This window comes from Burkholderia sp. FW306-1C-G01B (genome assembly GCF_058781685.1).
This window is the reverse complement of record NZ_JBYSWZ010000008.1, coordinates 324,767-379,483: the sequence shown is the minus strand read 5'-3', so window position 1 is coordinate 379,483 and position 54,717 is coordinate 324,767. Positions and strand designations below refer to the sequence as shown.

Below are 54,717 nucleotides of genomic sequence, written 5' to 3'. Positions count from 1 at the left end.
ATGCCGCCGATTTCGAAAGCCTTGATGAAGGCTGGCCAGCCAATCTGGCCGCCGACTGCGTGATTCATCTTGCCGCCCGCGTGCACGTGATGCGTGACGAGTCGCCCGATCCGGACGCCGCGTTCGATGCGACCAATGTCGCCGGCACGCTGCGTCTCGCCGACGCCGCGCGCCGGCACGGCGTTCGCCGAATCGTGTTCGCGAGCAGCATCAAGGCGGTCGGCGAGGGCGACGGCGGAGTGCCGCTGTCGGAAGCCGTGAAACCTGATCCGCAGGACGCGTACGGGCGGTCGAAGCTGCGGGCGGAGCAGCAACTTGCGCATTTCTGCGCGTCTGCAGGGCTCGGCGTTGTCGTGGTTCGTCCGCCGCTCGTCTATGGTCCCGGCGTCCGCGCCAACTTCCTGAAGATGATGGATGCGGTAGCGCGCGGAATGCCGCTGCCGCTCGGCTCCATCGCGGCACGCCGCAGCATCGTCTACGTCGACAACCTTGCCGACGCACTGCTGCAATGCGCGATCGATCCGCGCGCGGCCGGCGAATGCTTCCACGTCGCCGACGACGACGCACCGTCGGTCACGGGCCTGCTACGTCTCGTCGGCGACGTACTTGGCAAGCCGGTCCGCCTGATCGCCGTCCCGTCAGCCGTGCTGCGAGCGCTCGGCACACTGACCGGCCGCCGCGCGGCGATCGACCGCCTGACCGGCAGCCTCCAGCTCGATACGCGCCGGATCACGCGCGTGCTCGGCTGGCATCCGCCTTATACGACTCGACAGGGCCTCGAAGCGACCGCCGCATGGTATCGTTCGCGCGATACGCAACAATAGCCGACATGCATTTCCCGATATCCACGTGGCCCGAAGCGGTCGCGGTGGCGCTGGCCGCTGCCATCGCATCGGCGGCCATCCTGCGCATGCTGCTCGCGACCGGCCTCGCGTGGCGCCTTGCCACCGACATTCCGAACGACCGTTCGCTCCATACGCTGCCGACGCCGCGCGTCGGCGGGTGGGGCATCGTACCGGTCTGCGTCGTCGCACTGCTCGCACTGGCACCGCACTTGTGGCTGATCGCCGTTGCCGCCGCAGGGCTTGCCGCTATTTCCCAGATTGACGACCGGCGCGGGCTGCCGGCCCGCGTGCGGTTCTCGGCGCACCTCGCGGCGGTCGCCGTGCTGATCGTCGTGTTTCCGGCCGATGCTCCGTGGTGGCTGCTGGCGGGCGTCGGTTTCGTGATGGTCTGGCTGACGAATCTGTACAACTTCATGGACGGCGCCGACGGCCTCGCGGGCGGCATGGCATTGTTCGGCTTCGGCGCGTATGCGATCGCGGCTCTGGCTAGCCCGACGCCGTCGCCGGATCTGGCCGTGGCCGGGTCGGCTGTCGCCGGCACCGCGCTTGGCTTCCTGCTGCTGAATTTCCACCCGGCCCGGCTGTTTCTTGGCGATGCCGGGTCGATTCCGCTCGGATTCCTGGCCGGAGCGCTCGGCTACTGGGGCTGGCGCGCGGGCGTGTGGCCGATCTGGTTTCCGGCGCTGGTGTTCGCGCCCTTTATCGCCGACGCATCTGTAACACTTTTGAGACGTCTGTTACGTGGCGAAAAGTTCTGGCAGGCGCACCGGGAGCACTATTATCAGAGGATGGTTCGGGCGGGCGTAGGTCACCGCCGGACTGCTCTTTATTGGTACCTCATCATGCTTGCAGGCATAATCGTCGCTGTGTGGGCAAAGGGCCGCCCGGAACTGCAGCAGTGGCTGTCGTTCTTCGCGTGGTACGGCGTCCTGGCATGTATCGGATTGGTGATCGACATGCGTTGGCGCCGGTTTCAGTCGGCCGCCGAAAATAACTCTTGAGGTTTCCCGCCGATGTTGCGATCCAAAGCATCATGGCTTTCGCTGAGCGCTTTCCTGTTTGACCTGACGGCGGTCACCGCCGCGTGGTTGTTCGCTTATCTTGTCCGGTTCAACGGGAGCGTTCCGTCCGACTTCATGGGCGGCGCGTTGATGGCGCTCGTCTGGGTGCTGCCCGTCTACGCGCTGATGTTCCTCGTGTTCGGCCTCTATCGCGGCCTTTGGGTATTCGCGAGCCTCCCCGACCTCGTTCGGATCTCGAAGGCGGTTGTCGGCGGCGGTGTGATCGTGATGATTGGCGCCGTGATGTTCCAGCCGCAGCCGATTATTCCGCGCTCGGTGCTGCTCGTGTCGCCGCTGATGCTGTTCCTAGCGATGGGCGGTGCACGTGCGCTCTATCGCGCGACGAAGGAGTATTACCTGTACGGCGGCCTCGTCGGCAAGGGCAAGCCGGTGCTGGTGCTCGGCGCGGGCACGGCCGGCGCGAGCCTTGCGCGCGAGCTGTCGCGCTCCGGCGAATGGCGCCTCGTCGGCCTGCTCGACGACGACGTCACGAAGCAGGGTCGTGAAATCTACGGCTACAAGGTGCTCGGCTCGTTCAACGACCTGAAGCACTGGACCGACGCAATGAAGGTCGAGTACGCGATCATCGCGATTCCGTCGGCTTCGGTCGAAACGCAGCGTCGCGTCGCGACGCTGTGCGTGCGTGCCGGCGTGAAGGCGATGGTGCTGCCTTCGCTGACCGCACTGATGCCGGGGCAGGGCTTCCTGTCGCAGGTGCGGAACATCGATCTCGAGGATCTGCTCGGTCGCGACGCCGTGACGATCGACACGCCGCACGTCGAGGCGCTGCTGCGCGGCCGCGTCGTGATGGTGACGGGCGCGGGCGGCTCGATCGGCTCCGAGCTGTGCCGGCAGATCCTGCGTTTCATACCGGCGCAGCTTGTCGCGTTCGACCTGTCCGAGTACGCGATGTACCGGCTCACCGAGGAACTGCGCGAGCGCTTCCCCGACCTGCCGGTCCTGCCGATCATCGGCGATGCGAAGGATTCGCTGCTGCTCGATCAGGTGATGTCGCGCCATGCGCCGCACATCGTGTTCCATGCAGCCGCCTACAAGCACGTGCCGCTGATGGAGGAGCACAACGCGTGGCAGGCGCTGCGCAACAACGTGCTGGGTACCTACCGCGTTGCGCGCGCGGCGATCCGCCACGACGTGCGTCACTTCGTGCTGATCTCGACCGACAAGGCCGTCAATCCGACCAACGTGATGGGCGCGAGCAAGCGCCTCGCCGAAATGGCCTGCCAGGCGTTGCAACAGACGAGTGGGCGCACGCAGTTCGAGACCGTGCGCTTCGGCAACGTGCTCGGCAGCGCGGGCAGCGTGATCCCGAAATTCCAGCAGCAGATCGCGAAGGGCGGCCCGGTGACGGTCACGCACCCGGAGATCACACGGTTCTTCATGACGATTCCGGAGGCGTCGCAGCTCGTGCTGCAGGCGTCGAGCATGGGGCGCGGTGGCGAGATTTTCATTCTCGACATGGGCGAGCCGGTGAAGATCGTCGATCTGGCGCGCGATCTGATCCGCCTGTACGGTTTCTCGGAAGAACAGATCCGCATCGAATTCACCGGGCTGCGGCCGGGCGAGAAGCTCTACGAGGAGCTGCTCGCGGACGACGAGGCGACGACGCGCACACCTCATCCGAAACTGCGGATCGCGCGCGCGCGTGAAGTGCCGGACAACCTGCTCGATGAATTGCTGCCGTGGCTGATGCAGCACCGCGTGCTGTCCGATGACGAGGTGCGGCGCGATTTGCGGCGCTGGGTGCCTGAGTACCAGACCACGGTGACGCCGGTGTTGCAAAGCGTGCCGAGGCGCGCTATCTCGGGCAAATGATCGACTCGATGCGCTCGCGTAAATAAAGCCAGATGGATCATGGAACCTGTGCCGTTCAGTAAAACGCTGAACGGCATTTTTGTTTGGCAGGCAGCGGTAGATAAGTAGCAATCGGAGATCGGTACGGTGGCGCACATCGCGAGCTCCGTCAGCCAACCGAAAACATATTAAATTTCTTGTAAATCATAATGTCCGCTAGGCGCTTGTGATTGCATGCCGGTTGCGCAATGAATGCGGAAATATTGTCCGTGTCCGATTGTGGATTGACAATATTAACTTCCATGAAGTTCATCTGGTCTGATTGACTGTCGGTCGGTTCCTGCGTATGTTTAACAAAGGAAGCTGAGTTCGATTGGATGAGTGCAGGTCGAGATAATTTCGGACTTGAACTGAGCCTATTCACTCTCGCTCTCGCTCTCGCTCTCGCTCTCGCTCTCGCTCTCGCTTTCTTTCTCTCCGTGCGTTGCATAATCGGAGCCAACGAAAAGTTACTACCGACGATAGGTTGTTAAAGCCGGGGGCGTAAGAAGTTTAATAAATAATCAAAATTTGAGACCAATCCAATGAAAACCAAGCATATTGCAGGATCTTTGATCGTGGCGCTTGCGGCGTTAGCGCTAGGTGGCTGCGGGGATGGCGACAATTCAACGGCGGGGACGGCGCAGGCGTACAAATTGTCGGGATTGAGGGCTTCGGGGAATGTTGTGAGCTCAACGCCGTTGAGCGCTGCGGCGCCCATTCATGTTGCGTTAGTTTTGAGGCTAAACAACGAAGCCGAATTGGATGGTTTTCTGCAGCGAGCAAGGACGCCAGGCAACGCCAGCTTCGGAGCCGTGCTGAGTTCGGCGCAAGTCGCTGCGAGGTACGCTCCTACTGCCGGGCAGGTTTCCGCCGTGAAAGCCTATTTGCAAAACAATGGCTTCACGAACATCAAGGCCGCTGGCAACAATATGCTTGTCGAAGCCGATGCGCCAGCCGATGTGGTTTCTGGCGTGTTCCGTACGACACTGGTATCGGTCGCAATGGCGGATGGCAGTCAGACGCATATAAACACTACTGCCGAGACGATGCCCGATGCCATCAGCGGCATTGTTCGGTCGGTTTTAGGATTGGATACGGCAACCCGCTTGCATACACATGGTGTCCGGGCCACCGTCCGCGAGAGTGGATCGAATACAAGCGCATCGCCGACAACGGCGGCAGTCGCGGCAGGTCATAACCCTACGGCTTTTCCCGGCATCTACTCGGTGGGCAACACCCCGACGGCCGGCAACATCACCGTGGGCATCATTGCAGAAGGGAATCTGTCGCAATCTCTTGCGGACCTGACTACGTTCGAAAATAACAACCGGTTGCCCGCTGTACCCGTTTCGGTGATCAATGCTGGAACGCCAAGCGCTGATACGAGTGCGACCTCGGAATGGTCGCTCGATAGCCAGAGCATCGTCGGAATGTCCGGTGGCGTTAGACAACTCAATTTTTACGTTGCGTCATCCTTTGCGTGGAGCGATATGGCCAGCGCCATCAACCGGGCCGTGGCGGACAATACCGCTCGGGTCGTGAACATGTCGATCGGCGGATGCGAGAGTTGGGCACCCACTGCGTCAATCGATCAGTTGCTCAAACTGGCCGTAGCTCAGGGGCAGACTTTCTCCGTCAGCACTGGAGATTCAGGCAGCGTTGCCTATGGTTGCTCAGGAACCTCGGTGGAATATCCTGCCAGCTCGCCCTATGTCGTAGCCTTGGGCGGCACAACCCTGTACACGAACGCGGACGGAAGCTATGCCGGCGAGACAGCATGGGGCTCCGGTGGTGGTGGCATCAGCGCCGTTGAACCCATTCCCTCGTGGCAGTCCAACGTGTCTCCGCTCAATGGGCGAGCCTATCGCGGCATTCCGGATCTCGCGTTTGACGCGGATCCCAACAGTGGCGCGCTGATCATTGTCGGGGGACAACTTCAGCAATGGGGCGGGACGAGTCTGGCTGCTCCCCTGTTTGCCGCAACATGGGCGCGCATCCTCTCCGGCAGTTGTGCGGCGAACCCGGGATTCGCCGCACCGAGCTTATACGGCTTTCAAGCGACAACTCCGTCCATTTTTCGCGATATTTCCAGCGGAACGAACGGAGCATACAGCGCGGGCCCGGGATGGGACTTCGTCACTGGCTGGGGCACCCCAAATGTGAGCGTATTGCATTCCGCAATGTGCGTTCCGACGCCACCGATCTACGGCGGCAATATCAACGAAGGTACAACGCTGAACCCGGGGCAAATACTGTATTCACCGTCCAGGAACCATGAACTCGTCATGCAATATGACGGCAACCTCGTGCTTTACAACATGGCGAATGGCGTCGCAGTGTGGAATTCCGGAACGTCCGGAAACTCGGGAGCCTATGCCGCTTTCCAGCTTGATGGAAATTTCGTCGTTTATGGCGCGGGTGGCAAGGCACTCTGGTCGTCGTCTACCTACGGCACGTCTTATGACCAGCATCTCGCCGTGCAAGACGATGGCAACATGGTGATTTATGAGACGCATGTGCCGGTATTTTCCACCGCGACCGCTACGACGGGCTATACAAACTCCCCGAGTGGCGCTGCGGTCTGGAATGGTGGTGTCACGATCAGCAACGGTCAAAATTTTACGTCAGGCAACGGCGCGAATGTTTTGGTCATGCAGGGCGACGGTAATCTGGTGCTGCTTCGCCAAGGCGTTCCGCAATGGAATTCCGGTACTTTCGGTCATGCGGGCGCCTATGCCACGATGCAGACGGATGGCAATCTGGTGGTCTACAGTTCGACGCACACACCGCTCTGGTATTCCAACACCAGTGGAAATCCGGGGGCAGCCACTTACGTTCAGGACGACGGCAACGTTGTAATCTATGCGCAGGTGCCGCACTGGAGCACCAATACCACGGGAAGCTAGGGTTTCCGCGTCGATTCCCGTCAGCGCCTTTACGCCCTTCGTCGGCGATAGCGGCTTGCCGCCATCGGAGGGCGTGCGCAGAACCGGGCGCACAATGCACTGGTCGACGAAAAATCGTAGCCGCCAGTTCCCCTCAATGCCCCCGCTTCTCCTTCCTCACCACCATCCACCTCGGCGCCCTGAACCGCACGATGCTGAGATAAAGCCACACATACGTCAGCGCGAACAGCACGACGAACACGAACAGATGCACGGTATGCCGCCAGAACAGCGTCGCGGGAATCACCGCGACGAGGCACAGCAGCCACAGATAAGGTGAAGTAAGCGAATTCCGCCGCGTCAGATCATGCGCATGCTTGGTCCCCACAGCCCAGCGCATCAGCCGCTTGTACACGAGCATGTGCAGATGCACGCCGTCCGGAATGCCGGGCGACATCCCGCGGATGAACTTCTTCCGGTAGATCGAGAAGCACGTCTCGAAGATCGGGTACATAAAAAGCAGCACCGGATACCAAGCTGACACTTCGCGATTGCGCATCACGAGCATGATCGCGAGTTCCGCGAGCATGAACCCGATGAAATACGCGCCGCCGTCACCGAGAAAGATCAGCCCGGCGGGGAAATTCCACAGGAAAAACCCGAGCACGGCCCCCATCATGATGATCGACGCGGACATGACGACCGGGTCGCCGACATGGAACGCAACATACGCGAGCGACGCGAACATCATGAAGCTGACCATCGACGCGAGCCCGTTGAATCCGTCGATGATGTTGATCGCGTTGGCAAGCGCCGCGACCGCGAGCACGGTCACGAACGCGGAAATCGCAACGTAGCGGAGCAGAAAATCGAGCGGTGGCACGCTGATGCGCGTGACGTGGATGTCCAGCAGCCAGAACGCGAGCGCGGCCGCGCCCATCGTGCACAGCAGCCGCGCGCGCGGCGACACGCGCTTGGTCAGGTCCTCGACGAGCCCCGACAGGAAAGCGGGCATCCCGCAAGCAACGATCCCGAGAATGCTGCCGGAGATCGTCGGGTAGTGCCGGGACAGCACCAGCGCGGCAATGACGACGCCCGCGAGGATCCCGATGCCCCCAACGCGCGGCACGGGCCGCACGTGGAATTTCTGCACGCCGGCCAGATCGCTGTCGACCGAGAATTTCTCGTGAAGGTGCGCGTAGCGCACGATGAACAGCGTGACGAGCAGGGAGACGATGAAGCCGGACGCGAAGCTGAGCATGGGATCGCTCGAAAAATGGACAGCGGATTATACAAAACCGCGCGGGTTGCCCTCCTGCCATCGCCAGTGGTCGGCACACATTTCTTCAATACCGAGCGTCGCGCGCCAGCCGATGATGTCGGCCGCGGCCTGGGGGTTCGCGTAGCACTCGGCGATATCGCCCGGGCGGCGCGCGACCAGTTCGTACGGCACCGGGCGGCCCGATGCCTTCTCGAACGCGCGCACGACTTCCAGTACGCTGTAGCCCTGGCCCGTGCCGAGGTTCACGACGAAGCTCGCGTCGCGCTTCGCCAGCGCGTCGAGCGCGGCGATGTGCCCCTTCGCGAGATCGACGACGTGGATGTAGTCGCGCACGCCCGTGCCGTCCGGCGTCGGGTAGTCGGAGCCGAACACGCGCAGCTTTTCCAGCTTGCCGACGGCGACCTGCGCGACATACGGCATCAGGTTGTTCGGGATGCCGGCCGGATCCTCGCCGATCAGCCCGCTCGCATGCGCGCCGACCGGGTTGAAGTAGCGCAGCGTCGCGACGCGCCATGCCGGGTCGGACACCTCGAGATCGCGCAGGATCTGCTCGGCGATCAGCTTCGACTGGCCGTACGGGTTCGTCGCCGACAACGGGAACGACTCGTCGATCGGCGAGCGCTCGGGCACGCCGTACACGGTTGCCGACGAGCTGAACACGAACTGCCTGACGTTGCGCTCGCGCATGACCTTGAGCACGGCGAGCAGGCCGCCGATGTTGTTCTGGTAATACTCGAGCGGTTTCGCGACCGATTCGCCGACGGCCTTGAGCGCCGCGAAGTGGATCGTGCCGGTGATCGGGTGCGCGTCGAACACCTTCGCGAGCGCGGCTTCGTCGCACACGTCGACCTGGTGGAACGCGGGCGTCCTGCCCGTGATCTGCTCGATGCGCCGCACGGACTCGGCCTTGCTGTTGACGAGGTTGTCGACGATCACGACATCGTAGCCGTTGTCGAGCAGCTCGACGGCCGTGTGCGAGCCGATGTAGCCCGCACCGCCGGTAACGAGGATGGTGCCTTTAGCGGTCATGCTGATGCGCTCCTTCAGAGGGTGATGCCTGTCAACGAATGAATGGTCTGCCGGTAACGTTCGACGACCTGCTGCTCGTCGAATTCCGCGGTGACCTTCTGCCGGCCGCGCGCGCCCATCGCGTCGCGTCCGGCCGTTCCGAGTTCGATCGTGCGGAGCAGTTGCTCCGCGAGGCTCGCGCTGTCGCGCACGCGGCACAGGAAACCCGTTTCGCCGTCGGCGACGACGTCGCGGCAGCCCGGCACGTCGGTCGCGACGATCGGGCGGCCCATCGCCGAGGCTTCCATCAGCGTGCGCGGCACGCCTTCGCGGTACGACGGCAGCACGACGCAGTCGGCGGCCGCGATATGCGGGCGCACGTCATGCGCTTCGCCGAGATACTCGACGATGCCTTCGCCGACCCACGCGTCGACATCCGCGCGGCCGATCGCGCTCGGATTGTCGACGCCGAGCGGCCCGAGCAACTGGAAGCGCGCGTTCGGGTAGCGGGCCCGCACGATGCGCGCGGCCTCGACGTATTCGCGCACGCCCTTGTCCCACAGCAGCCGGCCGATCAGGATGAAGACGGGCGCGTCGCCGGCGGGCAGCGGCACGGGCGCGAACTGTTCGAGGTCGACGCCTTCGCCGTGCAGCAGCCGCGCGCGGTCGGGATGCGCGAGCAGCTGCTCGTCGGTGAACGTTGCGAGATCGTCGCGGTTCAGGAACCAGACTTCACGCGGGAAGCGGAACGCGAAGCGGTACAGGCGTTTCGCGACGCTGGCCGCGCGGCTTTTCTGGATGAATACATAACCGAGCCCCGTCGTCACCGCGATCGACGGCACGCGCGCGAGCCATGCGGCGATCGAGCCGTAGATGTTCGGCTTGATCGTGTAATGGAACACGAGATCGGGCTTCAGTGCACGGTAGTGACGCACCAGCGCGGCGAGCGTGCCGAGATCCTCGCGCGGGCTCGTGCCTTTCGACGCGACCGCGAGCGCCACGTAGCGGCAGCCCATCTGCTCGAGCAGCGGCACCGTGCGGTCGTGCGGCGCTATCACGATGACCTCGGCGCCGCGCGCGACGAGCGCACGGATCAAACCGTGGCGGTACGTGTAGATCGCCCAGGCCGTGTTGCAGACGAGCGCGATGCGCAGCGGGGAGGTGGCGGACATGAAAAAAGAAAAAAATAAAGCGTCGAAAATGCCGAAGGGGCCGGATCCGCGCTCAAGCGGACGGCCGCGCGGCGAACAGCGTCCGCTTGATCCGCTGCAGCGTGCGGTACGGCGTCACGAAATGCAGCAGGTTCTTGGCGAGGCCGGCCCAGTCGTACGGGTTCAGCGCGTTGAAGTGGCGCAGCAGCAGCGACAGCGTCGACACCAGCTGGCGCCGGCGCTTGGTCGCGCTGATCCCGCCCTCGTTGAGTTCGTAATAAAGGCCGAGTTCCGGCAGGTTCGCGCAATCGTAGCGTTGCATTAACCGTAAAAAAAGATCGAGATCCTCGGCCGCGCGGTATTTCGCGCGATAGTTGCCGACCTCCAGCACGGCGTCGATGCGCAGCATCACCGACGGATGCACGAGCGGCGAGCGCAGGAAGCGCGTGCGGCGCAGCGTGCGCGGATCGGCGGGCGGCGTCAGCATGAAACGCGGTTCGCCGGCGCGCGACACGACCTGCGTCCACATGCCGACGCAGGCCACGCGCGGATGGGCGCCGAGATACGCACGCTCCTTCGCGAGGCGCTGCGGCGCGGCGAGATCGCCCGCGTCGATGCGCGCCGCGTAGCGGAAGCCGCGTGCCGCGAGCGCGTCGATGCCGGCCGCGAGCGCGCGCTCGATGCCGCCGTTGCGCGGCATGCGCAGCACCTCGATCGCGAGGCCGGGCAGGTCGGGCGCGACGATCGGCGGCGTGCTGCCGTCGTCGACGATCAGCACGTGCACGGGCGCGTCCTCGCGAAACGACGCGAGGGTCCGGACGACGTCGTCGTGCCCGTTGTAGGCCGGCATCAGTACAGCCACGTCGTCGAGCGGGGGCGGGCAATCGGGGGGCGTCATGTTTGCAGCTTGAAACGGATGTAATAAAAATTGACGGCGGCCGCGGCCAGGTAGCCGGCGGCCAGCCCGACGAGCGCGCCGTACAGGCCGAGCCGCGGGATCGCGAACAGGTTGACGAGTGCGGCGATCGCGAGCGCGAGCAGCCATTTCGACAGCAACACGAATTTTGCTTGATATTTGAGAACGATAAGATTGCCTATCGCCTCGATGCCGGCCGGCACGGACAGCCAGACGGCCCAGCGGAAGATGTCGACCGATGCTTCGTAGCCGCGGCCGAACACCTTGCCGACGATTAGCGGGGCGGCCGCGTCGAGCACGAGCGCGCCGGCCGTCATCAGGCAGGCCGTCATCGCGATCAGCCGGACGATGTTGCGGCGCAGCCGCGCGACGTCCTGCACGCGGTAGACGAATGCGGGCGCGATGGTCTGCGCGAGCATCAGCGCGAGCGTGATCCAGTTCTCGTTGAGCTGCTGCGCGGCCGAGTAGCGGCCGAGATCGGCGAACGACACGTGGCGCTCGAGCATCAGGCGGTCGAGCTTCAGGAACAGGTACATGCAGATGAGGCCGAGCCAGAACACGGTGCCGGCCGTCGCAAAGTGCCTGAACAGCGGTTTATCGAACGTCCAGCCGAGCGCGCCGCCGTTACGATGCCGGTAGTAGAGCAGCAGCGCGAAGCCGATCGCGGCGGCCTCGAGCGCCCACAGCCACCCGAAGCGCGCGGGGCCGGCGGCCGCGCGGACCAGCAGCCAGACGAGCAGCGCCTTCGCCAGCGCGGTGATCATGCTGGTGACGAGCTGCGGCTTGCTGTAGGTCATGCTCTGCAGCCACGCGTTGATCACGCCGACGAACGGCTCGCGGAACACCATCGTGACGGCCAGGCCGGCGAGCATCGCGCCGACCAGCGGATCGAAGGCGCCCGCGGCGATCGCGATCCAGGTCGCGACGAGCGCGGCGGCCGAGACGGCGATGCGCAGCACGAACGCGCTGCCGAGCACCGCGCCGAGCTGGGCAGGCGGGCGCTGGATGATGGTCGGAACGAGGATTTCCGCGCCGCACACCCAGGTGAGCGGCGCCAGTACCAGGAGGAGCGTATTCGCATACTGCCATTTGCCGAACACATCCGGCCCGAAATAACGGGCCAGAAGACCGCTGATCGCGATCGCGACGCCGATCTGCGTGAGCCGTTCGAGCCCCAGCCAGACGAGGTTCGCGACGGCCTTCGCGACATCCGGGTTGCCGAAGCGCTTCAGCATGCGCGGCGGGCGCATGTACGCGGGGCGGCCGGCAGGGCGCCCGGAGGCTGCGGGTTGGCGGCGGCGGGTCGGCTAGGCATTAAAATGGGCGATATGCGCGTCATCAAAACCCGCGATTATAAGTGGGATCGGGGCCGCTCCAGCCGTTCCGTTCCTTGTTTCGCAGGGCCCGCATGTATCATGCGCGGCACCGGCGAGACGCGGCCAGACAATTTTCCATGCACGCAACCGAGAGAGAAGAGAATCGATGATCTCCCAATCCATCTTCAAGGCATATGACATTCGTGGCGTGGTCGGCAAGACGCTCGACGTCGACACGGCGCGCGGGATCGGCCGGGCATTCGGCAGCGAAGTGCGCGCGCAGGGCGGCGACGCGGTCGTCGTCGCGCGCGACGGCCGCCTGTCCGGGCCCGAACTCGTCGGCGCGCTCGCCGACGGCCTGCGTGCGGCGGGCGTCGACGTCGTCGACGTCGGCATGGTGCCCACGCCGGTCGGCTATTTCGCGGCGAGCGTGCCGCTTGCGCTGAAGGGCGGCGAGCGCCGCGTCGATTCGTGCATCGTCGTCACGGGCAGCCACAACCCGCCCGACTACAACGGCTTCAAGATGGTGCTGCGCGGCGCCGCGATCTACGGCGAGCAGATCCAGGCGCTGTACCGCCGCATCGTCGACGAGCGCTTCGAGACGGGCAGCGGCAGCTACGAGCAGGTCGACGTCGCCGATCAGTACATCGCGCGCATCGTCGGCGACGTGAAGCTCGCGCGGCCGATCAAGCTCGTCGTCGACGCCGGCAACGGCGTCGCGGGCCCGCTCGCGACGCGCCTGTTCAAGGCGCTCGGCTGCGAACTCGTCGAGCGCTTCACCGACATCGACGGCACGTTCCCGAACCACCACCCCGATCCCGCGCACCCGGAAAACCTGCAGGACGTGATCCAGGCGCTGAAGGACACCGATGCCGAGCTCGGCTTCGCGTTCGACGGCGACGGCGACCGCCTCGGCGTCGTCACGAAGGACGGCCAGATCATCTATCCGGACCGCCAGCTGATGCTGTTCGCGGAAGAAGTGCTGTCGCGCAACCCGGGCGCGCAGATCATCTACGACGTGAAGTGCACGCGCCACCTCGCGCAGTGGGTGAAGTCGAAGGGCGGCGAGCCGCTGATGTGGAAGACGGGCCACTCGCTCGTGAAGGCGAAGCTGCGCGAGACGGGTGCGCCGCTCGCCGGCGAAATGAGCGGCCACGTGTTCTTCAAGGATCGCTGGTACGGCTTCGACGACGGCCTCTACACGGGCGCGCGCCTGCTCGAGATCCTCGCGAAGACGGCCGATCCGAGCGCGCTGCTCAACGGTCTGCCGGACGCGATGAGCACGCCCGAATTGCAGCTGTGGCTCGAAGAGGGCGAGAACTTCCGCCTGATCGACAAGCTGCAGAAAGAGGCGAAGTTCGACGGCGCCGAGGAAGTCGTGACGATCGACGGCCTGCGCGTCGAGTACCCGGACGGCTTCGGCCTCGCGCGTTCGTCGAACACGACGCCGGTCGTCGTGATGCGTTTCGAGTCGGAGACGCAGGAAGGGCTCAAGCGCATCCAGGAGGACTTCCGCCGCGTGCTGACGGCCGCGAAGCCGGACGTCAAGCTGCCGTTCTGAGTGTCGGCGGCCTGTGGGCCGCCAACGGTACGACGACCGATTCATCGGTCGCGCCATCCCCGAAAAGCGGCGCACGCCACAGCGTGCGGCCGCTTTTTGTCTGTCTGCTCCCCCGGGCGAGATAAAATCGCTCCTTTATGTCTGTCGCCGGCTGCCAGCCGGCGTTTTTTCAGCGTGCAAAAGATCCTGATCGTGCGCGTGTCGTCGCTGGGCGACGTCGTGCACAACATGCCGGTGATCGCCGATATCCGGCGCCGCCACCCCGATGCGCAGATCGACTGGCTCGTCGAGGAAAGCTTCGTCGACCTCGTGCGGCTCGTCGACGGCGTGCGCGAGGTGCTGCCGTTCTCGCTGCGCCGCTGGCGCAAGAAGCCGTTCTCGGGCGCCACGTGGCGCGAGATCCGCGCATTCCGCCGGCGCCTCGCGGCCGAGCAGTACGACCTCGTGATCGATTGCCAGGGCCTCATCAAGACGGCCTGGGTCGCGAGCTGGGCGCGCGGCCCGCTCGTCGGGCTCGGCAACCGCACCGACGGCGCCGGCTACGAATGGCCCGTGCGCTTCTTCTACCGCAAGCGTGTGCCGATCGCGCCGCGCACGCACGTCGTCGAGCGCTCGCGGCAACTCGTCGCGGCCGCGCTCGGCGACCCGGTGCCGACGCCGGCCGATCCGGTCGACTTCGGCCTCGACACGCGTGCGGCGGCGCTCGCGGTGGCCGCGCTCGGCCTGAACCTGCCGGTGCCGTACGTGGTGTTCGTCCATGCGACGTCGCGCGCCGACAAGCAGTGGCCGGACGCCGCGTGGATCGAGCTCGGCCAGGCGCTCGTGCGGCGCGGCGCGTCGCTCGTGCTGCCGTGGGGCAACGACGCGGAGCGCGCGACGAGCGAGCGGCTCGCGAAGGAGTTCGGCGCGGCGGCGATCGTGCCGCCGAAGCTGTCGCTGCCGGCCGTGGTCGGTCTGATCGACGGCGCGGCCGCGACCGTCGGGGTTGATACAGGTCTGGTTCACATCGCGGCCGCGCTGAAGCGTCCGACGGTCGAACTGTACAATTTCGCGACGGCCTGGCGAACCGGCGGCTACTGGTCGCCGAACGTCGTCAATCTCGGCACGGCGGGGCAACCCCCGTCGATCGCGCAGGTGAAGTCGGCGCTCGCGGGCTTCGGTCTCCTGTAACGCCTGTCAATTACGCGAACCGATCATGAGCGAATCCCAGATCATCGAAGTCCCGTCCGCCGACTGGAGCGGACACAACCTGTCGGCGCCGCGCGAGCAACTGCTGGCCGCGGTCGAGGAAGGCAAGGTGCTGTATTTCCCGCACCTGCGCTTTGCGATCGAAGGCGGCGAGGAAGCGCTGCTCGATCCGGCGCTCGCCGATCCGAAACGCAAGAACATCAGCCTCGCGCCGAACGGCGGCGCGCTCGCCGGCGTGCTCGGCGACAGCGTCACGCAGTCGGCCGTGCGCGCGCTCGTCGCGCGCTTCCAGCAGCAGGCCGGCACGCTCGTCGACGGCCTGTTCCCCGAATACCGCGGCAAGCTGCGCGTCGCGCCGACGAGCCTGCGGCTGATGCGGGTCGAGACGCGCCAGACGTCGTGGCGCAAGGACGACAGCCGGCTGCACGTCGACGCGTTCCCGTCGCGGCCGAACTACGGCGAGCGCATCCTGCGCGTGTTCACGAACGTGAACCCGGCCGGCGCACCGCGCGTGTGGCGCGTGGGCGAGCCGTTCGAGGACGTCGCGAAGCGTTTCCTGCCGCGCATCAGGCCGCAGTTCCCCGGCTCCGCGTGGCTGCTGAACCTGCTGCACGTTACGAAGTCGCCGCGCAGCGCGTACGACCACCTGATGCTGAACCTGCACGACAGCATGAAGGCCGATCTCGACTACCAGAAGACGAGCCCGCAGCAGACGATGCCGTTCCCGCCGGGCAGCGTGTGGATATGTTTCTCGGATCAGACTTCGCACGCTGTGATGTCCGGCCAGTTCATGCTCGAGCAGACGTTCTTCCTGCCGGTCGACGCGATGGTCCGCCGCGAATGCGCGCCGCTCGGCATTCTCGAGCGCCTGACGGGCAGGGCGCTGGTTTGAGCGCGCACCTGCTTCGGAGCAATACGGGGGCCGTCGCATGCTGAGGGCGATCTATCGCGCGCTGTGGTGGCTCGTCGCACCCGCTGCGGTCATCCGGCTTTATGTGCGCTCGCGCAAGGAGCGCGGCTATCGCGAGCACATCGGCGAACGTTTCGGCCGTGTGGCGGGCCGCTCGCGCGACGACCGTGCGCCGCTGATCTGGGTGCATGCGGTATCGGTCGGCGAAACGCGCGCCGCGCAGCCGCTGATCGATGCGCTGATGCATGCGCGCCCCGATGCGCGGATCCTGCTCACGCACATGACGCCGAGCGGCCGCGCGACCGGCGAACAGATCTTCGGCGATCGCGTGCTGCGCTGCTACCTGCCGTACGACATGCCGGGCCTGGTGCGGCGCTTCCTGCACGCATGGCGGCCGACGCTCGGCCTCGTGATGGAAACCGAGGTGTGGCCGACGCTGATCGACGAGTGCCGCCGCGCGGACGTGCCGCTCGTGCTGACCAATGCGCGGATGTCGGCGCGTTCGTTCCGGCGCGCGGCGAAGTTCGGCGCGGCGACGCGCGACGTGTTCGGCGGCTTCTCGCGCGTGCTCGCGCAGAGCCCGGCCGATGCGGAGCGGCTGACGTCGCTCGGCGCGCGCAACGTGACCGTGCTCGGCAACCTGAAGTTCGACATGGCGACGCCGCCGGAACTCGCGGCGCGCGGCCATGCGTGGCGCGACGCGATCGGCGCGCGGCCCGTGTGGGTCGCCGCCAGCACGCGCGAGAACGAGGAGGCGCTGGTGCTGCAGGCGTTCGCCGCGATGCGCACGCCCGGCGCGCTGCTGGTGCTCGTGCCGCGCCACCCGCAGCGTTTCGCCGAGGTCGAGGCGCTCGTCGGGCGCAGCGGGCTCAAGTGCGTGCGACGCTCGGCATGGGCCGCCGACACGGCCGCGCTCGCGGCCGGCCACCCGGCTGCCGAACCGCTGCCGGGCGACGTGACGGTGCTGCTCGGCGATTCGATGGGCGAACTCGGCGCGTATTACGCGGCCGCCGACGTTGCGTTCATCGGCGGCAGCCTGCTGCCGCTCGGCGGACAGAACCTGATCGAAGCGTGCGCGGTCGGCGTGCCGGTGCTGATCGGCCCGCACGTGTTCAACTTCACGCAGGCGACCGCCGATGCGGTCGCGGCCGGCGCGGCGATGCAGGTCGAGGATCCGCTCGATCTCGCGCACGTGCTCGACGCGCTGTTCGCCGACAAGGCGCGGCGCATCGCGATGGGCGCGGCCGGCGCCGCCTTCGCGGCGCGTCACCGCGGCGCGACCGCGCGCACGGTCGACGTGCTCGCGGCACTGCTGCCGCCCGCCGAACGCGGCGAGCGTGAGCAGCAGGACGCTTCCGACGAATAGGCGAGGGCGGCGCGATGCCGCCCCGGGCACGCGTGGCGGCGTCGTGTGCCGCCGCCGCGCTGCTCAGACCGTCAGCAAGCCCTTCTTCTCGATGAACGCGATCACGTCCGCTACGCCGTCGAGCGCCTTCAGGTTCGTCATCACGTAAGGCCGCTCGCCGCGCATCTTCTTCGTGTCGGACGCCATCACGTCGAGGTTCGCGCCGACCAGCGGCGCGAGATCGGTCTTGTTGATCACGAGCAGGTCGGACTTCGTGATGCCGGGGCCGCCCTTGCGCGGAATCTTCTCGCCGCCCGCGACGTCGATCACGTAGATCGTCAGGTCCGACAGCTCGGGGCTGAACGTCGCCGCGAGATTGTCGCCGCCCGATTCGATGAACACGATGTCGGCGTCGGGAAAGCGCGACAGCATCCGGTCGACGGCTTCGAGGTTGATCGACGCATCCTCGCGGATCGCCGTGTGCGGGCAGCCGCCCGTCTCGACGCCCATGATGCGTTCCTCGGGCAGCGCGCCCGCAACCGTCAGCAGCCGCTGGTCTTCCTTCGTATAGATGTCGTTGGTGATCGCGACGAGGTCGTAGCGGTCGCGCATCGCCTTGCACAGCATTTCGAGCAGCGTGGTCTTGCCGGAGCCGACGGGGCCGCCGATGCCGACGCGCAGCGGCGGCAGTTTCTTCGTGCGGCGGGCGGAGGAGGGAGCAGGTGCGTTCATGGCGGGTAGCGTCGTGTTCAGGAGCGGAACAACCGCGAGTACTGGGTTTCGTGCCGCGCGGACAGGATGCCGAGTTGCGGCGCGAACGTGTTGACGGCGTCGGGCGGCGTCGCGAGCGCGCGGCGCACGGCCGCGTCGATCGCGCCGCGCAGCGCGACGATGATGCGTTGCCCGGCGAGCTGGCCGAGCGGCACGGCCTTCAGCGCGGCGGACGTCTGGTTCTCGACCCAGCCGAATGCGTATGCGGCGAGCGTCGCGTCGGCGCCGGCATCGTGCGCGGCGGCCGCGTATGCGAATGCGGTCGGCAGCGCGATAGGCGACATCGACGCGAGCGTCGCGCGGCGCGCGGCATCGCCCCATTCGAGCGATGCGCAGAGCTGCGCGAGCGACCAGCCCATCTGTTCGGTCTCGCGGCGCAGTTCCGCCGATTCGCGGCTCGCGACGAACCATGCATTTTCGGCGGCGAGCGCGTGTACGTCATGCGCATGCCAGCGCGCGAGCTGGTGTGCGAGGAACGGCAGCTCGCCGTGCGCGAGCACGTCGGTCAGGCCGCTCGCGATCCAGTCGCGCGCGGAATCGGCGTCGTGGATCAGGTTGGCGTCGAGCGCGGCTTCGAGGCCCTGCGAATAGCTGTACGCGCCGATCGGCAGCGCCGGCGACGCGAGGTGCAGCAGCGCGACGAGTTCAGTGGTGATCATGGCCGTGGCCGTGCGTGCATCCGGGACCATGTTGATGATCGTGATCGTGATCGTGATCGTGCGAATGCGAGTGTCCGTGGTGTTCGCCGAACACCTGCTGCGCGAGCGCGTAGTCCTCGGCGAACGTCGCGTCGTGCCCGTGCTTGTGGCCGCCGCCGTACGCGCCGGCTTCCGGCTGGAACGGCGCGTTCGCTGCTTCGACCTGCGTGCCGAGCCGGCGCAGCATGTCCGCGAGCACCGGATCGGCTTCGAGCTTCAGGTAGCCGTCGCCGATCTCGACCGGCGTGTGACGGTTGCCGAGGTGGTACGCGGCGCGCATCAGCGTGAGCGGATCGGCCGCGCGCACGAGCAGCACGGCTTCGGGCGCCGCGGCGACGCGCACGAGCGCGCCGTCGTCGGCGACGAGCACGTCGCCGTCGCGCAGCACGGTGCCGCGCGGCAACAGCACCGCGACGTCCTCGCCGGTGTCGAGCGTCGCCGCGAGGCGGCTCTTGCAGCGGGCGTCATACGCGAGCGTGAGCGTCGGTGCGCGTGCGACGAGCGACGCGGCGAGTTTCACGTTCGGGGCAATGCGTTTGTCGAGGGTGCGCATAAAACGAAAACCGGAAATCAGAACAGGAAATAGCGCTGCGCCATCGGCAGCACCGTCGCCGGCTCGCAGGTGAGCAACTGGCCGTCGGCGATCACGTCGTAGGTTTCGGGATCGACGCTGATCGACGGGCGCCATGCGTTGTGGATCATGTCGGCCTTCGTCACGTTGCGGCAGTTGCGCACCGGCACGATCCGCTTCGCGAGGCCGTAGCGTTCCGCGATGCCCGCATCGGCCGCCATCTGCGACACGAAGGTCAGCGACGTGCGCGCGAGCGCGCCGCCGCGCGTCGCGAACATCTCGCGATAGTGGACGGGCTGCGGCGTCGGGATCGACGCGTTCGGGTCGCCCATCTGCGCGACCGCGATCATCCCGCCCTTCAAGATCATCGACGGCTTGATCCCGAAGAACGCGGGTTCCCACAGCACGAGGTCGGCCCACTTGCCGGGCTCGATCGAACCGACTTCGTGCGCGATCCCGTGCGTGATCGCCGGGTTGATCGTGTACTTCGCGACGTAGCGCTTCGCGCGGAAGTTGTCGTTGCGCGCGCCGTCTTCGGGCAGCGCGCCGCGCTGCACCTTCATCTTGTGCGCGGTCTGCCAGGTGCGGATGATCACTTCGCCGACGCGGCCCATCGCCTGCGAATCGGACGACAGCATCGACAGTGCGCCGAGATCGTGCAGGATGTCCTCGGCCGCGATCGTCTCGCGGCGGATCCGCGATTCGGCGAACGCGAGATCCTCGGCGATCGACGGATCGAGGTGATGGCACACCATCAGCATGTCGAGATGCTCGTCGAGCGTGTTGATCGTGTACGGGCGCGTCGGGTTGGTCGACGACGGCAGCACGTTCGCCTCGCCGCATACCTTCAGGATGTCCGGCGCATGGCCGCCGCCCGCGCCTTCGGTGTGGTACGTGTGGATCGTGCGGCCCTTGAACGCGGCGACCGTCGATTCGACGAAACCGGCTTCGTTCAGCGTGTCGGTGTGGATCGCGACCTGCGTGTCGGTGTCGTCCGCAACCGACAGGCAGTTGTCGATCGCGGCGGGCGTCGTGCCCCAGTCCTCGTGCAGCTTCAGCCCGATCGCGCCGGCCGCGATCTGCTCGACGAGCGGCTGCGGCAGGCTCGCGTTGCCCTTGCCGAGAAAGCCGAGGTTGATCGGCCAGCCGTCGGCGGCCTGCAGCATCCGCTCCATGTGCCACGGGCCCGGCGTGCAGGTCGTCGCGTTGGTGCCGGTGGCCGGCCCCGTGCCGCCGCCGAGCATCGTCGTGACGCCCGATGCGAGCGCCTCGTCGATCTGTTGCGGGCTGATGAAGTGGATGTGCGTGTCGATGCCGCCCGCGGTCACGATCAGCCCTTCGCCGGCGATCACTTCGGTCGCAGCGCCGATCGCGATCGTCACGCCCGGCTGGATGTCCGGGTTGCCGGCCTTGCCGATCGCGGCGATGCGGCCGTGCTTGATCGCGATGTCGGCTTTCACGATGCCCCAGTGATCGAGGATCACCGCGTTCGTGATGACCGTGTCGGGCACGTCGGCGGCCACGCGCTGCGACTGGCCCATCCCGTCGCGGATCACTTTCCCGCCGCCGAATTTCACTTCCTCGCCGTAGGTCGTGAAGTCGCGTTCGATCTCGATCAGCAGTTCGGTATCGGCGAGCCGGACGCGGTCGCCCGTCGTCGGCCCGAACATTTCCGCGTACGCGCGGCGGCTCAAGCGTAGTGTCATGTCGTGCTGTTCCTGAAGAGACGGGCGTGAGGCGTCGCTCAGAGCGGCCCCATCACCTTGCCCTGAAAACCGTAGACGGCCCGATCGCCCGCGAGCGCGACGAGCTCGACGGTGCGCGTCTGGCCCGGCTCGAAGCGCACGGCCGTGCCGGCCGCGATGTTGAGCCGGAAGCCGCGCGCGGCCGCGCGGTCGAACGACAGTGCGTCGTTGACTTCGAAGAAGTGGTAGTGCGAGCCGACCTGCACCGGGCGGTCGCCGGTGTTCGCGACGACGAGCGTCAGCGTTTCGCGGCCCGCGTTCAGTTCGTGCTCGCCGTCGTCGGTGAGGATTTCGCCGGGGATCATGCGTTGCCTCACGGAATCGGGTGATGAACGGTCACGAGCTTCGTGCCGTCGGGGAAGGTTGCCTCGACCTGGATGTCGGGAATCATTTCGGGCACGCCATCCATCACGTCGTCGCGCGTGAGCAGCGTCGTGCCGTAGTGCATCACCTCGGCAACCGTCTTGCCGTCGCGCGCGGCTTCCATCAGCGCGGCGGTGATGAAGGCGACCGCCTCCGGATAGTTGAGCTTCAGGCCGCGCGCGCGACGGCGTTCGGCCAGCAGCGCCGCCGTGAAGATCAGCAGCTTGTCCTTTTCTCGGGGAGTCAGTTTCATGAAGGCAAACGTTCAGGAAAACGTAATTTTTATCGGTACGCGCGCAACCGGGCGGACGTGCGGGTCATCGTAGCACCGCGCCGTTTTGCGCGCGCCGTGTATCGGTTATGTAAGCAGCAAGGCGCGTGCCATGTGCATGGAACGCAGCGCAATGCGCGTTCGTGGTGCGCGGTGCATGGGTAACGTGCAGCGCCTGATGCGGGGATGCGCCGAAACGGTGCGTGGCGCGAGCGCGCTCAGGTTTGCCAGAGGCGCAGCGGCCGTGCGTCGACGCCGTGCACGATCGGCCGCAACTGCAGCCAGCAATCGGTGAAGTGGCGCTGCAGCGCTTCCATCGACGTCGACAGCGCGCGCACGAGCACGACGCCGGGCGTTACGCAGGTTGCGCCCGCGCGCAGCGTATCGTCGAACGGCATCCGCGCGGCGAGCGATTCGGCCAGTGCGGCGTCGCACGCGGCGCCGGCGGCCCACAGCGTGCCGTAGGCGGGAAAACCTGCGAGGCCCTGTAGCGCGCCGCGCAGCGGATCGTGCGCGTCGAGCAGCGCGCGCTCGATCCACAGCGGCCGGCCGTCGGCACCGACGAGCGCGGCGGTCGACGCGATGCGGCCCGCCGACCAGGTTTCGCCGGCCGCCTGCCGGCCGAGCTGCGTCGCATCCCAGCCGATCGCGCTCGCGCCCGCGCCGAGCGTCACGGTGAAGTCGAGCGCTGCGTGCGCTGAGTCGAAGAACAGGTTGTTCTGCGGCAGCCAGTCGAGCTTCGCGTTCTCGCCGACCGCGATGCCGATGTGCTGCGTCGCGTCGAGGCCGTTCGACTTGTACCACTTGGTCGCGCCGGGCGTTGTCAGCACCGCGTGCGTGCCGTCGCCGAGAGCGATGTCGATGTCGAGCCGGTCGCCGCCTGCGACGCCGCCCGGCGGGTGGACGATCACCGCGTGGCAGATCGCGTCGCCTTCCGGATACAGCGGCCGCTGCACGCGCAGCGGGCCGTCGTGCAGCCGGTGCGCGAGCGTCGTGCGCGCGCCGTGTCGCTCGAAGCCGAGTTCGAGGCGGCCGCGCCACGACTTGGCGACGGCGGGGCGGGACAGCGGGGCGTGGGAATCGGGGGCGGACATCGGCGGCGAGCGGGAAACGACGGAAACGGGCGCGAAGAACGTGGATGCTACCGGAACAATAATGCAGATGCCGCGTTCGTTGAAAGCGCCGCGTGCGCCGGTGCCCGCTGCCGTGCCGCGCGTCACACCGCGATCAGCTCGCGCACGCCGTTCGTTTCCATGTCGCGCGCGTCGCCGCCCGCGACGATCTCGCCGCGGCTCATCACCCAGTAGCGGTCCGCGATCGAGCGCGCGAAATCGTAATACTGTTCGACGAGCAGCACCGTCATGTTCGATTCGTCGACGAGCTGGCGCAGCGTGCGGCCGATGTCCTGGATGATCGACGGCTGGATGCCCTCGGTCGGCTCGTCGAGGATCAGCAGTTGCGGCTCGCTCATCAGCGCGCGGCCGATCGCGAGCTGCTGCTGCTGGCCGCCCGACAGGTCGCCGCCGCGCCGCGCGCGCATGTCCTTCAGCACCGGGAACAGGTCGTAGATGCGGTCGGGCACTTTCGACGGCGCCTTGCGGCTCGCCGCGCCGACGAGCAGGTTCTCCTCGACGGTCAGCCGCGGAAAGATGTCGCGGCCCTGCGGCACGTATGCGAGCCCGGCCGCGACGCGCGCATACGGCGGCAGCGCGCCGAGCGCCGTGCCGCGCCACGACACGGTGCCGCTTTTCGCGGCGACCACGCCCATCAGGCAGCGCAGCAGCGTGCTCTTGCCGACGCCGTTGCGGCCGAGCAGCACGGTGAGCTTGCCGTCGTCGGCGGCGAGGTTCACGTTGCGCAGGATATGGCTGCCGCCGTAGTACTGGTTCAGTGCTTCGATCTTCAGCATCGTTTCAACGTCCGAGATAAGACTCGATCACCGCGTCGTCGCGCTTGACCTGGTCGAGCGTGCCTTGCGCGAGCACCGCGCCTTCGGCCATCACCGTCACGCGGCCCGTGTCGCCCGCGAGCGCCGCGACGAATTCCATGTCGTGCTCGACGACCATCATCGAGCAGGTGCCGCGCAGCGTGTTCAGCAGCTCGGCGAGTTCCATCGTCTCGTGGTCGGTCATCCCGGCCGCCGGTTCGTCGAGCAGCAGCAGCGCGGGGCGCTGCATCAGCAGCATGCCGATCTCGAGCCGCTGCTTCTGCCCGTGCGACAGCTCGCCGGCCGCGCGGTACGCGTGGCTTTCGAGGCCGATCAGCGCGAGCGTCTCCTCGATCTTCGCCTGTGACGTGCGGTCGAGCCGTGCGCGCAGCGATGCGAGCCAGCCCTTGTCGGTCTGCATCGCGAGTTCGAGGTTTTCCCATACCGGATGCTGTTCGAACACGGTGGGTTTCTGGAACTTGCGGCCGATGCCGGTGCGCGCGATCTCGGGCTCGCTCATCCGCGCGAGGTCGAGCGTCTGGCCGAGAAACACCTTGCCGGCGTCGGGGCGCGTCTTGCCGGTGATCACGTCCATCATCGTCGTCTTGCCGGCGCCGTTCGGGCCGATCACGCAGCGCAGCTCGCCCGCGTCGATCGCGAGCGACAGCTTCTTCAGCGCGCGGAAGCCGTCGAAGCTCACCTCGATATCCTCGAGGTAGAGGATCGTGCCGTGCGACGTGTCGATGCCGGGCGGCACGACGCGGCCCATCGAAGCGGTGCCGCTGACGGCCAGCAGCTCGTCTTCCGGCGGCGGCGTGAACTGGTAGAGGGCCGTTCCGTTCATGCACGTTTTCCTTTCGCGAGCACGGTTTCGACGAGGCCCATGATCCCGCGCGGCAGCAGCAGCGGCACGAGCACGAAGATCAGGCCGAGGAAGAACAGCCAGTATTCGGCGAAGTACGCGGTAAACAGGCTCTTCGCGCCGTTCACCGCGAACGCGCCGACGATCGGCCCGATCAGCGTGCCGCGTCCGCCCACCGCGACCCAGATCGCCATCTCGATCGAGTTGCCGGGCGACATCTCGCCGGGATTGATGATGCCGACCTGCGGCACGTACAACGCGCCCGCGATGCCGCACAGCACGGCCGACACGGTCCACACGAACAGCTTGTACGCGAGCGGGCTGTAGCCGAGGAACATCAGCCGCGTTTCGCCGTCGCGCACCGCGGTGACGACGCGCCCGAGCTTGCTCGTGACGATCGCGCGCGCGGCGATGAACGCGAGCACCAGCGTCGCGAACGTCAGCAGCAGCAGCACCGTGCGCATGCCGGGCGACGTGATCGCGAAACCCGCGATGCGCTTGAAGTCGGTGAAGCCGTTGTTGCCGCCGAAGCCCGTCTCGTTGCGATAGAACAGCAGCATCGCGGCGAACGTCAGCGCCTGCGTGATGATCGACAGGTACACGCCTTTCACGCGCGAACGGAACGTGAAGAAGCCGAACACCCACGCGAGCACGGCCGGCACGAGCACGACGAGCGCGAGCGCCCACGCGAGATGCTGCGTGCCGCTCCAGTACCACGGCAACTGGTGCCAGTCGAGGAACACCATGAAGTCGGGCAGGTCGCTGCCGTACTTGCCGTCGCGGCCGATCTCGCGCATCAGGTACATGCCGATCGCATAGCCGCCGAGCGCGAAGAACAGCCCGTGGCCGAGGCTAAGAATCCCGCAGTAGCCCCATACGAGATCGAGCGCGAGCGCGGCGATCGCGTAGCACATCAGCTTGCCGGCGAGCGTCATCGCGTAAGCGGACAGATGGAACGCGCTCGCTTCGGGCGCGACGAGCGCGGCGAGCGGCACGCCGATGCCGATCGCGATGCACAGCGCGACGAGCGCGAGCCATGCGCGGCGCGACAGCAGCGCAGGGCGCGGCGGCAGGCCGAGCGCGAAGCCGTCTGCTGTACGTGCGGCGGCAGCGGGCTTCGGTGCGCCGGCGACCGGGTTCGACATCGAATCGGTTATGAAAGTCACGTCAAGCCTCCGCGCTGCGGCCCTTCGGGGCGAACATGCCCTGAGGACGTTTCTGGATGAACAGCACGATCATCACGAGCACCGCGATCTTCGCGAGCACGGCGCCCCAGAACGGCTCGATCGCCTTGCTCGCGAGGCCGAGCCCGAAGCCGCCGAGCACGGTGCCGGCGATCTGCCCGACGCCGCCGAGCACGACCGCCATGAACGAATCGATGATGTAGTTCTGGCCGAGATCGGGGCCCACGTTGCCGATCTGCGACAGCGCGCAGCCGCCGAGGCCGGCGATGCCCGCGCCGAACGCGAATGCATACGCGTCGACGCGCGCAGTCTTCACGCCGACGCACGCGGCCATCCGGCGGTTCTGCGTGACCGCGCGCACGAACAGGCCGAGCCGCGTCTTCGTCAGCACGGCCCACGCGATGAACACCACCGCTAGCGCGAACGCGAGGATCGCGAGCCGGTTGTACGGCAGGATCAGGTTCTGCATCACGGTCACGCCGCCGCTCATCCACGACGGGTTCACGACCTGCACGTTCTGCGCGCCGAACAGCATGCGCGTCGCCTGGATCAGGATCAGGCTCACGCCGAAGGTCGCGAGCAATGTTTCGAGCGGGCGGCCGTACAGATGGCGCAGCACGAGCCGTTCGAGCACGATGCCGACGAGCGCGGCCGTCGCGAACGACGCGGGCACGGCGATGAGCGGATACCAGTCGAAAGCACCGGGTGCGTAGCGCTGGATCAGCGTCTGCACGACATAGGTTGCGTACGCACCGATCATCAGGAATTCGCCGTGCGCCATGTTGATCACGCCGATCAGCCCGTACGTGATCGCGAGGCCGAGCGCGGCGAGCAACAGCACGCTGCCGAGCGACAGGCCCGCGAACAGCGTGCCGACGATCTCGCCGCGGCGCTGCAGCGAGTGCAATGCGTCGAGCCCCTGCTGCGCGGCATCGCGCACGCGCGCGTCGGGCTCCGCGTAGCTGCCGTCCGCATTTTTCGCGACGAGCGGGCGCAGTTGTTCGATCATGTCGAGGTCGCGGCGCGCGGCCACCACCTGCACGGCTTCGAGGCGTTTCGCCGGATCGGCATCGTGCAGCGCGGCGATCGCCCACAGTGCATCGAGGCGACGCTTCAGCGCGGGATCGGTTTCCTTCGCACGGGCGCGGTCGATCATCGGCTTGAGTGCCGGGTCCGGCGACTTCAGCAGCGCATCGATCGCGTCGCGTCGCGCGGCGACGTCGGGCGATGCAAGCGCGAGGCCCGACAGCGCGCCCGCGATCTTCGTGCGCAGCAGGTTGTTCAGCATCACGGGCTGCGCGTCGCCGGCCGGCGTCGCGGCCTGCGTGAGCGCGTCGTGCGCCGTGTCGCCGGCCTGGATCAGCAGGCGGCTGTCGCCGGTCGCGAGCGCGTCGCCGGTCGACAGCGCGTTGAGCACGGCAACGGCGCGCGGATCGGCATCGGCGGCGAGCCGATCGATCGCGGCCGTCTTCGCGTCGAAGTCGTCGCCGGCGAGCGCGGCGGTATCGGCGGCCGTCAGCGCGAACGCGGCGCGCGGCAGCGCGCCCGCGAGGGCGGCGCATGCGACGATCGCGACGGCGGCTCGGCGAAAGCGAATAGGCATCGGGAAATCCTGTCGGGCGTGGGGAAGCGGATTCATGCGGCGATGCGCCGGCGCGTGCGGTTCGTCACCGCAAGCGCGGCCGGCGCATCCGCACCTGCATGCGAGCGGCACGTCACGCCGGTGCGCGACGCGCCGCACCGCGTCAGGCCAGCGCCGCGCGCTGCCGGCGCAGGAACGCGGGGATCGACGAGACGATATCCGGCTTGCCCTGGTTGCCTGCGATGAACGGGCTCCACGGCTGCGCGCGCACCGCGGTCTTCGTCTTCCACACGACGTTGAACTGCCCGTCGCCGCGGATCTCGCCGATCATCACCGGCTTGTGCAGGTGATGGTTGCCGTCCATCGCGAGCGTGAAGCCCGACGGCGCGGCGACGGTCTGGCCGATCATCGCGACGCGCACCTTGTCGACGTCGGTGCTCTTCGCCTTTTCGACGGCCTGCTTCCACATATGGATGCCCACGTAGGTCGCTTCCATCGGGTCGTTGGTCACGCGCTTCGTGCCGCCCGGCAGGTTGTTCGCCTTCACCCATGCGGCGAACTGGTCCTTGAACTTCGTGTTGGTCGGGTTCTTCACCGACATGAAGTAGTTCCACGCGGCGAGATGGCCGACGAGCGGCTTCGTGTCGATCCCGCGCAGTTCCTCCTCGCCGACCGAGAACGCGACGACCGGCACATCGGTCGCCTTGATGCCCTGGTTGCCGAGCTCCTTGTAGAACGGCACGTTCGAGTCGCCGTTGATCGTCGAGATCACGGTCGTCTTGCCGCCCTGCGAGAAGGTCTTGATGTTCGCGACGATGGTCTGGTAATCGCTGTGGCCGAACGGCGTGTAGACCTCCTGAATATCGGCGTCCTTCACGCCCTTCGATTTCAGGAACGCGCGCAGGATCTTGTTGGTCGTGCGCGGGTACACGTAGTCGGTGCCGAGCAGGAAGAAGCGTTTCGCGCCGCCGCCTTCCGCGCTCATCAGGTACTCGACGGCCGGAATTGCCTGCTGGTTCGGCGCGGCGCCCGTGTAGAACACGTTGCGCGACATTTCCTCGCCTTCGTACTGCACCGGGTAGTAGAGCAGCCCGTTCAGTTCCTCGAACACCGGCAGCACGGACTTGCGCGACACCGACGTCCAGCAGCCGAACACGCAAGCGACCTTGTCCTGCGTGAGCAACTGCCGCGCCTTCTCGGCGAACAGCGGCCAGTTCGACGCGGGATCGACCACGACGGGCTCGAGCTTGCGGCCCATCACGCCGCCGCTCTTGTTGATGTCGGCGATCGTCATCAGCGCGGTGTCCTTCAGCGACGTCTCCGAGATCGCCATCGTGCCCGACAGCGAGTGCAGGATGCCGACCTTGATCGGGCCGGTGCCCGCATCGGCCGCGTGCGCGAACGGGCTCTTGCCCGCCAGCGCGAGCGCGCCGGCCATCGAACCGAACTTCAACAGACTGCGACGTTTCATCGGGTTCCCCTTGACGTGTTGGATGTGCGTGCGCCGTGGCGGCGCCGGCCATCAGGTAACGCAAGGCATGTGCCAGTCCGCATGCATGCACGCCGGACGTGCCGGTGCGGGCGAACGCGCGGTGCGCGTGACGCTTCGTGCGGCATCGATGGTCCGTTGCGGTGCAGGTTCGCGGGCGCAAATGGTGCACGGACGCGCTTCACCGTTCCGGTGCCTGCACGCGCTACCGGAACGGCGCGATGGAGCGCCATACGGACGATACGGGCGACATCCCCGCGTTCTCGCCGCCGCTCGTCATCGGCGACGCGCAGATTGCCGGGCTGTTCGCGATCGTCGCCGATGCGCAGAGGGAAACGGGGTAGGGCGGGGAAAGCGAAACGGGCGCGCAGTGCGCGCCCGTTCGGCGGATCGTGTGGCCGGCGCGGTGCCGGTCACCGTATGGCGGCGCGCGATGCGCCGCCGGAGAGATCAGTAACGCGGCACGGACGGATCGACGTCGCGCGACCACGCGTCGATCCCGCCTTGCAGGTTGTACAGCTTCGTGAAGCCGCGCGATTCGAGGAACATCGCGACCTGCGCGCTGCGCATCCCGTGATGGCACACGCAGACGATTTCCGCTTCGTCGTCGAGCTCTTCGCTGCGCGCGGGAATCTGCTGCATCGGGATCGATACGCTGCCGGCGATCTGCGCGGTCGCGATTTCCCACGGCTCGCGCACGTCGAGCACGACCGGCGCGGGGCGCGCCGTATCGCCGAGCCATTCCGCGAGCATTGCGGGCGTCAGGATCTGCATGGAGGCTCCGCCGCTCAGAACTTGAAGCGCGACGGCTCGATCGCGTTGACGAGGTGGTCGATGTAGGTTTCGAACACGTCGGCGACGCGGTATTGCGTGTCGTCGATGCGCGTGATGATCTGCGCCTTCATCACCGGACGGCCGCCGACGAATGCCGACAGGCGGCCGCCGACCTTCAGCTGTTCGAGCATTTCCTGCGGCACGACGGGCAGGCCGCCCGCGACGCAGATCACGTCGTACGGCGCCTTGCCGGCCCAGCCGCGCGAACCGTCGCCGAGCACGACTTCCGCGTTGGTCACGCCGTCGTTGCGAAGGTTGTCTTCCGCGAACTTCGCGATCGCCGGATCGATCTCGACGGCCGTCACCTGCTGCGCGCGATGCGCGAACAGCGCGGCCAGGTAGCCCGAGCCCGCGCCGATCAGCAGCACGTTTTCGTGCTTCTTGACCGTCAGCTCCTGCAGCACACGCGCTTCGACGCGCGGGAACAGCATCTTGCTGCGGCCGCCGGGCAGCGGCAGTTCGAGATCGGCGAACGCGAGATCGCGGTATTCGGGCTGAACGTAGTTTTCACGCTTGACGATCGACAGCAGGCCCAGGACGTCCAGATCCAGCACGTCCCACGGCCGGATCTGCTGTTCGATCATGTTGAAACGAGCGTTTTCGATATTCATGGTGTGGTCATGCAGCCTGGTCGGCCACCAGCGGGGGTAGATAAACTACGCGATTGTACCAAACAGGGCGGCGGTCAAGCCTTCAGGCAGCCTGCAACGGACCTTTACCCTTTGCTCTTCTTGATCTGCGCCTCGAAAGCGAGGTCGAGCTTGCTCGCCTTGCGCGGCTTTTTGGGGCCGAATTCGTCGACGAACTTGACGAACGCGTCGAGCGGCAGCGGCTCGCAGCGCTTCTCGGCGGTGCCGCCCGAGCGGTCGACGAGATAGAACAGGCCGCCCGCCATTGCGACGGCCGCGAATTGCGGGTTGCCGGAGCGGGTCTTCAGGCGTTCGACCGCGTGGGTCGCTTTGGTGGTGCGCATCGTGCGGGTTCTGGCGGAGCGGAAGCCTCACACTGTAGCAAACCGGCGGCACGCCCGCGTGCGGCCGCCGGTTTGGCGCCGGCGCTAGACCGTGCGCGAGTAGCGCTGTCGAGACGTCTGGCCGAGATACGCGTCGAACGCCATCGCGATGTTGCGCACGACCATCCGGCCGGCCGGATGGATCGTCAGGCGCTCGCGCGCGATCGTCAGCAGCCCGTCGCGCTCGAACGGACGCAGTGCGTCGAGCTCGCGCGCGAAATGATCGGCGAAGCGGATGCCGTGCGCGGCCTCGACATGCGAGAACGGCAGTTCGAGGTTGCACATCAGTTGCGTGATCACGTCGCGGCGCAGCCGGTCGTCGGGCGTGAGCCGCACGCCGCGCACGATCGGCAGCCGGCCCGCGTCGAGCGCGGCGCCGTACGCGGGCAGGTCCTTCGCGTTCTGCGCGTACACGTCGCCGACCTTGCCGATCGACGACACGCCGAAACCGACGAGGTCGGTATCCGCGCGCGTGCTGTAGCCCTGGAAATTGCGCTGCAGCGTGCCGTTCTGTTGTGCTCGCACGAGCTCGTCGGACGGCCGCGCGAAGTGGTCCATCCCGATGTACACGTAGCCGGCCGACGTCAGCATGTCGATCGCGAGGCCGAGCAGCGCGATGCGCGTTTCGGGCGGCGGCAGCGTCGCATCGTCGATCTGCCGCTGCATCTTGAACAGGTGCGGCATGTGCGCGTAGCCGAACACCGACAGCCGGTCGGGCGCGAGTTCGATGATCGTCTCGAGCGTGCGCGCGAACACGGCGACCGTCTGGTGCGGCAGCCCGTAGATCAGGTCGACGCTGACCGAATGGAAGCCCGTCGCGCGCGCGGCGGCGAGCAGGTCGGCCGTCATCGCGAGCGGCTGGATGCGGTTGATCGCCTGCTGCACGACCGGATCGAAATCCTGCACGCCGAGGCTCAGCCGGTTGAAGCCGATCGTGCGCAGGTGCACGAGCGTCGCGGGCGTGACCGTGCGCGGGTCGATCTCGATCGAGAACTCGGCGTCGGCGTCCGGCGCGAGCGCGAAGTGCTCGCGGGTGGCCGCCATCAGCTCGGCCGTTTCGTCGTCGGAAAGAAAGGTCGGCGTGCCGCCGCCCCAGTGCAGTTGCGTGACCGGGCGGGCCGGATCGAACAGCGCGGCCTGCAGCGCCATCTCGCGCTTGAGCTGGTCGAGATACGGGCGCGCGCGGCGGCGGTTGTTGGTCGCGATCTTGTTGCAGCCGCAGTAGAAGCACGCGGTGTTGCAGAACGGGATGTGGAAATACAGCGACAGCTCGCTCGACGACGCGCCGGGGTCGCCGGCCGCGCGCACGTAGTCGGCCGGGTCGAAATCGTCGCGAAACTGCAGCGCGGTGGGGTAAGACGTATAGCGCGGCCCGTTCGCGCCGTATTTCGTGAGCAAATCGGGACGGAACATTATGTCGGCAGAACCGGAGCTCATGATGGTCTCGCGCTTTTTAGATGCTTTCGAGTATATAAACGCGCGATTCCGCTGCATTGCGTAATAACGTCGCAGCCGGCGATGGCACAATGCGGGGTGGGCTGCCGAACGCCGCGTCCGGTTGCCGCACCGTTTTTTTGTTGTTCGTTCGAGAGAGCCGAGTGTCCGTCGAAATGCCTGTCCGCCCGGCACCCGCCGATGTCCTGCCGCCGCACGCGTGCCGCGAGGGCTGCGGCGCGTGCTGCATCGCGCCGTCGATTTCCAGCCCCATTCCGGGCATGCCCGACGGCAAGCCGGCCGGCGTGCGTTGCGTGCAGCTCGGCGACGACCTGCGCTGCCGGATCTTCGGCCGGCCCGAGCGGCCCGCGTGCTGTTCGGGGCTGCAACCGTCCGCCGACATGTGCGGCGCATCGCGCGGCGACGCGCTCGCGTGGCTCACGCGCCTCGAGGCCGCGACGCAGCCGTCGCCGCGTGGCGGCATGGGGCGGTAGCGGATTGCCGGCCGCGTTCGACGCGAATACGACGCATGGAACCCGCGGCGCGGGTTGAAGCACTAACTCCGGTCGATTGCCCGGCATGGGCGCAGCGCCGACAGCCCGATCGCCGCTGCGCCGGATACAGGAGATTGTTCAAGCATGACCGCACCTCGCGCGCCCGGCCGGCGCCGTTTTCTCGCCGCAACCGTCGGCGCCATCGGCGTGACGCTGTCGCTCGCCGCGTGCGCGTCGACATTCCCGTTCATCCCCGATCACTACACGTTCTCGCGCGGCGACGTGCAGAAAGCCGTCGCACGCAAGTTCCCGTATCAGAAGACGGTCGCGCAGGTCGTCGACGTGTCGCTCGCGAACCCGGCCGTCAACCTGCTGCCCGACCAGAACCGCGTCGCCGTGCAGCTCGACGCGAATTTCGCGAGCCCGTTCCTGCGCGCGCCCGTCAGCGGCAAGTTCACCGTGTCGGGCCAGCTCGCGTACGACGCGCCGAGCCGCTCGGTCGTGCTGAAGGCGCCGGCCGTCGACAGCCTCGTGCTCGACGGCGACGCGCAGATGTATGCGCAGCAGGTCGGCGCGGCCGCCGGCCTGCTCGCGACGCAAGTGCTGACCAACTATCCGATCTACACGTTCAAGCCCGAACAACTGCAATTTGCCGGAGTGAACTACGAACCCGGTACAATTACGATTCTTACAAACGGCATACGCGTGGCGATCGTCGAAAAATGACGTCGAGCCGCGCGGCCGAGCGGGCCGCGCGGCAACCTGGCCCTTCCTTTCGACCATTTCGGAGTTGGGCCACGGATGGACTGGATCCTGATCTGCAAGGCATTGATCCTCGGCGTCGTCGAGGGGCTGACGGAATTCCTGCCGGTGTCGAGCACCGGTCACCTGATCGTCGCGGGCAGCTTCCTGAATTTCAACGATTCGCACGCGAAAACCTTCGACGTCGTGATCCAGTTCGGTGCGATCCTCGCGGTTTGCTGGGAGTACCGGCAACGGATCGTGTCGATCGTCTCCGGGCTGCCGAGCCGGCCCGACGCGCGGCGCTTCACGCTGAACGTCGTGATCGCGACGATTCCGGCGATCGCGCTCGGCCTCCTGTTCGAGAAGAAGATCAAGGCCGTGCTGTTCTCGCCGGTGCCCGTCGCGTTCGCGCTCGTCGTGGGCGGCGCGATCATCCTGTGGGCCGAGGCGCGGCAGCGCGAGCGCGGCGAGCCGCCGCGCGTGATGTCGGTCGATGCGCTGACGCCGCTCGATGCGCTGAAGGTCGGCATCGCGCAGTGCTTCGCGTTGATTCCCGGCATGTCGCGGTCGGGCTCGACGATCATCGGCGGGATGCTGTTCGGCCTCGACCGGCGCGTCGCCACCGAATTCTCGTTTTTCCTCGCGATTCCGATCATCTTCGGCGCGACGCTCTACGAAACCGTCAAGGACTGGCAGGCGTTCACCGTCGATTCGCTCGGCCTGTTCGCACTCGGGCTGGTCGCGGCGTTCGTCAGCGCGTTCGTGTGCGTGCGCTGGCTGCTGCGCTACGTCGCGACGCACGATTTCACAGTGTTCGCGTGGTACCGGATCGCGTTCGGGCTGTTCGTGCTGCTGGTCGGGTACAGCGGCTGGCTGAACTGGGCGTGATGCAGATACGGAGGCGGGCGCGCTTCCGATAAAAAACGGCCCGATCGGCAGATGCCGGTCGGGCCGTTTTGTCGTCCGGGGCGGCGCGGCGTGCGCCGCCTCAGCGGAATGGCTCAGCCTGCGCGCTTGCGGAACACCAGGTCCCACACGCCGTGACCGAGCCGCAGCCCGCGCCGTTCGAACTTCGTCACCGGGCGATAGTCGGGGCGCGGCGCGTAGTCGGCGGCCGTGTTTTCGAGCGTCGGCTCCGCGCCGAGCACTTCCAGCATCTGTTCCGCGTAGTTCTGCCAGTCGGTCGCGCAGTGAATGTATGCACCGGGCTTCAGGCGCGACGCGAGATGCGCGACGAGCGGCGGCTGGATCAGCCGGCGCTTGTGATGGCGCGCCTTGTGCCACGGATCGGGGAAGAAGATATGCACGCCGTCGAGGCTTTCCGGCGCGAGCATGTGCTCGAGCACTTCGACCGCGTCGTGCTGGATGATGCGGATGTTCGACAGGTTCTGCTCGCCGATCAGCTTCAGCAGCGCGCCGACTCCCGGCTCGTGCACTTCGACGCCGAGGAAGTCGTCGCCGGGGCGGTTCGCGGCGATTTCCGCGGTCGATGCGCCCATCCCGAAGCCGATCTCGAGGATGCGCGGCGCGCTGCGGCCGAACACCGCGTTCCAGTCGGGCATCTCCGGCGCATACGGGACGACGAAGCGCGGGCCGAGTTCGTCAAGCGCGCGGCGCTGGCCGGTCGACACGCGGCCGGCGCGCGTGACGAAGCTGCGGATGCGGCGGTGGTGCAGCGGATTGACTTCGTCGGCGCCGTCGGCGGCTTCGTCGGGAATGGCGTCGTCGTGCGGCGGCAGGCCGGCTTCGTTCGGATCGTCGTGCATCATCGGTACAGAGAAAGGCTTTGTTGCGGGCGAGGGCCCGTTGCGCGCAGCAGTGCGCCGGGGAACCGGCACATGGTACAAAAAAGCCGCCTTCGACGAGGCGGCTTTTGCGCAGGCTGCCGTGCAGCCGGAAAGTGGAGCGGGCGATGGGAATCGAACCCACGTCATCAGCTTGGGAAGCTGAGGTAATGGCCATTATACGACGCCCGCAGAACGCGCAATTCTACAGGGTTTGACGTGGGGATGGCAAGCGGGCGGTTTGGGGCGGTGGCAGCGAAACTGGCATGGCTGGATCGTGGGGCGGTGGCGTCGCCGAGAATGGTCGTCAACGGATCGGCCAAAAACGGTCCGTCGACGCAATTTGCGCGATTGGTTGAATCCGCAAATAGCTGGGCCATTCAGCCCGAGCCAGCGGGCAGCGAACTGGCAGCGCGCTTGCAGGCGAGTCGTCGTGTGAACTCTCTTGGCCAACCGGTCACGAAGTACTAAAAATTGCGCGTTGCGATTGGTTAGACTATAACTAAACAGTATTCGACCAAGCACAGACAATCGAATCCGAGCAAAGACGCCCGAAGCGATGCCACTGGCAGACAGACTTCGAGAAAAACCACAAGAGAGAGACCATTATGAAGTTCGAGCTTCCGGCAAACCACGGGTTGTCGGCGGAATCTGTCGAATCGCTTGTCTTTCGTGACGGCACTGAATATTCCCTTACAGACGTTCAATTTGCTGCGCTTGATGCCGGGGTCGGACGCGGTGAAAGCGTATTGATCGTTTCTCCAACGTCTACGGGGAAGACGCAGATCGCGCTTTGGGCCATCGCGCATGGATTGGAGAACAACTGCCGAACGGTGTACCTGCTGACGCATCGTGCTTTAGCAAGGCAGAAGTTCGAAGATTTTCGAGAACAGTTGATCGAGAGTCATCTAGACGGCGATCTTACGTCATTGATAATTGCAACGGGCGACTCCGTTGAAACAGCCGACGGTAGCGCACCCAAGAATCCTCTGGACGCACCTTTGCTCATCGCAACGTACGAGAAATATCTCGCATTGCTATCAGCGAGTGGCGTGCCGTCTGACATGAGCTCGACGGTTGTCGTTTGCGACGAAATCCAACTTATCGGTGACGAGCATCGTGGGCAGAACGTTGAGGTGTTGCTCACGCTGCTGAAGAACGCCGGGTGGCGGCAGTTCGTGGGGCTTTCTGCGGTACTTCAGGCGAGTGATGCACGTGATCTCGCGCATTGGCTCGGTGTAAAGTTGGTTTCAGCGGATCGTCGTGAAAAGCACTTGAGATACGAATGCTGGACGAATCAGGGAATATTTTCGGTGGAGACTAACTCCCCCGAAACGATCGTACGTTCGACAGCGACGGGATCGAATAGCCTCAATCCTCTGGATGTCCTCGCGGTGCTTCTACGGCAAGAGCCGGCGGTCCGGCCGATCATCGTTTTCTGCACAAGCCGCAAGCAAACCTATGATTTCGCTGCCGCATATTTCAAGTCAATAACTAAGCCGAGCGTTGGCCAATTGTCGCTTGCTTTCGATCAACTTCCTGTTACGACGGTCAATTCATTGTTGGCGCGGTATTTGCCGCATCGATTTGCTGTTCACAGCTCGGATCTTACCGAGGAAGAACGCGCGATTATTGAGCAACACCTGCTGAGTGGGCATCTTGACGTCGTTTTCGCCACGACAACACTGGCGGCTGGTGTTAATTTTCCACTGGGTGCGGCGATCATTTTCTGGGAGCGCTGGAACAGCGAACTGCGGGGGCGCGAGCCCATTTCTGCTGCCGAGTTTCATAACATGGCTGGCCGCGTCGGCAGAATGGGATTCGACCATGACCATGGCCGAGTGATTTTCTTGGCTACGAGCGAGCAACAGATTCGTGCTTCTAAGCAATATCTCGACCTCGGCAGTCTGCCTCCTCTTCAATCGAGGATTGGTCCCGGGGGATTCGATCAGCTCGTGCTTCAGTTGGTCGCGTCCGGGCTTTGCAAGTCGAGGAACGAGGTAGATGCGCTTGTCAAATCGACACTGAGCGGGCTTAGAGAGGAAGACAAGAACACCGACGCATTTTCCATGTGGCCGTCCCACCTGGGAGGGTCGATCGCCTATCTAAAGCAGGAAGTGTTGCTTATCGAAGCTAACTCCGGACGGCTTACAGCGACGCCGTTCGGCAAGGCAGTTGCCCACTCGGGGTTGTTGCCGGAGACCGGAGTGGCGCTTATGCGTCATTTTGTGAATCAGGTGGACATTCTTCCGACATATCTTCCGGGTAACCAACAAACAGCTGACGCTGACAAACTCGCGTTTCTCGTCACATCGGCATGTTTCAGTTCACCGGAATTCAGGAGTGGATCACGAGAGACGCGCACGAGGCACTTACCATATCAGCTTGACGAACCGTACCTGATCGATGCGGATGCATACCGCGCCGAACTAATGGAGCCCGTATGGCAAGCCGACCCAGCGCCAGTTAATGCCGCCAAGATCACTGTGGACTGGATTAACGGCGCGGAACTTCGAGACATAGAACATTCGCTAGACGCGCTTCGTGCAGGTAGCCTGCGCGACATGTTTCGGAACGTATGCTGGATGTTGAGCGGTGTTGCCGCCATCATCGAAGCTGCGACTGATGCTCGAACGCCGAGTGCATTGCGGCCGCGGTATCTCATGATTCCCAATAGCCAACTCGCGAACCTTAGAAAGCTACCGAGATATTTGCGGCGACTGTCGCTGAGAGTGGCCGAGGGCTTGCCGGACGAAGTCTTGTGGATGACTTGGTTGAACAGTCGAGAAGGGGCGTTCAGATTGACGCGTGGAGAGATACTGGGGTTACGCAATCGAGGCTTCACCTCACTGGATCAACTTATGCTGGGAACAGCTGAGGCGGACCAAGTGAGGCTGGCGGTATTTGACGCCGTGAAGCCGTCACCACATGCGAAGGCAAATTGGTTACGCGATGCTTCGCGACAATGGAAACAAGAGCAACGTCGGTGTACAGCGGAGCGCCATGCTGTACGCGCAAAGCATTGTCCCCACTCACAAGACGTGGAGACGTACTATGCTTCGCGGGGTACAGCGTTTGAGGCTGCGTTCGAAAAGGCTATGCAGTTGCTTAATATCAAATTTCAGCGCCTTGACGATAGGGCCGTGACGGGTGCTCCTGACTATCTTCTGGAGCTCTCGGATTCTCCGCCTCTCATCCTCGAATTGAAGTCGAAAATCAATGATAAGCTGGTTGACTACAACTCGGCAGTCGAAGTCTTGGCCGCGTCAGAGGTTCACGGATACAAAGAGATATTCTGCGTAACGCTCTGCCATCCTGGTGTAGACCCTAGTGTGCCGAGTGTGATCAACGCGTGCGGCAGATTGAGTGTGGTTGAAAGCCATGACCTAGGCGAGGCGCTTCTCCGGGTGTGCGAGGGTAACCTTACTCAGGCTCAGCTATGGCAATGGCTTGCTACACCTGGCCAAGCGAAAGCCGATGATCTTCCGTTCAGAACTTATCCGTAGAACTATATCTCGCGGCGCATGTGTGCTCGCTGGAATAGCGATAGCGTGCTGTCAAGCTGTTGCGGAATTCGATCAGCCGGTCTTCCGGCACTACATAAGATAGGGTGACCTAAATCCCAACATGCCGACAATCTACTGCGATGAAGCTGGAAATTCGGGAGCGAACCTGCTCGACAGGGATCAACCGTTCTTCGTTCTCGCGTCTAACGATTTTTCGAGAGATGAGGCGGTGGCGCTGCTAGAGCACGTTAAGTCGCCGCAGGGGGCGGAGCCAAAGTTCACGGCGCTCAAGAAATCAGGTGCGGGGGTTGCAAAGCTCATCCGCTTTCTTTCTGATCCTCGACTCAACGAAAATCGTGTCGTTGCAGACGTGTTCGACAAGCGATTCATGATCGTTACGAAAATGGTCGACCTAATTGCAGAAACACTCATTCATCGGATAGGGGGAGACCTCTACGAGCGCGGCGCAAACATCGCCATGTCGAACATGCTGCACTATTGCATGCCTGTTTTCTGTCGCGAAGAGAATACTGATCGATTCCTGCAGTCCTTCGTCGAACTTGTCCGTCAAAGAGAAGAAGCGCAGATATCCGCGTTTTATGATGCTGGAAAAGCGATGGTGGAGGCTTCGACGAACAAAAAATTTAAAGAGGATCTCATGTATTTTACCGAGCCTCGATTGTTCTCGCTGTGGTTCAGCGAGGAAATTACCCCGCAGGCTCTCGACCCGGCGATTCCTGCGTTATTTGGTCACATTGCCACCTGGGGAGCAAGGAAAGACGAAAGATTCGACGTTGTTCACGACTCGTCTAAACCAATTCTCGCTTCCCAAGCAACATTTACCAACATGATGGCCCTCTCCCATGAGGAGTCGGTGCTCGTGGGTTACGATCGACGCAAGTTTCGCTTTCCGTTGCGAGCAACGTCGCTGTCGCAAGCCGATTCAAGGGAGCACCCTCAACTTCAGGTTGCCGATCTATGCGCGGGACTTATCAATCACTTCAACAAATGCAATCTGACTGGTGAACTTGATGACTTGGCCATCGCTACCCGCGAGTTGCGAAGACTGGACTGGGTATTCGACGCGGTGATTCCAACGACTGACGTCACGCCTGAGGCGCTTGGCACCGAGGAGGTGGGAGGCATCAATCCGGTGGATCGCGTTATCGACTATTTGTCGCAACGGACCACGCGAACCGAGTAAGGCGGACGGCGCTATGTGAGTCTTCGCAACTTCCACGGCGAGCGTTGGATGCGTCACGGTCAGCGATGCGCGCATCGTATTAGTGTGATCGCGGCGACTGATGCGCGGGACCGGGATGTGAGTTAACTTGGTCTGTCAAATTCGGTTGATGCAGTTTGCTAATCCAAGCCGGGCATATCTTGTTGCCTTGGCCGGACGTTTGCCGAGAAAGTCGTCGCATGGACGACATCAAACACCCCAACGATTTCCCACCGCTGACCATCGAGCAGATTTGCGAGCTGGCTGCGGCGGTGTGTGACGATTTCGGCGGCGACCTCCCGCGAGCAGCTTTCACGGAGAAACTGCTACTCCTCCTCGAAGACGTTCCAGGATTCGAGGTAGGCAAGGTGGACGAGAGGTTCATTGAATTGGCGTGGACGACATACAGCGGTTGCCGACCCAATTCCTGAGATTCTACTCGCGCACCAGCTCAGCGACCTTTTCATAGAGCGTTTCTCGGTATGCACGAGCATTTTCCGAGAAGTGGAGCCGTCGATGGCAGTTCGGGCAAACGGCGACCGCATTCGTTGGCGTATGCTCAGGTGAAGTCAATGCGTCACGCGTCGCTGAATAATGTACGCGAACACTTCATCGAACTGAAACGGCGTGAGGGATGGGAGATCCGGAGGGTCGATTACGAGATGAACGAGGAGCCCAAGAAGTTGCAGAAAGAGTATTACGGGGCGAAGAGGGCTATCGTGGAGGAGGAGTTGTTGGCGATTGCGAATGCCGAGCGTATTGACCGCAAGCGTTACCTCGACTTGTGCGACAAGCAGACCGCAACCACGGCCGAGAAGGCGCGGATGTCTCGCTACCAGATCGAACAGTTCTATGGTGTGAAGGAGGTAACGGTCGAACTGGCGAGGTTGGATGATGGCGGTCGGTATCGCGAGTGCGTGAGGTTCGGTTCGGTATTTCTTTCCAACAAGTATCAGCGGAATCAGTTTGCGCTGTTGGAGCGGGGCGTGTCGGTGACGGAGCGGGATGATTACGTCAGGAAGTGCAAGCTTCTCAAGAAACTGCTGCGTGCGGCTGGTGTGGTGGACGAGGACGGCCAGTTGGATACGCTGGCCGAGTTCGAGTCTCGTACGCTCGGTGCCTTCATCGATGTCGTTGAACTGCACGTACAGGAAATCGGGCTGGTGCTTAACGTGCGTGTGCGGGATGACTTGCGCGAAAAACCTATGCTGCAGCTTAAGGCTTTCCTGAAGTTGATTGGTGTTGAAACGGCGAAGAGGCGTAAGGGATACGAAGGACCGAAGAAGATTTATAAGTACTCGCTCGATCTGGATTCGATTGATTTGATGAACAAGTATCGGAAGAATTACATGAAGGGGATGACGGAGATTCGGGTCCAGCAAAACGTGCTCGATGGCGGGGCCATGATGGTCGTGACCGAGACGCCTGAAAAACCGAAGCGGATGAGGTTTGTGAACGTCGACAAGAAGCCTGCGAAGAGGTGGGAGGAGCTCACCCCTCGTCAGCGCCGTCGGGAATTGCTTGCAATGTTGAGGAAGCCAAAACATCAACCAATTGAGCCGAATCCGTTCGATATCGATGAAGGCATCATCCCGCTTGAGCCGATCGGTGATTGATCGTGATGCAGATCAAATCTCCGTGGTGGTCAATGACTTGTAGATAAGTGTTTTTATTGTTTTGTTAAAGCGGCGACTTATCTGCTGGACGGACGGGGCCAACCACGAGTTGGCCCTACGTCAGAGTCTAGGAAAGCTGACGACTGAAATCGGAAAAACCCGGTGAATCATGGCGGTACGGGTATTGGTGGGTGAGGGTGACTTGAAAACTGTCACCCTTGCTGGTCGCCGTAGGCTGCCTGAGAAAAAAAGTTCCGTCAGCTACTTCCGATGTGACAGATCAGCCGCTCGAGAAATTTCCAGAAGTACGGTGAATTGATCAGTTGTGCTATGAGAAATAGGATTGCGCTATACATTGACTGGCTCCGTATGTTCTCGGGATACCTTCAACGGATCCTCCCTCGCGAAGGAGGGGCGTGCCGCCGGTCGACATGGTGGCGGCTTAGGTTTCCGAGATATGTGTGCGTCAGACCTTCAAGTGGCGGTAGACGGGTATTCCTGGGGAGCAATAAGGTCAGTCAGAAAGTCGCTCTCGGCTACAAGGTCCTGCGGTACCAGCGCGTATCCGCCCCACGTGATGAGCCAGAGCGAGAGGGCCGTGATGTCATCAATCACGTATAGTGAGTGCTGTCTTCCCTTGAAGAGGTCTTGGACGCGATCTGGATTGACCAGTGCTCCTTTGCGAATTTCTCTGTCGGTGTCTTCGCCGACGAATCCAAGCCAGGTTGTTTTGCAGCATGCGACCGATCGCGTCATGAGATTACCATCATCGTCAAGACCTAGCTCTGCGTGGAACCAATAGTAGTTGCGATTCTTTGCGGGTTGAGCGATCGTCGCGCAACGAATGCGTTCTTCTTGCGTAGCGAAGTGCTGCGCTCGGTTTTTCAGTCCCTTGACGCGCTCGAGAAAATAGTGATGGCGCTGCATGCCAAGCTTTTTTGCTGCGGCGTCCAGCGCTTGCATGTGCTTAATACCGAGCCTATCCTGAATTTTCTTCGCTTCCCTCTTGTACTTGGCTTCGTAGCGGGAAATGAATACTTCGGCTTCGATGTGCGGAAGAGCTGAAACGTGATCTGATGAGTTCATGACAAGTCCTTTCGTACGCGGCCATCTTCCAATAGCCCGCTCTAGCCGGAATGGCCACATTCAAGGATGTCTAGTCAAGAACCCAGAAACCGTTGCTCTCTAGGAGCGGTTTTGCCAGTGCGGGCGGCAGGTAGTCTGGACTACCTTGCGGCAAATATATCAACGAATGATTTCTGCCACAAGAGGTCGTGATGGAAGTGAGCGAAGTCTAGTCGGAGGCGATTTTGACCGAAGCGACGGCGGCCGCGCCGACGAAGATGGAACTGGCGACCGAAATCTACAAGCGGATGCGGACCGTGAAGGATGTGACCCGGAAGGACATCATCGAAAAGTTCATCGCCGAAGTGAGCCTGACGAAGGCCGGTGCGAGCACCTACTATCAGATAATCAAGGACAAGTACGAGCCGCAGGGTAAGAAGTGATGCACTTCCGGCAGCAAAAAGAAGCGGGCTCCCTTGGGAGCCCGAATCGTTTCGTTGTTGATCAGTCGAAGTTGAAACTCAACTGACCGGGTGCGGACCGCCAGTGCGAGCACACATGTTCCAGATGGCCGAAGCGAATCCGGGTGTAGTTACGCACGAAGACGGTCTTTGCCTGCTCGCGAGCGAGGTTGGGCATAAACCCCTCCATGTAAGGAGGTTGAAAGCGATTCTTGCCCTCAGCTCCCTTGTCGCGTAGACTACAAGGGTTATCTGCACGATAACTGTGGGTGACAGGGGCACGCCTTAACGCGCTGTCTTCTGCTCGCCGGCGCCCCCAACGTTTCGATCTCCTGGCCGAGATCAAGGTGTTGGGGGCGTTGTTTTTCCGGCCCGGCTACTGCGAGCTATGTAACCGGGGCCGAGTCATCTTCTTTTCATTCCTTCCCTTCGGGCGTGAAGCCCTTCCACCGCTTGATATATGCTGCGAGCATCGTTTGCAGCATCACCCAGTCGTCTGCATCGAGGCCTTTCGGAACAATAATCTTTGCGCCTTGCTGCTTCCCGGGAAGAGGGATTTCAAATCGCTCGACGTCTGGATCGTCGTCTTCCTGAGGCACTCTCCCCCCAGTGTCACTCGGTCGTTGTTCATCTTCAGTGGTTTTAGACGATTTCCTGCTGCCGTTGCTTTTGGGGGCTGCCGGCGCTTTGACGTGCGGCGATACCTCGATTCCACATTCTTTCGCGGCGGGGATGAAGAACGCGATGGTCTTCGTCAGCGTACTTCCGCTAATCCCGAGCTCGCGAAACTTCTCGGTCATTTGGCCGGTACTTGCGTGGCTCAGGTCAAATTCAGAGTCGTTGAAGAGGAAGTCGTATGACTCGCGCAGGATGGGGCCGAGCGTAGATTTCCGGGCGTCGTCATCGGAGAGGACAAACGGCTTGAAGTGATCTTTGGGTTTGCCGGTGTCATCGATGAAGCCCAGAAAGCGGAGTGCAGCGATGATTCCCGATTGCTGTGATCCAGAGGCTTTCGGCATCACGGTTTTGTCGATGCGTGCCGGTACCGTGCCTGCGTCTCGAAGCTTATTCAAGAACGCGATGAATGACCCGTAGGAGATGACGGGCGGTGTTGCGAGCTTCTCTTTGCTGCTAGCCATGTGATCTACCAGACGGGAGTGATCGATGGCGCTTAATCTACCATTGGTTTTTGGTGTTTGCAAACGGATTTCATCGCGGCGCGCCGATGATTGTCCAATGTTGTCCCCTCGGGATCAGACGTGTTCAGACTGATCATGCAAGCTATCCCCTTGTTGGTTGTCATCAAGCCATTGATTTTAATGAATTATTTTTAGTTTATCGTTTGTGAGGGACTTCGATGTGATTTCTTCTTGGTAATCGAGACGCGCCGAGATACATCGAAATGCACCGAGACGCACCGAGACGCACCGAGACGCACCGAAGCGTCCCCGCGTGGTGCAGGGTGCTCCCAGGGGGGCGGGGGACTCTGGAACGAATCGAAATCCAAGGAAGCTTCGGATGCTCTTGGAATAGTGCGCAAAGTAGCTTTGATTGACCGGATGGTAACGAGCTTTCGGTGGGGTTCGGTCGACGCCTGCTACGCCACGTGTACCAAGCTTGCGCAATCGGTTGATGTCAGCTGGCTTCTGCGCGAGCTATATCATCAGCTTCTTGATGTCGGTGCTGGCGTGAAAACTGGCATCGCAGTGAATCCCGCATGAACAGCGGTTCTTCGTGGAGCCGGGGGAAATTATGACGTGAGAACGCGCGTGATTAGTGGTTCAAATTAACGCGCTGGGGCTTGGGAAGCTGAGGTAATGGCCATTATACGACGCCCGCAGAACGGCGGATTGTACAGGGTTTGGCGTGGGGATGGCAAGCGGGTGGTTTGGGGCGGTGGCATCGAAACTGGCATGGCTGGATCGTGAGGCGGTGGCGCGTCGCCGAGAATGGTCGTCAACGATCGGCCAAAAACGGTCCGTCAACGCAATTTGCTCGATTGGTTGAAGCCGCAAATCTGGGGCCATTCCGCCGAGCCAGGGGGGAAGCACGCTTGCAGGCGAGTCGGTGTCGAAAATAGACGAGTCGGTGTCGGAAGCATACAAGCCCCGGTAACGCTTCCGAACTAACGTGACGGATCACTTACCCGATCGTTTGGAGCTGACATGTCCGATTTCATCACCGTTTTGCGCGAAACCTGCCCGACTCCGGTCCTTGACGCGACCAAGTGGAAGCGCATCGGCGGCGATCCGCACACCGTGAACCTCAACGCTTACGTCTCCAAGGACGGCAGCAAGATCATGGGCACCTGGATCTGCACCCCGGGCAAGTTCGAGGTGAACTACGAGAAATGGGAGTTCTGCCATTTCCTCGACGGCTACTGCATCATCACGCCGGAAGGCGAGGAGTCGGTGCACCTGAAAGCCGGCGATGTGTTCGTGATCGAACCCGGCATGAAAGGAACCTGGGAAGTGGTGGAGACGGTGCGCAAGTACTTCGTCTTCGCCTGAGCGGGTTTGTAGATTCGACCACGCATATCGTCGTCGTCCGGATACCTTCCCGGTTCGCGGCCTCTGTCATCGCGGCCCTTGCATGTTGCAAGGGCCCATACACATTTAAAACAAGATGACGCCCGCAGAACACGTGATTCGATACGGAACCACACCGAAATGGCAACGGGACGATTCTGACCGGTTGAACGGCTGCCGTGTTCGCCATATCGGTTCGCGGCATCTTCACCGTGATCCAGGCCGACTTCTCGGCGACCGTACAGCCGCGGCGGCGCGATCGCCGACACCGGTAACGAACGCCCGCAACCGGCCGCGCCAGCGCCTATGATGCAGCAGTCCGCCCACCGTTCCAGCGACAGCGCGTGAGAACCATCCGCATGCGCCGGACGCCCACCGGAACCCGACCATGCGCATCACCGCCATCCGCGAGCAACCGATCCCAGTCTCTCGCTACGCCGACCCGGCCATTCCCTCCGGCGGCCTGACGACGAGTGTCGTCGCGGTCGTCACCGACGTCGTGCGCGACGGCCGCCCCGTGACGGGCTACGGCTACGCATCGGTCGGCCGTTTCGCGCAGGGCGGCCTGATTCGCGAACGGTTCGCGCCGCGCCTGCTGGCCGCGGCCGACACGCTCGCCGACGAAGCCGGCACCAACCTCGACCCGTTCCGCGCATGGCGCGCGATGATGGCTGGCGAAAAACCCGGCGGACACGGCGAACGATGCGTCGCGGTCGGCACGCTCGACATGGCGATCTGGGACGCCGCCGCGAAAATCGCCAACCTGCCGCTTCATTGCTTTCTCGCCGACCGGCTCGCACGCACGGCAGCGCCATGCGTGCGCGTGTACGCGGGCGGTGGCTACCGCTATCCGCATGACGATCTCGCGTGCCTGTCGGACGAGATGCGCCGCATCGCCGATCTCGGCTACACGCATGCGAAGATCAAGATCGGCGGCGCGGATCTCGATCAGGACCGACGACGCATCGAAGCCGCCGCTGCCCAACTCGCCGACAGTTCGCATCTCGCGGTCGATGCGATGAACACATACGACGCGACGACCGTGCAAGCCGCCGCGACGATGCTCGCGCCGTTCGACCTCTGGTGGTTCGAGGACATCTGCGACCCGCTCGACCTACCGCTCCAAGCGGAGCTTGCCGCGCGATACTCACCGCCGATCGCGGCCGGCGAAGCGCTGTTCTCACTCGCGGAAGCGAAGCTGCTCGACCGCTACGGCGGCCTGCGCAACGACCGCGACGTGCTCGTGTTCGATCCGGTGCATTGCTACGGGCTGCCGGGCTATCTGCAGATCGTCGACCACTTCGTGTCGCGCGGCTGGCGGCGCGACGCGTTCTGGCCGCACGGCGGCCACCTGTTTTCGCTGCACGTCGTTGCGGCGCTCGGGCTCGGCGGCGCGGAAGTCAATCCGTTCGCGTTCCATCCGTTCAGCGGACTGGCCGATGGCGAAACCGTCGACGTCGGCTACGCACGCGTACCGCAAGCACCCGGCATCGGCTTCGAACTGCATGCCGACGCGCACAACGCGTTTCGCAAGCTATCGGGCCGCTGACGCCTGAAGCGCATCAAGCGCGAAACGCACCGCGAAGCCGAGCATCATCGCCGCGACGAAGAAATCGAGCACACGCCACGCGAGCACGCGAGCGAACCATGCGCGGCACGCACGCGCGCCATAGGCGAGCATCAGGAACCACGCGAGCGAAGCCGTCATCGTGCCAATGGCGAACTGCGCCGGCATGCGTGCGAAGGCGCGGATTTCGACGAAGGGCTGCGTGCGTTTGCGGAGCGGCGCGCGCCGGTGTTTCGCGGCGTCTAGGCGTTCAGGTGTTCGCGTGGCGCGGCGTTGAGGTGCGACGGCGGTATGCGCTACACGCCGCCGATCGCGTGCACGCCGACGAGCAGCAGCGCGCCCGCCGCGATCAGCAGCAGCGCGTGAATGCGCGAGACCATCAAGCACAGCGTCGATGCGACCGCGATCGCGCGTGCTGGCCAGCCGCCGTCGAGCGACTGCAGCAGCACCCACACCGACGCGAGGATCATGCCGGCCGCGACCGGACGCAGGCCGGCTTCGAGCGCGATCTGCCAGCGCGCGCCCTGGTGTCGCCGCCACAGGTGCGCGACGCCGTAGATCAGGAACGCGGTCGGGCCGAACAGCGCGAGCGTCGCGATCACCGCGCCCCAGAAGCCGGCCACCTGCCAGCCGATCAGCGTTGCCAGCAGCGAGCCGGGGCCGGGCGCCATCCGCGCGATCGCGAAGTCGTTCACGAACTGCGTGGCGGTCATCCAGTGATGCACGTCGACGATCTGCCGCTGGAGGTCGGCGATGATCGTCTGTCCGCCGCCGATCGTCGCGATCGACAGCGGCGCGAACACGCCGAACAGCGCGGCGTAGCGTTGCGACGCGGTCATGGCTTGTCGCTCCGGGCGGGCGTGATGGCCGCGCGGCGGTATTCGAGCGCGACGCTCAGCGTGCCGCCGATCAGCACGGTCCATACGAGCGGCCAGTGCAGCACCGCAACCGACACGAAGGTGAGCGTCATCACCGCGAACGGCAATGCGCGGCGCGGCAGCCGGCGCACCGCCGTGATCGCCATCGAGATCGACAGCCCGATCGCCGCGGCCGCCGCGCCGGCGAGCGCGACATGCGTGAGCGGGAAGCGCGTGAGGGTCGAGAACGCGACGCCGAACAGCACGATCAGCACGGCCGGCGGCGCGATGATGCCGGTGAAGCCGGCCACCGCGCCGCGCCATCCGGCGAGCCGGTAGCCGATCCAGATCGCGAGGTTCTTCACGTTGACGCCCGGCAGCGCCTGCGACAGCGCGAGGCCGTTGAGGAACGCCTCTTCGTCGAGCCAGCGCCGCTCGTGCACGAAGTCGCGCATCATCCGCCCGCTGAGCCCGCCGCCGAAGCTGGTCAGGCCGATCTGCGCGAACGCGACGAACAGCGCGAGGACGCCGGGCGGCGGCGCATCGCCGGTGGGCGGCGCCGGCGGGGTGGTGGCGGAGGGAGAGGGCATCGTGCGAGCGGCGCGTGGCGATTGGGCGGGCGCCCATGTTAGCAAGCGGCGCCTGTCAGCACGCTGACATCGGTGCGGCGTTGGCGCGACGAAAACCCGTAACCGATCCGATGAGCACGATGCGGCGCGCAACCGCACGGATTCGAACCGGCGCCGCTATGCTCGCACGACCGTCACGCCCGCGGCCTCGATCGGCTTCGTCAGCGCGGCTTCGGTTTCCTTCTCGACCACGACGGTTTGCGCGAGCGTGATGTCGCCGATCACGAACTGCGACGCCGCGCGCAGTTTCGACTGCGACGCGAGCACGACCGTCTCGGCCGCGCGTTCGGCCAGCGCGCGCTTGATCGCCGCTTCCTCGAAATCGCCGGTGCTGAGCCCCGCGACCGGATGCACGCCCGTGACGCCCATGAAGTACAGGTCCGCATGGATGCGCGCGATGCCTTCCATCGCTGCGGCGCCGACCGCGACGATCGAATGCTTGTAGAGCCGCCCGCCGATCAGGATCACGTCGATCGACGGATGCGCGGCCAGCGCGACGGCGACGCTCGGGCTGTGCGTGACGATCGTCGCGCGCAGGTCGGCCGGCAGCTGGCTGACGAGCAGCGCCGACGTCGTGCCGCCGTCGACGATCGCCACTTGCCCGGGCGCGATCATCTGCGCGGCCCGCCTTGCGATGCGCCGCTTTTCCGCCGTTTCGAGCACCTCGCGCTGCGCGAACGGCGCGACGGCCGGCGACGCCGGCAGCGCGCCGCCATGCACGCGCTGCAGCAGGCCTTCGGCCGCCAGCTCGCGCAGGTCGCGGCGGATCGTGTCTTCGGACACGCCGAATTGCGCGCTCAATTCGACGGCCAGCACCTGGCCGTCGTGCGCGAGCGCGTCGAGGATCGCTTTCTTGCGTTGCGTCGTCAGCATCGTGTTTGCACGAAATTTCTTGAAGTTGCACGAATTTGCACGTTACCATGGGCGCCGTCCTTTGTCGAATGGGAGGCTGCGATGGCTGCAACGCGGGACCGCGTGCGCATCGTCGATACGACGGTGCTGTCCGATGACTGGTATGTGCTGAAGAAGGTGACGTTCGACTTCCTGCGCCGCGACGGAACGTGGCAGCGCCTGAGCCGCGAGACCTACGACCGCGGCAACGGCGCGACCATCCTGCTGCGCAATGCCGGCACGGGCGACGTGCTGCTGACGCGGCAGTTCCGGATGCCGGCGTTCGTCAGCGGGCACGACGGGATGCTGCTCGAGGCCGCTGCCGGCCTGCTCGACGACGCGACGCCCGAAGCACGCATCCGCGCGGAGGCCGAGGAGGAGACCGGCTATCGCGTGCGCGGCGTGCGCAAGGTGTTCGAGGCGTTCATGAGCCCTGGGTCCGTGACGGAGAAGCTGCATTTCTTCGTCGGCGAATACGATGCGTCGCTGCGCACCGGCGACGGCGGCGGCGTCGCGGAAGAGGGCGAGGATCTCGAGGTCGTCGAGATGCCGCTGCAGGCGGCGCTGGACGCGGTCGAGCGCGGCGAGATCGTCGACGCGAAGACGATCATGCTGTTGCAGTACGTCGCGCTGCGGGAAGCCGCCGGCGCGCGTACGGCATGACGCCGCTGCTCGTGCTGGTCGCCGGCCCCTATCGCAGCGGCACGGACGGCGACCCCGCGCGCATCGCCGCGAACCTGCACCGGCTGGAAGCGGCGGCGCTCGCCGTGTATCGCCGCGGGCATGTGCCGATGATCGGCGAGTGGGTGTCGCTGCCGCTCGCGGTCGCGGCCGGGTCGCGGCAGGTCGGCGACGAGATCAGCGAGGCGTTCCTGTATCCGGCCGCGCACCGGCTGCTGCGGCGCTGCGATGCCGTATGGCGGATCGACGGCGTGTCGCGCGGGGCCGACGCGGATGTCAACCTCGCGCGGCGACTCGGCAAGCCGGTCTATTTCGCGATCGACGAGATTCCGGTCGCGCGAGACGATTCGGATCGCTGAGCAGGTGGGGAGGCGGGCGGATCGCGACGTCGCCCGGGCTTCGCTGCGTCGGCTGCAGCGGGAAAAGCCCGGCGCCACGCGGAATCACGACGTTGCGATCGCGTCGTGCCTTTGTATCGCGCATGCTGCTCGGCACCCGAACCGGCGTATGATCGCGACGCCGCCCGCGTACCGTTCGACGTTACCGCCGCCCCATCATGCCGCTCCCCGATTCCGACGACTCCACCGCTGCCGCCGCGCAGCTTCCCGCCGATCTCGTCGCTGCCGCCGTTGACGCGCTCGCGCGCGCCGACGCGTTGCTCGTGACGGCCGGCGCGGGCATCGGCGTCGATTCCGGGTTGCCCGATTTTCGCGGCACGGACGGCTTCTGGCGTGCGTATCCGGCGCTGCGCCACGAGCGTTTCGAATTCCACGAGATCGCATCGCCGCACGCGTTCCGTGAGCGTGCGCAGCTCGCGTGGGGGTTCTACGGGCACCGTCTCGCGCTTTACCGCGCGACGGTGCCGCATGCGGGTTTCGCGATCCTGCGTCGCTGGATCGACGCGATGCCGAATGGCGGCTTCGTGCTGACGAGCAACGTCGACGGCCAGTTCCAGAAAGCCGGCTTCGATCCGACTCGGATCGTCGAGATCCATGGCTCGATTCACGCGATGCAGTGTCTGCGGCCCTGTTCGGACGACACGTGGGACGCGGCGCCGTTCGTGCCGGACGTCGACGAAGCCACCTGCCGGCTGGTCGGCGAAGCGCCGCGCTGCCCGTACTGCGGGGGGCTCGCGAGGCCGAACATCCTGATGTTCGGCGACACCGGCTGGCTCGGCGCGCGCTACGACGCGCAGGAACATGCGCTGGAAGACTGGATTGCGCGGGCCGGGCGCGTCGCCGTGGTCGAGATCGGCGCGGGCACCGCGATTCCGACCGTGCGCCTGTTGAGCGAACGGCTCGGCGCCGACGTGATCCGCATCAACGCGCGCGAAGCGCATGCGCGCCGTGCGGACGTGATCGGGTTGAAGGGCGGTGCGCTGGCGACGCTGACCGCGCTCGACCGCGCATGGCGCGGCGGCTGAACGCCGCGCCGCGGACCGACCGGCGACGGTCGGGGGTTACGGCCGGGCGACGAGCGCCTGCACGAGCGACGGCGCTTGCGGCGAACCGAGACCCGTCACGTAGTCGTAGCCGCCCGCTGCGTTGCAGACGCTGCCGCAATTGCCGTTGGACCCGGTCGTCACGTCGTGAAAGTCGCTGCCATATGCGGTTTTCCCGACCATATAGAGCGAGTCGTAGGTGCCGCTCAACCGGCTCTTGCCGGCCGCCGCGCGCAGCGAATTCGCGATCGCGACGAGCGCCGACCATTGCGGCGCGCCCGCGCTCGTGCCGCCGACCTGGAACCAGCCCGCCTGCCCCTGGTAGGTGACCGAGTCGTACACCGCGAAACCGCTGGACGGATTCGCGTCGTAGCTGACGTCGGGCACGCCGCGCTTGCCGGCGACCGGAACCGGCCACGCGGTCTGGCCGGCCGGCTCGGCCTCGACGGTGCTCACGCCGCCGCCGCTGCCGCTCCACGCCGCCTCGCCGACGTAGTTGCCGTACGTATCGATGGACAACGTCGTGCCGCCCACCGCCACCACGTACGGCGACGCGGCCGGGTATTCGGTCCCGGTGCCGCTGTCGCCGGACGACGCGACGAACGTGACGCCCGCGACGTTGAAGTGGCTGTCGAAGCCGGTCTCGCTGCCGAACTCGCTGCCGCCGAAACTCATCGACACGACCGACGCGCCGCGCTTGACCGCGACGTCGACCGCGGTCAGCAGGTCGGTGAAGCTGGCCGACGCGGCCTCGACGAGCATGATCTTGGCCTTCGGCGCGATCGCATGCACCCATTCGACGTCGAGCGACATCTCGAGCGCCCAGCCCGAATCGGCCCTGGGCCGTGTCCCGCGTGCGTACACCTTGGTGAAACAACCGTTCGACGACGTGCAGGCCGGCAGCGAGAACGCGTTGCTGAACACGCCGAGATCGGCCTCGATCTTCGGGTCGTCGTACGCGTCGACGATCGCGACGACCATCCCGTCGCCCTGGTTGGCGATCGTGTCGAACCCGTACGCGTGTCGGGCGAGCGCGGGCGTGAGGCCGGATATCGAAGCCGTGCTCGCGCGCGGCTTCGTGTGGAACGGCGGGCGCGCGTATCCTTTCGGCGCGCGGTTGCCTTCGACGTAGGACGGCGGTCCGTTGCCGTCGGCGAGCGCGACGCTCGATGCGAGCAGCGACGCACACAGCGCCGAAATCAACATGAATGACGGGCGGATATTGTTCATTTTTCGAGTCTCCATGTCGATGGAGTGGGTTGGCGGAACAAGTCTACAAAATCGGCGAAGTCAATTGCATGGAATATCGGCCGGATACGGGAATGTCTGATAAGGGAAACTACGCGGAATCCCCGTGAAATATGGGATTTTCAAGGTTGGCGCGCAGCGGACGAAGCGGCTTTACCGATTTTGAAAATGCGGATAGATAATCAATCTGTTTTTAATTGATTTGTAATGTCCTGCGTAATGCATCGGAAAATATCGAGTGCGGCGGATTCGCGGGAATAATGAAATGCATCGTGCCCGTGCGACACGATCCGGCGTACGACGGCCCGCTCCGCCGGCGTTGCCGCCGCGGCGCGATTCCGCATACAGTTCAGCGTAGGCCGCATCCGCCACGCGGCGTCGTCAGCGAGGAGTGCCCTTGTTCTATTCGATCGTCGCGATCTTCGTCGGCGCCGGGCTCGGCGCGTTGCTGCGCTGGTTCCTGAGCCTCGCGCTCAACGAATTCTTTCCCGAGGTGCCGCTCGGCACGCTCGCCGCGAACCTGATCGGCGGCTACGTGATCGGCATCGCCGCCGTCGTGTTCACGACCCGCGTCGGGCTGCCGCCCGAGTGGCGGCTGTTCGTGATCACGGGCTTCCTCGGCGGGCTCACGACGTTCTCGACCTATTCGGTCGAAGTGATGACGCATGCGTTGCAGGGCGAATTCGGATGGGCGTTTGCGGTGGCTGCCCTACACTTGACTGGATCGTTCGCGCTGACGGCGCTCGGCATGTGGACCGCGCGCGTGGCTCGCGGCGGCCTGAGCGTGCCGCCATCGGAGGGAGCGATGGACAGGGTGTTCTTGCGTTTCTATGTGCACGAGCAGCACCGGCTGCACTGGAAGCCGCTGTGGGAATGGCTGCTGGAGGAGGCGAACCGGATGGGCGTCGCGGGCGGTTCCGCGTTTCGCGCGATGGCCGGCTTCGGTCAGCATCGCGTGCTGCACGAGGACCGCTTCTTCGAGCTGCAGGGTTCGCTCGCGATCGAGGTCGAATTCGTCGTCACCGAGGACGAAGCGCAGCGTTTGCTCGAACGGTTGTCGCGCGAGAAAGTGCGCGTGTGCTACGCGATGATTCCGGCGCGCTTCGGCGTGATCGACACGCTCGTCGCGCCGCCGGCGCAGGGGCCGGCGGCGTAGGGGCAGCGTCGGTCAGATGCCGAAGATCGTCAGCGACACGGCGGCGCGCGTGACGATCATCAGCAGCACCTGCACGATCACGAACAGCAGGATCGGCGACAGGTCGATGCCGCCGAGGTTCGGGATGATGCGGCGCAGCGGGTTCAGGAACGGCGCGGTGAGCTGGTAGAGGATCGGCATCGCCGGCGAGCGCGGATTGAGCCACGACAGCAGCGCCATCAGGATCGTCATCCAGATCACGAGGTTGAGTGCCCACTTCACGACGGTGAGCAGCGCGACCACGACGAGCGTCGGGATCACCGCGGCCGGATCGAAGCCGGCCATCACGACCATCAGCACGACGTAGACGAGCGCGGTCAGCAGCGCGGCGACGACGCTGGCCCAGTCGATGCCGCGTACGCCCGCAATCACGCGGCGCAGCGGCAGCACGAGCCAGTTGGTCGCCTGCAGCACGGCCTGCGTGACGGGGTTGTACGGCGGCACGCGGACGGCCTGCATCCAGACGCGCAGGATCAGCGCGGCGCCGAACAGCGTGAAGACGGTATTGAGCAGAAAACGGGCGATCTCGCCGAACATCGTTGGCATCCTTTTTATACAGTCGAGTAGCGTGCGGCCGCCAACGCCGGATGGCGGCGCATCGGCCGACACCTTATCACGCCTCGTCTTGCGACGGGGAGGGGTGCGCGGCCGTGCGCGCGAGCGACGTTTCGACGGCTTCGGCGAGCGCCGGCAGCGACGCCGGCGGCGCGGCACGCTTCGCGG

The 54,717-nt window shown here is 64.8% G+C and carries 54 protein-coding genes, 1 tRNA gene and 3 pseudogenes (2 of these 58 only partly in view); 25 read left to right on the top strand and 33 right to left on the bottom strand.

Annotated features, from left to right (window positions below; genetic code table 11):
• From AC3WLY_RS18770 to AC3WLY_RS18755, 4 genes are all read left to right on the top strand, one after another.
• On the top strand, positions 1 to 824 hold the 3' portion of the coding sequence (locus tag AC3WLY_RS18770; protein ID WP_492310628.1) for a UDP-glucose 4-epimerase family protein. The gene continues 142 nt to the left of window position 1, outside the view; only the last 824 of its 966 coding nucleotides appear in the window; its start codon lies off the left edge, out of view; the stop codon is at positions 822 to 824.
• Between the two features lie 5 nt (positions 825 to 829).
• Positions 830 to 1,846, top strand: a complete 1,017-nt coding sequence (locus AC3WLY_RS18765; RefSeq protein ID WP_492310627.1) for an MraY family glycosyltransferase — start codon at positions 830 to 832, stop codon at positions 1,844 to 1,846.
• A gap of 12 nt (positions 1,847 to 1,858) precedes the next feature.
• The gene (locus AC3WLY_RS18760) at positions 1,859 to 3,739 is read left to right on the top strand and encodes a polysaccharide biosynthesis protein (RefSeq protein WP_492310626.1); all 1,881 of its coding nucleotides are present in this window, start codon (positions 1,859 to 1,861) and stop codon (positions 3,737 to 3,739) included.
• 563 nt (positions 3,740 to 4,302) lie between these two features.
• The gene (locus AC3WLY_RS18755) at positions 4,303 to 6,666 is read left to right on the top strand and encodes a protease pro-enzyme activation domain-containing protein (RefSeq protein WP_492310625.1); all 2,364 of its coding nucleotides are present in this window, start codon (positions 4,303 to 4,305) and stop codon (positions 6,664 to 6,666) included.
• A 133-nt stretch (positions 6,667 to 6,799) separates the two neighbouring features.
• Here AC3WLY_RS18755 and AC3WLY_RS18750 read toward each other — a convergent pair whose 3' ends face one another.
• From AC3WLY_RS18750 to AC3WLY_RS18730, 5 genes are read right to left on the bottom strand one after another with little or no spacing between them, the layout of a single operon-like run.
• Positions 6,800 to 7,906, bottom strand: a complete 1,107-nt coding sequence (locus tag AC3WLY_RS18750) for an MraY family glycosyltransferase (protein WP_425131280.1) — start codon at positions 7,904 to 7,906, stop codon at positions 6,800 to 6,802.
• A gap of 27 nt (positions 7,907 to 7,933) precedes the next feature.
• Entirely contained in the window at positions 7,934 to 8,956 is a 1,023-nt protein-coding gene (gene galE, locus AC3WLY_RS18745) for a UDP-glucose 4-epimerase GalE (RefSeq protein WP_492310624.1), read from the bottom strand.
• A 14-nt stretch (positions 8,957 to 8,970) separates the two neighbouring features.
• Positions 8,971 to 10,107: a glycosyltransferase family 4 protein gene (locus AC3WLY_RS18740; RefSeq protein WP_492310623.1), complete on the bottom strand. Its 1,137-nt coding sequence runs from the start codon at positions 10,105 to 10,107 to the stop codon at positions 8,971 to 8,973.
• A gap of 52 nt (positions 10,108 to 10,159) precedes the next feature.
• Positions 10,160 to 10,984, bottom strand: a complete 825-nt coding sequence (locus AC3WLY_RS18735) for a glycosyltransferase (protein WP_204425927.1) — start codon at positions 10,982 to 10,984, stop codon at positions 10,160 to 10,162.
• A complete protein-coding gene (locus AC3WLY_RS18730; RefSeq protein ID WP_492310622.1) occupies positions 10,981 to 12,237 on the bottom strand; it encodes an oligosaccharide flippase family protein in 1,257 nt (418 codons plus the stop codon). The genes AC3WLY_RS18735 and AC3WLY_RS18730 overlap by 4 nt, the downstream gene beginning before the upstream one ends.
• A gap of 247 nt (positions 12,238 to 12,484) precedes the next feature.
• Here AC3WLY_RS18730 and AC3WLY_RS18725 point away from each other — a divergent pair, with 247 nt between their 5' ends.
• The 4 genes from AC3WLY_RS18725 to waaA all read left to right on the top strand — a co-directional run bounded on the left by AC3WLY_RS18725 (position 12,485) and on the right by waaA (position 17,343).
• Entirely contained in the window at positions 12,485 to 13,879 is a 1,395-nt protein-coding gene (locus AC3WLY_RS18725; RefSeq protein WP_492310621.1) for a phosphomannomutase/phosphoglucomutase, read from the top strand.
• 174 nt (positions 13,880 to 14,053) lie between these two features.
• A complete protein-coding gene (waaC, locus tag AC3WLY_RS18720; RefSeq protein WP_072436161.1) occupies positions 14,054 to 15,049 on the top strand; it encodes a lipopolysaccharide heptosyltransferase I in 996 nt (331 codons plus the stop codon).
• A 25-nt stretch (positions 15,050 to 15,074) separates the two neighbouring features.
• Positions 15,075 to 15,959 carry a Kdo hydroxylase KdoO gene (gene kdoO / locus AC3WLY_RS18715; protein WP_425131275.1) on the top strand — a complete coding sequence of 295 codons (885 nt, stop codon included), beginning with the start codon at positions 15,075 to 15,077 and terminating at the stop codon, positions 15,957 to 15,959.
• Between the two features lie 37 nt (positions 15,960 to 15,996).
• Positions 15,997 to 17,343: a lipid IV(A) 3-deoxy-D-manno-octulosonic acid transferase gene (gene waaA / locus AC3WLY_RS18710; RefSeq protein WP_175962576.1), complete on the top strand. Its 1,347-nt coding sequence runs from the start codon at positions 15,997 to 15,999 to the stop codon at positions 17,341 to 17,343.
• A gap of 63 nt (positions 17,344 to 17,406) precedes the next feature.
• Here the strand turns inward: waaA and ureG are convergent, their stop codons facing one another.
• The 12 genes from ureG to urtA all read right to left on the bottom strand — a co-directional run bounded on the left by ureG (position 17,407) and on the right by urtA (position 28,767).
• Positions 17,407 to 18,054: an urease accessory protein UreG gene (gene ureG, locus AC3WLY_RS18705; RefSeq protein WP_034182906.1), complete on the bottom strand. Its 648-nt coding sequence runs from the start codon at positions 18,052 to 18,054 to the stop codon at positions 17,407 to 17,409.
• 17 nt (positions 18,055 to 18,071) lie between these two features.
• A complete protein-coding gene (locus AC3WLY_RS18700) occupies positions 18,072 to 18,752 on the bottom strand; it encodes an urease accessory protein UreF (RefSeq protein ID WP_492310620.1) in 681 nt (226 codons plus the stop codon).
• Positions 18,739 to 19,344, bottom strand: a complete 606-nt coding sequence (gene ureE / locus AC3WLY_RS18695) for an urease accessory protein UreE (protein ID WP_492310619.1) — start codon at positions 19,342 to 19,344, stop codon at positions 18,739 to 18,741. Before ureE ends, AC3WLY_RS18700 begins: the two co-directional genes overlap by 14 nt.
• 17 nt (positions 19,345 to 19,361) lie before the next feature.
• Positions 19,362 to 21,068 (bottom strand): urease subunit alpha, encoded by a 1,707-nt coding sequence (ureC, locus tag AC3WLY_RS18690; RefSeq protein ID WP_204425932.1) that lies wholly within the window; start codon positions 21,066 to 21,068, stop codon positions 19,362 to 19,364.
• 38 nt (positions 21,069 to 21,106) lie between these two features.
• On the bottom strand, positions 21,107 to 21,412 hold the full coding sequence (locus AC3WLY_RS18685) for an urease subunit beta (RefSeq protein WP_034182910.1): 306 nt from the start codon (positions 21,410 to 21,412) through the stop codon (positions 21,107 to 21,109).
• Between the two features lie 8 nt (positions 21,413 to 21,420).
• Entirely contained in the window at positions 21,421 to 21,723 is a 303-nt protein-coding gene (gene ureA / locus AC3WLY_RS18680; protein WP_006406310.1) for an urease subunit gamma, read from the bottom strand.
• Between the two features lie 236 nt (positions 21,724 to 21,959).
• On the bottom strand, positions 21,960 to 22,835 hold the full coding sequence (locus tag AC3WLY_RS18675) for an urease accessory protein UreD (protein WP_492310618.1): 876 nt from the start codon (positions 22,833 to 22,835) through the stop codon (positions 21,960 to 21,962).
• 122 nt (positions 22,836 to 22,957) lie between these two features.
• Complete coding sequence (gene urtE, locus AC3WLY_RS18670) at positions 22,958 to 23,650, bottom strand: urea ABC transporter ATP-binding subunit UrtE (protein WP_047900002.1); 693 nt, start codon at positions 23,648 to 23,650, stop codon at positions 22,958 to 22,960.
• Positions 23,651 to 23,654: 4 nt separating this feature from the next.
• Positions 23,655 to 24,512 carry an urea ABC transporter ATP-binding protein UrtD gene (gene urtD, locus AC3WLY_RS18665; protein WP_175962581.1) on the bottom strand — a complete coding sequence of 286 codons (858 nt, stop codon included), beginning with the start codon at positions 24,510 to 24,512 and terminating at the stop codon, positions 23,655 to 23,657.
• Positions 24,509 to 25,696, bottom strand: a complete 1,188-nt coding sequence (urtC, locus tag AC3WLY_RS18660; protein WP_492310617.1) for an urea ABC transporter permease subunit UrtC — start codon at positions 25,694 to 25,696, stop codon at positions 24,509 to 24,511. The genes urtD and urtC overlap by 4 nt, the downstream gene beginning before the upstream one ends.
• A gap of 1 nt (position 25,697) precedes the next feature.
• Entirely contained in the window at positions 25,698 to 27,317 is a 1,620-nt protein-coding gene (gene urtB, locus AC3WLY_RS18655) for an urea ABC transporter permease subunit UrtB (protein ID WP_492310616.1), read from the bottom strand.
• Positions 27,318 to 27,459: 142 nt separating this feature from the next.
• Complete coding sequence (gene urtA / locus AC3WLY_RS18650; protein WP_175962584.1) at positions 27,460 to 28,767, bottom strand: urea ABC transporter substrate-binding protein; 1,308 nt, start codon at positions 28,765 to 28,767, stop codon at positions 27,460 to 27,462.
• Positions 28,768 to 29,006: 239 nt separating this feature from the next.
• Here urtA and AC3WLY_RS18645 point away from each other — a divergent pair, with 239 nt between their 5' ends.
• The gene (locus AC3WLY_RS18645) at positions 29,007 to 29,129 is read left to right on the top strand and encodes a hypothetical protein (RefSeq protein WP_425131269.1); all 123 of its coding nucleotides are present in this window, start codon (positions 29,007 to 29,009) and stop codon (positions 29,127 to 29,129) included.
• 106 nt (positions 29,130 to 29,235) lie between these two features.
• Here AC3WLY_RS18645 and AC3WLY_RS18640 read toward each other — a convergent pair whose 3' ends face one another.
• The 4 genes from AC3WLY_RS18640 to hemN form a co-directional block, all read right to left on the bottom strand.
• On the bottom strand, positions 29,236 to 29,559 hold the full coding sequence (locus AC3WLY_RS18640; RefSeq protein WP_006488544.1) for a rhodanese-like domain-containing protein: 324 nt from the start codon (positions 29,557 to 29,559) through the stop codon (positions 29,236 to 29,238).
• 14 nt (positions 29,560 to 29,573) lie between these two features.
• Positions 29,574 to 30,230: a protein-L-isoaspartate O-methyltransferase family protein gene (locus tag AC3WLY_RS18635; protein WP_175962586.1), complete on the bottom strand. Its 657-nt coding sequence runs from the start codon at positions 30,228 to 30,230 to the stop codon at positions 29,574 to 29,576.
• A 104-nt stretch (positions 30,231 to 30,334) separates the two neighbouring features.
• Positions 30,335 to 30,592, bottom strand: a complete 258-nt coding sequence (locus AC3WLY_RS18630) for a hypothetical protein (RefSeq protein ID WP_425131268.1) — start codon at positions 30,590 to 30,592, stop codon at positions 30,335 to 30,337.
• Between the two features lie 84 nt (positions 30,593 to 30,676).
• Positions 30,677 to 32,068 carry an oxygen-independent coproporphyrinogen III oxidase gene (gene hemN, locus AC3WLY_RS18625; protein WP_425131267.1) on the bottom strand — a complete coding sequence of 464 codons (1,392 nt, stop codon included), beginning with the start codon at positions 32,066 to 32,068 and terminating at the stop codon, positions 30,677 to 30,679.
• A gap of 173 nt (positions 32,069 to 32,241) precedes the next feature.
• On the opposite strand from hemN, the gene AC3WLY_RS18620 reads away from it, so the two are divergent.
• From AC3WLY_RS18620 to AC3WLY_RS18610, 3 genes are all read left to right on the top strand, one after another.
• Entirely contained in the window at positions 32,242 to 32,559 is a 318-nt protein-coding gene (locus tag AC3WLY_RS18620; protein ID WP_492310632.1) for a YkgJ family cysteine cluster protein, read from the top strand.
• Positions 32,560 to 32,703: 144 nt separating this feature from the next.
• Positions 32,704 to 33,285, top strand: a complete 582-nt coding sequence (locus AC3WLY_RS18615; RefSeq protein ID WP_310137197.1) for a DUF1439 domain-containing protein — start codon at positions 32,704 to 32,706, stop codon at positions 33,283 to 33,285.
• Between the two features lie 75 nt (positions 33,286 to 33,360).
• The gene (locus AC3WLY_RS18610) at positions 33,361 to 34,191 is read left to right on the top strand and encodes an undecaprenyl-diphosphate phosphatase (protein ID WP_152864725.1); all 831 of its coding nucleotides are present in this window, start codon (positions 33,361 to 33,363) and stop codon (positions 34,189 to 34,191) included.
• A gap of 113 nt (positions 34,192 to 34,304) precedes the next feature.
• Here the strand turns inward: AC3WLY_RS18610 and trmB are convergent, their stop codons facing one another.
• Complete coding sequence (trmB, locus tag AC3WLY_RS18605) at positions 34,305 to 35,072, bottom strand: tRNA (guanosine(46)-N7)-methyltransferase TrmB (protein ID WP_072436148.1); 768 nt, start codon at positions 35,070 to 35,072, stop codon at positions 34,305 to 34,307.
• 132 nt (positions 35,073 to 35,204) lie between these two features.
• A tRNA-Gly gene (locus tag AC3WLY_RS18600) sits at positions 35,205 to 35,279 on the bottom strand.
• Between the two features lie 416 nt (positions 35,280 to 35,695).
• Between AC3WLY_RS18600 and AC3WLY_RS18595 the strand changes: the two genes are divergently transcribed.
• The 4 genes from AC3WLY_RS18595 to AC3WLY_RS18580 all read left to right on the top strand — a co-directional run bounded on the left by AC3WLY_RS18595 (position 35,696) and on the right by AC3WLY_RS18580 (position 41,431).
• Positions 35,696 to 38,593 (top strand): DEAD/DEAH box helicase, encoded by a 2,898-nt coding sequence (locus AC3WLY_RS18595; RefSeq protein WP_492310615.1) that lies wholly within the window; start codon positions 35,696 to 35,698, stop codon positions 38,591 to 38,593.
• 121 nt (positions 38,594 to 38,714) lie between these two features.
• Positions 38,715 to 39,797 (top strand): DUF3800 domain-containing protein, encoded by a 1,083-nt coding sequence (locus tag AC3WLY_RS18590; protein ID WP_492310614.1) that lies wholly within the window; start codon positions 38,715 to 38,717, stop codon positions 39,795 to 39,797.
• A 218-nt stretch (positions 39,798 to 40,015) separates the two neighbouring features.
• Positions 40,016 to 40,246, top strand: a complete 231-nt coding sequence (locus AC3WLY_RS18585) for a hypothetical protein (RefSeq protein WP_492310613.1) — start codon at positions 40,016 to 40,018, stop codon at positions 40,244 to 40,246.
• 141 nt (positions 40,247 to 40,387) lie between these two features.
• Positions 40,388 to 41,431: a hypothetical protein gene (locus AC3WLY_RS18580; protein ID WP_492310612.1), complete on the top strand. Its 1,044-nt coding sequence runs from the start codon at positions 40,388 to 40,390 to the stop codon at positions 41,429 to 41,431.
• A gap of 474 nt (positions 41,432 to 41,905) precedes the next feature.
• On the opposite strand, the gene AC3WLY_RS18575 is transcribed toward AC3WLY_RS18580, so the two are convergent.
• On the bottom strand, positions 41,906 to 42,517 hold the full coding sequence (locus AC3WLY_RS18575) for a hypothetical protein (protein ID WP_492310611.1): 612 nt from the start codon (positions 42,515 to 42,517) through the stop codon (positions 41,906 to 41,908).
• Between the two features lie 230 nt (positions 42,518 to 42,747).
• Here AC3WLY_RS18575 and AC3WLY_RS18570 point away from each other — a divergent pair.
• Positions 42,748 to 42,939, top strand: a pseudogene (locus AC3WLY_RS18570) (hypothetical protein); the annotation flags it as partial.
• A gap of 61 nt (positions 42,940 to 43,000) precedes the next feature.
• Here AC3WLY_RS18570 and AC3WLY_RS18565 read toward each other — a convergent pair.
• Positions 43,001 to 43,135, bottom strand: a complete 135-nt coding sequence (locus AC3WLY_RS18565) for a hypothetical protein (protein ID WP_257791888.1) — start codon at positions 43,133 to 43,135, stop codon at positions 43,001 to 43,003.
• 238 nt (positions 43,136 to 43,373) lie between these two features.
• A complete protein-coding gene (locus AC3WLY_RS18560; RefSeq protein ID WP_492310610.1) occupies positions 43,374 to 44,096 on the bottom strand; it encodes a DUF5343 domain-containing protein in 723 nt (240 codons plus the stop codon).
• A 1,026-nt stretch (positions 44,097 to 45,122) separates the two neighbouring features.
• Between AC3WLY_RS18560 and AC3WLY_RS18555 the strand changes: the two genes are divergently transcribed.
• Together AC3WLY_RS18555 and AC3WLY_RS18550 are read left to right on the top strand one after the other, a co-directional pair.
• Positions 45,123 to 45,467: a cupin domain-containing protein gene (locus tag AC3WLY_RS18555; protein WP_047900015.1), complete on the top strand. Its 345-nt coding sequence runs from the start codon at positions 45,123 to 45,125 to the stop codon at positions 45,465 to 45,467.
• Positions 45,468 to 45,873: 406 nt separating this feature from the next.
• The gene (locus AC3WLY_RS18550; RefSeq protein WP_492310609.1) at positions 45,874 to 47,034 is read left to right on the top strand and encodes an enolase C-terminal domain-like protein; all 1,161 of its coding nucleotides are present in this window, start codon (positions 45,874 to 45,876) and stop codon (positions 47,032 to 47,034) included.
• On the opposite strand, the gene AC3WLY_RS18545 is transcribed toward AC3WLY_RS18550, so the two are convergent.
• Positions 47,020 to 47,193 (bottom strand): LysE family transporter, encoded by a 174-nt coding sequence (locus AC3WLY_RS18545; protein ID WP_310137180.1) that lies wholly within the window; start codon positions 47,191 to 47,193, stop codon positions 47,020 to 47,022. The two genes, AC3WLY_RS18550 and AC3WLY_RS18545, sit on opposite strands and share 15 nt — an antisense overlap.
• Before the next feature lie 12 nt (positions 47,194 to 47,205).
• On the opposite strand from AC3WLY_RS18545, the pseudogene AC3WLY_RS18540 reads away from it, so the two are divergent.
• Positions 47,206 to 47,298: pseudogene (locus AC3WLY_RS18540) on the top strand (methylmalonyl-CoA decarboxylase); the annotation flags it as partial.
• 50 nt (positions 47,299 to 47,348) lie between these two features.
• On the opposite strand, the gene AC3WLY_RS18535 reads toward AC3WLY_RS18540, so the two are convergent.
• From AC3WLY_RS18535 to AC3WLY_RS18525, 3 genes are all read right to left on the bottom strand, one after another.
• Positions 47,349 to 47,891, bottom strand: coding sequence for a chromate transporter (locus tag AC3WLY_RS18535; RefSeq protein ID WP_492310608.1), 543 nt, complete (start codon positions 47,889 to 47,891; stop codon positions 47,349 to 47,351).
• The gene (locus AC3WLY_RS18530) at positions 47,888 to 48,499 is read right to left on the bottom strand and encodes a chromate transporter (RefSeq protein ID WP_175962596.1); all 612 of its coding nucleotides are present in this window, start codon (positions 48,497 to 48,499) and stop codon (positions 47,888 to 47,890) included. The genes AC3WLY_RS18535 and AC3WLY_RS18530 overlap by 4 nt, the downstream gene beginning before the upstream one ends.
• A 156-nt stretch (positions 48,500 to 48,655) precedes the next feature.
• Positions 48,656 to 49,411, bottom strand: a complete 756-nt coding sequence (locus AC3WLY_RS18525; RefSeq protein WP_175962597.1) for a DeoR/GlpR family DNA-binding transcription regulator — start codon at positions 49,409 to 49,411, stop codon at positions 48,656 to 48,658.
• An 81-nt stretch (positions 49,412 to 49,492) separates the two neighbouring features.
• Here AC3WLY_RS18525 and AC3WLY_RS18520 point away from each other — a divergent pair, with 81 nt between their 5' ends.
• From AC3WLY_RS18520 to AC3WLY_RS18510, 3 genes are all read left to right on the top strand, one after another.
• Positions 49,493 to 50,092, top strand: coding sequence for an NUDIX domain-containing protein (locus tag AC3WLY_RS18520; protein ID WP_175962598.1), 600 nt, complete (start codon positions 49,493 to 49,495; stop codon positions 50,090 to 50,092).
• A complete protein-coding gene (locus AC3WLY_RS18515; protein ID WP_425131263.1) occupies positions 50,089 to 50,469 on the top strand; it encodes a DUF4406 domain-containing protein in 381 nt (126 codons plus the stop codon). Before AC3WLY_RS18520 ends, AC3WLY_RS18515 begins: the two co-directional genes overlap by 4 nt.
• Positions 50,470 to 50,666: 197 nt before the next feature.
• Positions 50,667 to 51,533, top strand: coding sequence for an SIR2 family NAD-dependent protein deacylase (locus AC3WLY_RS18510; RefSeq protein WP_492309641.1), 867 nt, complete (start codon positions 50,667 to 50,669; stop codon positions 51,531 to 51,533).
• A 36-nt stretch (positions 51,534 to 51,569) separates the two neighbouring features.
• On the opposite strand, the gene AC3WLY_RS18505 is transcribed toward AC3WLY_RS18510, so the two are convergent.
• Entirely contained in the window at positions 51,570 to 52,757 is a 1,188-nt protein-coding gene (locus tag AC3WLY_RS18505; protein WP_492309642.1) for a S53 family peptidase, read from the bottom strand.
• A 439-nt stretch (positions 52,758 to 53,196) separates the two neighbouring features.
• Between AC3WLY_RS18505 and crcB the strand changes: the two are divergent.
• Positions 53,197 to 53,581, top strand: a pseudogene (crcB, locus tag AC3WLY_RS18500) (fluoride efflux transporter CrcB).
• A gap of 23 nt (positions 53,582 to 53,604) precedes the next feature.
• Positions 53,605 to 53,955 carry a DUF190 domain-containing protein gene (locus tag AC3WLY_RS18495; RefSeq protein WP_425131261.1) on the top strand — a complete coding sequence of 117 codons (351 nt, stop codon included), beginning with the start codon at positions 53,605 to 53,607 and terminating at the stop codon, positions 53,953 to 53,955.
• Positions 53,956 to 53,967: 12 nt separating this feature from the next.
• Here the strand turns inward: AC3WLY_RS18495 and AC3WLY_RS18490 are convergent, their stop codons facing one another.
• Both AC3WLY_RS18490 and AC3WLY_RS18485 read right to left on the bottom strand, forming a co-directional pair.
• On the bottom strand, positions 53,968 to 54,531 hold the full coding sequence (locus AC3WLY_RS18490) for a YggT family protein (RefSeq protein ID WP_072436135.1): 564 nt from the start codon (positions 54,529 to 54,531) through the stop codon (positions 53,968 to 53,970).
• 76 nt (positions 54,532 to 54,607) lie between these two features.
• Positions 54,608 to 54,717 carry the 3' portion of a Rossmann-like and DUF2520 domain-containing protein gene (locus AC3WLY_RS18485; protein WP_175962603.1) on the bottom strand. Its footprint extends 820 nt past the window's final position, so only the last 110 of its 930 coding nucleotides appear in the window; its start codon lies off the right edge, out of view — the gene reads right to left on this strand; its stop codon occupies positions 54,608 to 54,610.

What these genes read in the sequence shown, in the direction of transcription:
- AC3WLY_RS18490 (WP_072436135.1), bottom strand. Translation starts at nt 54,531, where the DNA reads ATGTTCGGCGAGATCGCCCGTTTTCTGCTCAATACCGTCTTCACGCTG.
- AC3WLY_RS18765 (WP_492310627.1), top strand. Translation starts at nt 830, where the DNA reads ATGCATTTCCCGATATCCACGTGGCCCGAAGCGGTCGCGGTGGCGCTG.
- AC3WLY_RS18735 (WP_204425927.1), bottom strand. Translation starts at nt 10,984, where the DNA reads ATGACGCCCCCCGATTGCCCGCCCCCGCTCGACGACGTGGCTGTACTG.
- ureC (WP_204425932.1), bottom strand. Translation starts at nt 21,068, where the DNA reads ATGACACTACGCTTGAGCCGCCGCGCGTACGCGGAAATGTTCGGGCCG.
- AC3WLY_RS18645 (WP_425131269.1), top strand. Translation starts at nt 29,007, where the DNA reads ATGGAGCGCCATACGGACGATACGGGCGACATCCCCGCGTTCTCGCCG.
- AC3WLY_RS18760 (WP_492310626.1), top strand. Translation starts at nt 1,859, where the DNA reads ATGTTGCGATCCAAAGCATCATGGCTTTCGCTGAGCGCTTTCCTGTTT.
- waaA (WP_175962576.1), top strand. Translation starts at nt 15,997, where the DNA reads ATGCTGAGGGCGATCTATCGCGCGCTGTGGTGGCTCGTCGCACCCGCT.
- ureG (WP_034182906.1), bottom strand. Translation starts at nt 18,054, where the DNA reads ATGAACGCACCTGCTCCCTCCTCCGCCCGCCGCACGAAGAAACTGCCG.
- AC3WLY_RS18750 (WP_425131280.1), bottom strand. Translation starts at nt 7,906, where the DNA reads ATGCTCAGCTTCGCGTCCGGCTTCATCGTCTCCCTGCTCGTCACGCTG.
- AC3WLY_RS18730 (WP_492310622.1), bottom strand. Translation starts at nt 12,237, where the DNA reads ATGCTGAAGCGCTTCGGCAACCCGGATGTCGCGAAGGCCGTCGCGAAC.
- hemN (WP_425131267.1), bottom strand. Translation starts at nt 32,068, where the DNA reads ATGAGCTCCGGTTCTGCCGACATAATGTTCCGTCCCGATTTGCTCACG.
- AC3WLY_RS18555 (WP_047900015.1), top strand. Translation starts at nt 45,123, where the DNA reads ATGTCCGATTTCATCACCGTTTTGCGCGAAACCTGCCCGACTCCGGTC.
- galE (WP_492310624.1), bottom strand. Translation starts at nt 8,956, where the DNA reads ATGACCGCTAAAGGCACCATCCTCGTTACCGGCGGTGCGGGCTACATC.
- trmB (WP_072436148.1), bottom strand. Translation starts at nt 35,072, where the DNA reads ATGATGCACGACGATCCGAACGAAGCCGGCCTGCCGCCGCACGACGAC.
- AC3WLY_RS18520 (WP_175962598.1), top strand. Translation starts at nt 49,493, where the DNA reads ATGGCTGCAACGCGGGACCGCGTGCGCATCGTCGATACGACGGTGCTG.
- AC3WLY_RS18535 (WP_492310608.1), bottom strand. Translation starts at nt 47,891, where the DNA reads ATGACCGCGTCGCAACGCTACGCCGCGCTGTTCGGCGTGTTCGCGCCG.
- AC3WLY_RS18525 (WP_175962597.1), bottom strand. Translation starts at nt 49,411, where the DNA reads ATGCTGACGACGCAACGCAAGAAAGCGATCCTCGACGCGCTCGCGCAC.
- urtE (WP_047900002.1), bottom strand. Translation starts at nt 23,650, where the DNA reads ATGCTGAAGATCGAAGCACTGAACCAGTACTACGGCGGCAGCCATATC.
- AC3WLY_RS18675 (WP_492310618.1), bottom strand. Translation starts at nt 22,835, where the DNA reads ATGTCCGCCCCCGATTCCCACGCCCCGCTGTCCCGCCCCGCCGTCGCC.
- AC3WLY_RS18755 (WP_492310625.1), top strand. Translation starts at nt 4,303, where the DNA reads ATGAAAACCAAGCATATTGCAGGATCTTTGATCGTGGCGCTTGCGGCG.
- AC3WLY_RS18740 (WP_492310623.1), bottom strand. Translation starts at nt 10,107, where the DNA reads ATGTCCGCCACCTCCCCGCTGCGCATCGCGCTCGTCTGCAACACGGCC.
- ureA (WP_006406310.1), bottom strand. Translation starts at nt 21,723, where the DNA reads ATGAAACTGACTCCCCGAGAAAAGGACAAGCTGCTGATCTTCACGGCG.
- AC3WLY_RS18550 (WP_492310609.1), top strand. Translation starts at nt 45,874, where the DNA reads ATGCGCATCACCGCCATCCGCGAGCAACCGATCCCAGTCTCTCGCTAC.
- AC3WLY_RS18725 (WP_492310621.1), top strand. Translation starts at nt 12,485, where the DNA reads ATGATCTCCCAATCCATCTTCAAGGCATATGACATTCGTGGCGTGGTC.
- AC3WLY_RS18635 (WP_175962586.1), bottom strand. Translation starts at nt 30,230, where the DNA reads ATGAATATCGAAAACGCTCGTTTCAACATGATCGAACAGCAGATCCGG.
- AC3WLY_RS18565 (WP_257791888.1), bottom strand. Translation starts at nt 43,135, where the DNA reads ATGCCCAACCTCGCTCGCGAGCAGGCAAAGACCGTCTTCGTGCGTAAC.
- AC3WLY_RS18545 (WP_310137180.1), bottom strand. Translation starts at nt 47,193, where the DNA reads ATGACGGCTTCGCTCGCGTGGTTCCTGATGCTCGCCTATGGCGCGCGT.
- AC3WLY_RS18685 (WP_034182910.1), bottom strand. Translation starts at nt 21,412, where the DNA reads ATGATCCCCGGCGAAATCCTCACCGACGACGGCGAGCACGAACTGAAC.
- AC3WLY_RS18505 (WP_492309642.1), bottom strand. Translation starts at nt 52,757, where the DNA reads ATGTTGATTTCGGCGCTGTGTGCGTCGCTGCTCGCATCGAGCGTCGCG.
- urtB (WP_492310616.1), bottom strand. Translation starts at nt 27,317, where the DNA reads ATGCCTATTCGCTTTCGCCGAGCCGCCGTCGCGATCGTCGCATGCGCC.
- AC3WLY_RS18595 (WP_492310615.1), top strand. Translation starts at nt 35,696, where the DNA reads ATGAAGTTCGAGCTTCCGGCAAACCACGGGTTGTCGGCGGAATCTGTC.
- AC3WLY_RS18610 (WP_152864725.1), top strand. Translation starts at nt 33,361, where the DNA reads ATGGACTGGATCCTGATCTGCAAGGCATTGATCCTCGGCGTCGTCGAG.
- AC3WLY_RS18590 (WP_492310614.1), top strand. Translation starts at nt 38,715, where the DNA reads ATGCCGACAATCTACTGCGATGAAGCTGGAAATTCGGGAGCGAACCTG.
- AC3WLY_RS18580 (WP_492310612.1), top strand. Translation starts at nt 40,388, where the DNA reads ATGCGTCACGCGTCGCTGAATAATGTACGCGAACACTTCATCGAACTG.
- AC3WLY_RS18620 (WP_492310632.1), top strand. Translation starts at nt 32,242, where the DNA reads ATGCCTGTCCGCCCGGCACCCGCCGATGTCCTGCCGCCGCACGCGTGC.
- AC3WLY_RS18560 (WP_492310610.1), bottom strand. Translation starts at nt 44,096, where the DNA reads ATGGCTAGCAGCAAAGAGAAGCTCGCAACACCGCCCGTCATCTCCTAC.
- AC3WLY_RS18495 (WP_425131261.1), top strand. Translation starts at nt 53,605, where the DNA reads ATGGACAGGGTGTTCTTGCGTTTCTATGTGCACGAGCAGCACCGGCTG.
- urtD (WP_175962581.1), bottom strand. Translation starts at nt 24,512, where the DNA reads ATGAACGGAACGGCCCTCTACCAGTTCACGCCGCCGCCGGAAGACGAG.
- AC3WLY_RS18510 (WP_492309641.1), top strand. Translation starts at nt 50,667, where the DNA reads ATGCCGCTCCCCGATTCCGACGACTCCACCGCTGCCGCCGCGCAGCTT.
- AC3WLY_RS18585 (WP_492310613.1), top strand. Translation starts at nt 40,016, where the DNA reads ATGGACGACATCAAACACCCCAACGATTTCCCACCGCTGACCATCGAG.
- urtA (WP_175962584.1), bottom strand. Translation starts at nt 28,767, where the DNA reads ATGAAACGTCGCAGTCTGTTGAAGTTCGGTTCGATGGCCGGCGCGCTC.
- AC3WLY_RS18515 (WP_425131263.1), top strand. Translation starts at nt 50,089, where the DNA reads ATGACGCCGCTGCTCGTGCTGGTCGCCGGCCCCTATCGCAGCGGCACG.
- AC3WLY_RS18575 (WP_492310611.1), bottom strand. Translation starts at nt 42,517, where the DNA reads ATGAACTCATCAGATCACGTTTCAGCTCTTCCGCACATCGAAGCCGAA.
- ureE (WP_492310619.1), bottom strand. Translation starts at nt 19,344, where the DNA reads ATGCGCACCCTCGACAAACGCATTGCCCCGAACGTGAAACTCGCCGCG.
- AC3WLY_RS18615 (WP_310137197.1), top strand. Translation starts at nt 32,704, where the DNA reads ATGACCGCACCTCGCGCGCCCGGCCGGCGCCGTTTTCTCGCCGCAACC.
- AC3WLY_RS18530 (WP_175962596.1), bottom strand. Translation starts at nt 48,499, where the DNA reads ATGCCCTCTCCCTCCGCCACCACCCCGCCGGCGCCGCCCACCGGCGAT.
- AC3WLY_RS18640 (WP_006488544.1), bottom strand. Translation starts at nt 29,559, where the DNA reads ATGCAGATCCTGACGCCCGCAATGCTCGCGGAATGGCTCGGCGATACG.
- AC3WLY_RS18630 (WP_425131268.1), bottom strand. Translation starts at nt 30,592, where the DNA reads ATGCGCACCACCAAAGCGACCCACGCGGTCGAACGCCTGAAGACCCGC.
- AC3WLY_RS18700 (WP_492310620.1), bottom strand. Translation starts at nt 18,752, where the DNA reads ATGATCACCACTGAACTCGTCGCGCTGCTGCACCTCGCGTCGCCGGCG.
- kdoO (WP_425131275.1), top strand. Translation starts at nt 15,075, where the DNA reads ATGAGCGAATCCCAGATCATCGAAGTCCCGTCCGCCGACTGGAGCGGA.